Annotated in this window: 24 protein-coding genes and 1 pseudogene; 18 read left to right on the top strand and 7 right to left on the bottom strand. The window is 68.7% G+C overall.

Going from position 1 to position 42776, the window contains the following annotated elements:
• Window positions 1-650: 650 nt before the first annotated feature.
• Window positions 651-1625, bottom strand: a complete 975-nt coding sequence (locus ACWDTI_RS18140) for an ABC transporter substrate-binding protein (RefSeq protein ID WP_449739491.1) — start codon at window positions 1623-1625, stop codon at window positions 651-653.
• Window positions 1626-6719 carry an amino acid adenylation domain-containing protein gene (locus ACWDTI_RS18135; RefSeq protein ID WP_449739490.1) on the bottom strand — a complete coding sequence of 1698 codons (5094 nt, stop codon included), beginning with the start codon at window positions 6717-6719 and terminating at the stop codon, window positions 1626-1628.
• Window positions 6720-6789: 70 nt separating this feature from the next.
• Here ACWDTI_RS18135 and ACWDTI_RS18130 point away from each other — a divergent pair, with 70 nt between their 5' ends.
• The 5 genes from ACWDTI_RS18130 to ACWDTI_RS18110 are packed head-to-tail and all read left to right on the top strand — an operon-like array spanning window position 6790 to window position 12717.
• Complete coding sequence (locus tag ACWDTI_RS18130) at window positions 6790-8661, top strand: AMP-binding protein (RefSeq protein WP_449739489.1); 1872 nt, start codon at window positions 6790-6792, stop codon at window positions 8659-8661.
• Window positions 8651-9694, top strand: a complete 1044-nt coding sequence (locus ACWDTI_RS18125; protein WP_449739488.1) for a FecCD family ABC transporter permease — start codon at window positions 8651-8653, stop codon at window positions 9692-9694. Before ACWDTI_RS18130 ends, ACWDTI_RS18125 begins: the two co-directional genes overlap by 11 nt.
• Window positions 9691-10740, top strand: a complete 1050-nt coding sequence (locus ACWDTI_RS18120; RefSeq protein ID WP_449739487.1) for a FecCD family ABC transporter permease — start codon at window positions 9691-9693, stop codon at window positions 10738-10740. Before ACWDTI_RS18125 ends, ACWDTI_RS18120 begins: the two co-directional genes overlap by 4 nt.
• The gene (locus ACWDTI_RS18115; RefSeq protein ID WP_449739486.1) at window positions 10737-11561 is read left to right on the top strand and encodes an ABC transporter ATP-binding protein; all 825 of its coding nucleotides are present in this window, start codon (window positions 10737-10739) and stop codon (window positions 11559-11561) included. The genes ACWDTI_RS18120 and ACWDTI_RS18115 overlap by 4 nt, the downstream gene beginning before the upstream one ends.
• 31 nt (window positions 11562-11592) lie before the next feature.
• Window positions 11593-12717: a YncE family protein gene (locus ACWDTI_RS18110; RefSeq protein WP_449739485.1), complete on the top strand. Its 1125-nt coding sequence runs from the start codon at window positions 11593-11595 to the stop codon at window positions 12715-12717.
• Here ACWDTI_RS18110 and ACWDTI_RS18105 read toward each other — a convergent pair.
• The 4 genes and pseudogenes from ACWDTI_RS18105 to ACWDTI_RS18090 all read right to left on the bottom strand — a co-directional run bounded on the left by ACWDTI_RS18105 (window position 12704) and on the right by ACWDTI_RS18090 (window position 16348).
• Window positions 12704-13671 (bottom strand): annotated as a pseudogene (locus ACWDTI_RS18105) (amidohydrolase). The gene ACWDTI_RS18110 and the pseudogene ACWDTI_RS18105 overlap by 14 nt on opposite strands.
• Window positions 13672-13978: 307 nt before the next feature.
• Window positions 13979-14284, bottom strand: a complete 306-nt coding sequence (locus ACWDTI_RS18100) for a DUF1416 domain-containing protein (RefSeq protein ID WP_449739484.1) — start codon at window positions 14282-14284, stop codon at window positions 13979-13981.
• Between the two features lies 1 nt (window position 14285).
• Window positions 14286-15125, bottom strand: a complete 840-nt coding sequence (locus ACWDTI_RS18095) for a sulfurtransferase (RefSeq protein WP_449739483.1) — start codon at window positions 15123-15125, stop codon at window positions 14286-14288.
• Window positions 15126-15427: 302 nt separating this feature from the next.
• A complete protein-coding gene (locus ACWDTI_RS18090) occupies window positions 15428-16348 on the bottom strand; it encodes an LmeA family phospholipid-binding protein (RefSeq protein ID WP_449739482.1) in 921 nt (306 codons plus the stop codon).
• 150 nt (window positions 16349-16498) lie between these two features.
• Between ACWDTI_RS18090 and ACWDTI_RS18085 the strand changes: the two genes are divergently transcribed.
• The 8 genes from ACWDTI_RS18085 (at window position 16499) to ACWDTI_RS18050 (ending at window position 26754) form a co-directional block, all read left to right on the top strand.
• The gene (locus ACWDTI_RS18085) at window positions 16499-17281 is read left to right on the top strand and encodes a winged helix-turn-helix transcriptional regulator (protein WP_449739481.1); all 783 of its coding nucleotides are present in this window, start codon (window positions 16499-16501) and stop codon (window positions 17279-17281) included.
• Complete coding sequence (gene mshD / locus ACWDTI_RS18080; protein ID WP_449739480.1) at window positions 17259-18203, top strand: mycothiol synthase; 945 nt, start codon at window positions 17259-17261, stop codon at window positions 18201-18203. The genes ACWDTI_RS18085 and mshD overlap by 23 nt, the downstream gene beginning before the upstream one ends.
• Before the next feature lie 47 nt (window positions 18204-18250).
• Window positions 18251-19207 (top strand): endonuclease/exonuclease/phosphatase family protein, encoded by a 957-nt coding sequence (locus ACWDTI_RS18075; RefSeq protein WP_449739479.1) that lies wholly within the window; start codon window positions 18251-18253, stop codon window positions 19205-19207.
• A gap of 102 nt (window positions 19208-19309) precedes the next feature.
• Window positions 19310-20272, top strand: coding sequence for an ATP-binding cassette domain-containing protein (locus tag ACWDTI_RS18070; RefSeq protein ID WP_449739478.1), 963 nt, complete (start codon window positions 19310-19312; stop codon window positions 20270-20272).
• A complete protein-coding gene (locus ACWDTI_RS18065) occupies window positions 20269-21120 on the top strand; it encodes an ABC transporter permease (RefSeq protein WP_449739477.1) in 852 nt (283 codons plus the stop codon). The genes ACWDTI_RS18070 and ACWDTI_RS18065 overlap by 4 nt, the downstream gene beginning before the upstream one ends.
• Window positions 21117-21950, top strand: a complete 834-nt coding sequence (locus tag ACWDTI_RS18060) for an ABC transporter permease (RefSeq protein WP_449739476.1) — start codon at window positions 21117-21119, stop codon at window positions 21948-21950. The genes ACWDTI_RS18065 and ACWDTI_RS18060 overlap by 4 nt, the downstream gene beginning before the upstream one ends.
• Window positions 21947-25429 (top strand): non-ribosomal peptide synthetase, encoded by a 3483-nt coding sequence (locus ACWDTI_RS18055; protein ID WP_449739475.1) that lies wholly within the window; start codon window positions 21947-21949, stop codon window positions 25427-25429. The genes ACWDTI_RS18060 and ACWDTI_RS18055 overlap by 4 nt, the downstream gene beginning before the upstream one ends.
• Window positions 25429-26754: a SidA/IucD/PvdA family monooxygenase gene (locus ACWDTI_RS18050; protein WP_449739474.1), complete on the top strand. Its 1326-nt coding sequence runs from the start codon at window positions 25429-25431 to the stop codon at window positions 26752-26754. The genes ACWDTI_RS18055 and ACWDTI_RS18050 overlap by 1 nt, the downstream gene beginning before the upstream one ends.
• Window positions 26755-26785: 31 nt before the next feature.
• Here the strand turns inward: ACWDTI_RS18050 and ACWDTI_RS18045 are convergent, their stop codons facing one another.
• The gene (locus ACWDTI_RS18045) at window positions 26786-27427 is read right to left on the bottom strand and encodes a GNAT family N-acetyltransferase (protein WP_449739473.1); all 642 of its coding nucleotides are present in this window, start codon (window positions 27425-27427) and stop codon (window positions 26786-26788) included.
• Window positions 27428-27498: 71 nt separating this feature from the next.
• Here ACWDTI_RS18045 and ACWDTI_RS18040 point away from each other — a divergent pair, with 71 nt between their 5' ends.
• Genes ACWDTI_RS18040 through ACWDTI_RS18020 form a run of 5 tightly spaced genes read left to right on the top strand, consistent with a single transcriptional unit; the run spans window position 27499 to window position 42625 of the window.
• The gene (locus tag ACWDTI_RS18040) at window positions 27499-28281 is read left to right on the top strand and encodes a thioesterase II family protein (RefSeq protein WP_449739472.1); all 783 of its coding nucleotides are present in this window, start codon (window positions 27499-27501) and stop codon (window positions 28279-28281) included.
• Complete coding sequence (locus ACWDTI_RS18035; protein WP_449739471.1) at window positions 28278-29600, top strand: beta-ketoacyl [acyl carrier protein] synthase domain-containing protein; 1323 nt, start codon at window positions 28278-28280, stop codon at window positions 29598-29600. Before ACWDTI_RS18040 ends, ACWDTI_RS18035 begins: the two co-directional genes overlap by 4 nt.
• Window positions 29593-32766 carry a nocobactin polyketide synthase NbtC gene (gene nbtC / locus ACWDTI_RS18030; protein WP_449739470.1) on the top strand — a complete coding sequence of 1058 codons (3174 nt, stop codon included), beginning with the start codon at window positions 29593-29595 and terminating at the stop codon, window positions 32764-32766. The genes ACWDTI_RS18035 and nbtC overlap by 8 nt, the downstream gene beginning before the upstream one ends.
• Before the next feature lie 47 nt (window positions 32767-32813).
• The gene (locus tag ACWDTI_RS18025; protein WP_449739469.1) at window positions 32814-38093 is read left to right on the top strand and encodes an amino acid adenylation domain-containing protein; all 5280 of its coding nucleotides are present in this window, start codon (window positions 32814-32816) and stop codon (window positions 38091-38093) included.
• Complete coding sequence (locus ACWDTI_RS18020; protein WP_449739468.1) at window positions 38090-42625, top strand: amino acid adenylation domain-containing protein; 4536 nt, start codon at window positions 38090-38092, stop codon at window positions 42623-42625. Before ACWDTI_RS18025 ends, ACWDTI_RS18020 begins: the two co-directional genes overlap by 4 nt.
• Window positions 42626-42776: the final 151 nt, after the last annotated feature.

Below are 42776 nucleotides of genomic sequence, written 5' to 3'. Positions count from 1 at the left end.
TGATCGAGTAAGGCCCCGAGCTTGCGAGGGTCCGCATCGAGATCTCGTTCACCGTTGATCTCGATGCGCTCGCTCGCAAGCTCGCGGGCTTACTCGATCAACGAAAAGGGCTGCGACTCTTCCTGCCCACGCTGGTCGCCTGCGGCGGCCCACGCAACTTACTCGACCCGCGGATGGGTGACTCGTCTCGGCCCACGCTGGCTGGCTCGACGGGTTTCTCCCCGTTGATCGAGTGAGCGAGCGAGCTTGCGAGCCCGCGCATCGAGGTCTCGTTCACCGTTGATCTCGATGCGCTCGCTCGCAGGCTCGCGGGCTTACTCGATCAGCGAAGAGTGCTGCGACTCTTCCTGCCCACGCTGGTCTTCTGCGGCGGCACAGGCTACTTACTCGACCAGCGGATGGCCGACTCGTCTCGGCCCGCGCTGACTGGCTCGACGGGCTTCTCCCCGTTGATCGAGTAAGCGAGCGAGCTTGCGAGCCCGCGCATCGAGATCTCGTTCACCGTTGATCTCGATGCGCTCGCTCGCAGGCTCGCGGGCTTACTCGATCAGCGAAAAGTGCTGCGACTCTTCCTAGCCCGCGCTGGCCGCCTGCGGCGCGAGGCGCGGCTTTGTTGCCGTACCTGGGGGCGGGTTACCTGCGCGGGCTACTCAGCTGACGGACTTCGAGATGTCGGTGAGCATGACCTCGATCCCGAGGGGGCCGGTGGCACTGGTCCACGGAACCCCGTCCACGGGGTAGATCTGGTCGGTCTGTGCCGCCTTCAAGCTGGAGAAGCCCGGCAGTTGTTCGGCCGCAGCCAAATCCTTGGTCGCCTGTTCCTGGCCGGCAAGTGCACCGAAGAAGATGTGGTCGGCGTCGATCAGATCGATGTTCTCCAGGCTCACCTTCTGCCCCGATCGGTTCTCGGTCTTGACCGCCAGCTGAGCGGCCTGCGCGGCCGGCCGGACCATGCCGACCTGATTGAGCACCCACGTCGAGAGCGAGCTGCCGCCGACGATCGTCGGTCCGTCGGCCGACCACCGCAGCACCGTCGCCGTCGGCTGGGTACCGTCGGTTTCCGTCTTCTGGACGATCGATTTCGTCGTAGCGATCTGGGCGGAGATCTCGTCGAGCTTCTTCTGGTGCTGCTCGGGTCGGTTCAACACGTTCGCCATGTTCTGGAAGTAGACCTGCCAGGGATCGGTGAAGCGGCCCACCATCACGGTCGGCGCGATCTTGCTCAGCTCGCCGATCGAGTTCTTGGCACCCGTGGTGTCATCGACGACGATGAGGTCGGGATCGAGCTTCAGGATCTGCTGCAGGTTGGGGCTGCCCGACGACGCGACGATCGGGATACTCGCCGCACTCGACCCCAGATATGCTGCGGCGGTGGTCTGACCGCGCGCCGCGCTGGTGCCGACCGGGGTCACGTCAAGCGCCAGCGCCGCGTCGAGTGAACTCTCCGAAATCGTGATCACACGACTCGGGTTCTCCGGAATCTGCACTGTCGTACCATTCGCATCCTGGTAGGCCCTGGTCGCTCCCGACGCCTCTGCGGCGTCGTCGCCGGAGCATCCCGCGACCAGGAAGACGACCGCGAGCACAGCAGTGAGTGCGCACCAGAGGCGCAGGTGGATGGACATTCACTCTCCTCGTGAGGAATCGGGGAACGGGGTGGACAGGTCGTCGAGCAGCAGCGCCGCCCACCAGGGGTCGTCGTGACCGCCCGAATAGACGCGGAGTTCGGTCGGATGCCCGCACTCGCGAAGGGTGTCGGCAACCTCGACGACGGTGGGGGCAAGTTCTTCCTCGAACCGGCCGACGGCCAGACGGATCGGAGTCGACGCCGGATGAGATCGCCGGATCTCGTTGTGAATCCACGATTCCCGATCCGAGACGTCGGCCGGCCGGTGATCCAGACCGGGACGCCACCATACCGACGGCGAGTAGGCGAGGACCTCGTCGACGACCCCGGGATGCCAGATCGCCAGCGTGAGCGCGGCCAACCCGCCCAGACTCTGACCGGCCACGACGACGCGGTTCGGGCGACGCGACATCTGCCCGGCCACCGCCGGGATGAGGACTTCGGCAATCGTGTCGAGCATTGGTCGGTTGCCGCCCAGAAACGCCAGCCGCTCCGAACTCCCCGACGGTGAGTCGATACCGAGGATCGCATATCGCCGTGCGAGCACACCTGTTTCGTGGGCATGTCGAAGGACCGCCGGAAGATCGTACTGGCCACACCACTTCTCGGCATCGAACACCACAATCAGGTCTACATCGGTGTCGTTCGTGTCGCGCGGAATCGACCGTCGATAGCCGAATCGCATTCCGTCGGAGACGATCTGGCCGGACTCGGTGAGATCGCCGACGTCGGCGTCGGTGGGGTCCCAGGCGGCGAGGTCGGGTGCGTCGGCGCAGCGGAGCACCGACCCGAACGGTGAACCGGCGCGTGCCATGCTGTTGATGGGGTCGGGCTCGGCCCGGTTGACGACGTCGCGGGAATACGTGACGCGTCCACCGGAAATGCCCGGTGAGGTCGCGGTGAACGGATAGATCCGATAGGTCGCCATGGTGTCGCGCGGCACGCTGATCTCCGTCGCCCACACGCCGCTGACCGGATTGCGTTGCATGACACCGGCATCCACGTTCCGCTTGTCGGTGATCCGGTTCACCCAGGTGTAGACACCGGTTGGAGCGACACCGTCGGGATGCGTCCACGCGAGGAGCACCCGTTGCCGATCGGGGTCGGCCGGGTCGTCGGTGACGATCGGTGTGCCGTGACTCTCGAGGCGCTCGACCGTGTGCTCCAAGAGGACCGGTCCGGCGGTGCCGAGGACCATGGCCCGCAGTTCCTCGGCGGCCGTCGCCGCGGATTCGTGCACGTCCTCGTTGAGGTGTCGGGCGATCATCGACATCGTCGGTTGCCGAACGAGTCCGGGGTGGGTGGTGGCGACATCGATGCGCGTCAGTTTCCCGGTGAGGTGCGATGTCCACGCGTCCGGGTCCAGGAAGTCCTGGGCGCCTTCGGTCGCCCGGATCAGCAGGGCGTCACCGTCGAATTCCGACGTGGTGTGCGTCCGCATCAGGGTGGCGAAGTGCGCGACGACCGCCGAAATCGATTGCACCTGTTCGCCGGTCAGGCCTCCGAAGGCGGTGTGGGCGCGCCGCAGCGCGCCGACCATGTCGTCGTCGGAACGCGTCGCCGTGTCGTCGTCGACGCCGGCCATGATCAGGAACGCTCGGCGGATCTCGTCGACGGTGGGTGCGGGCTGGTGTTGCCAGAGTTCGCTCGGGTAGGCATCGAGCAGGCACAGCCGGCTGACGTTGCGGCCGCGCGCCTGCGCGATGACCGCCATCTCGTGGGCGATCACGCCGCCGACCGACCAGCCGAGAAGCCGGATCGGTCCCTGGGGGGCAACGCGTTCGACCTCGCGGAGGTAGCTGCGGGCGACCGCGTGCAGACTCGTCGGCAATGGTCCGCCGCGCAGGCCATCGGCTTGCAGGGCATAGACGCCGATCTCGGGGTCGAGGTCACCGAGCAGACCGGTGTAGCACCAGCCGAGCCCACCCGCGGGATGAATGCAGAAGAGCGGCACGGCGTCACCGGCGTCGCGGAGAGTCAGCAATCGGCCGAACGCATCGACGCTGGTATCGCCGGACAGGCGGCGTGCGAGCGCGGTGACGGTCGGTGCGGCGAACACATCCGACACCTGAACGTCGACGTTGCAGACCTCGGCGATTCGTCCGGCAAGTCTGGTCGCCAGCAGCGAGTTTCCGCCGAGATCGAAGAAGCTGTCGGTGACCGAGACCTGGTCGCGGCCCACGACCTCGGCGAAGACCGCCGCCAGGGTCATCTCCAGCGGCTCTGTGGGACTGTCGATCTCGATGGTCCCGAGCTGTGGTTCCGGAAGATTCCGACGGTCCAGCTTGCCGTTGGACGTGGTCGGGATGGCGTCGATGACCGCCATGGCATCGGGCAGCATGTAGCCGGGCAACCGGTGGGTGAGATGACCCCGAACCTCGTAGGTGTCGAGACGCACATCGGGGTCGGGCACCACGTAACCGACGAGAAGGGCCGAGGTGCCGGCGCCGCGCACGACGGTGACCGCTTGCGAGACACCGGGGACGGCCTGCAGCGCCGCCGTGATCTCCCCGAGCTCGATGCGACGACCCCGGACCTTGACCTGGTCGTCACGGCGGCCCACATACTCGACGGACCCGTCGGCGTGTCGTCGCGCGAGGTCGCCGGTCGCATACATCCGTTCGCCGACGGCGTACGGGCTGGCCACGAATCGCGTTGCGGTGAGACCACTTCGCCCGAGATACCCCCTGGCCAGCTGTCGGCCGGCGAGATAGAGCTCGCCGACACTGCCTGCCGGCAGTGGACGCAGCGCAGCGTCGAGGACATACACGGCGCTGTTGTAGACCGGCAGGCCGATCGGTACCGAGGTGTGGTCCCAATCGGGTTCGGGATGCCACGAGGTGATGTCGACGGCGGCCTCTGTCGGACCGTAGAGATTGTGCACCGCGTCTGGGCCGAAGACGTCCATCGCGCGTTCGAGGGTGTGCACGGGCAGCGCTTCGCCGGAACACACGACCAGTCGCAACGACCGCAGCCCACCGGAAACCGGCTCGGCGAGAAAAGCATCGAGCGCAGACGGCACGAAATGACAGACCGTGACCCCGTTCTCGGCGAGCGCGCGGGCCAGTTGTGCGCTGTCGCGCTCCGCGCCCGGCGCAGCCAGGACCAGCTGGGCGCCGGTCATCAACGGCCAGAAGAACTCCCACACCGAGACGTCGAACGCGTACGAGGTCTTCTGGAGGACGCGGTCAGAGGTCGTCAGCCGGTAGGTGTCGTCCATCCACCGCAACCGGTTGACGATCGAGCGGTGTTCGACGATCACGCCCTTGGGCCGACCCGTCGACCCGGAGGTGTAGATGACGTAGGCGGCGTCGCGGGGTCGGGGCACGGCCCGCGTGGAGGCATCCGGGGTCGGGCGGGTCGGGTGGAGTTCGAGCGCGAGCTCGTCCCATCGCCAGGCCTCCGGAGCGAGAGTCGTCGGTGCCGAAAATGATTCACCGGCCGGAGCGAGCAGGACAACCGGAACGGCGTCGTCGAGGATCGTCTCGATCCTCTCCTGCGGCAGCTCCGGGTCGATAGGCAGGTAGGCGGCGCCGGCCAGCGTCGTCGCCACGATGGCCACGACCATTTCGGGGGACCGCGGAAGTGTCAGCGCGACAATGTGATCGGGTCCGGCCCCGTACTCGGTGAGTCGCGCGGCGAGATCGGTGGCGGCGGCGAACAGCTCCGAGTAGCTCAGCGAGCCACCCTTCCATGACACCGCGATGCGATGGGAGTGCTCGGACGCCGCGTCGACGAGGAGATCCCGCAGTGTCTCATCCGCTAGCGCACGACTGGTCTCGTTGTGCTCGACGATCTGTTCGGCGACGTCGGTGCGGTCGGCCACCACCAGTGCGCCGAGCAGTGTTCCGGTCGGGCGCGAGGTCAGCTCGTGGAGCAGGGCGGCGAATCGGTTTGCATGGCGCTCGGTGTCGGTCATCGAGTACCGCTGCGGGTTCGCTTCCACCTCGATCCGCAGACCACCGTCGGGTTGCGGCGATGCGGTGAACGTGACGTCGTCGACCGGCCCCATCGCGATGTTGCCGACAAGGCCGGTGGCCGAACCGAACTGGAGTTCCGGTGTGAAGAACTTGACGTTGACGACAGGGCCGTACAGTGCCCGGTCGCCGTCGAGCACGCCGAGATCGCGACGGATCTCGTGAGCGGGGTGGCCCGAGTGGGGCCGGACCGCCCGGATCTCGCCGGTCACCGCGGACACCAGGTCGTCGATGGTCTGTGTCGGACTCGTCGACACTCTCAGGGGCAGGATATTGACGGCCGGTTCGATGGTCGGGGCAGCGCCCATCTTCCGGTTCGCCCAGGGCATGCCGAGGACGACGTCACGCTCGCCGGACAGCGTGGAGATGTACGTCGCGGCGCAGGCGACAACCGATTCGGCCCATCCGAACGACGGTTGTGATCGGGCCGGAAGCGTTCTGGTCACCCGGTGCGCGCCGTGCTCCGCGGCGCGCGGGGGACGGTCGATGAGGCTGGCCGGGATCGATCCCGGGTCACAGTAATCCGCCCAGAATGCTGCCTCGTCGGGGTCGCCGTCGGCGGAGGTGGTGTCGGCGTCGGAGAACGGGTAGTCAGGCGATGGCGTCCCGGACACGGTCGCCGAGTAGCTCCCGGCCACCCAGCGCAGCAGGGTCGCGAACGAGTAACCATCGACGCACAGATGGTCGATTCGCTGAATCCACACATGATGATCCGGGCCGATCCGCAGAATCACCTGATTGCTCAGCAGGCGGCCGGCGATCTCGTCGCCGGCCGACGCGGCAAGGCCGGTCGACATCACGTCGTCGATCGCCGCACGCTCCGCCGCTCCGGCGTCGGTCGATCCGCCCACGTCGACCCGCCGGACCTCGTGAACACGCCTGTCGGCCGACCGGCGCGGCCCGTCGGGGGTCGCGAAGTACCGGGAATTGAGGGCGGGGATCTCGCCCAGGCACCGGGACAGCACGCCGGCGAACAGGTTCGGGTCGAAGTCGCCACGGATGTCGACCCGCTCGATGCACTGGTAGACGCCCGATCCGGGCACCTGCTGCCGCCCGAACCAGAGCGCGGTCTGGACCGGCGTGAGCGCGACGATCGGCGAAGGCGGCGTGGGCATCGGAAAGAGGCACGACCTTCCTGGTAGGACCCGAACTCAAGTTAGGCTACCCACACTATAAAATCGACGCGTGACCGGATATCCGCATGATCTCGCGCAGAGGTACCGCGACCGCGGCTACTGGATCGGACAGACCCACTCCCACCTGCTCGAATCGGCCGCCGCGCGGTATTCGGACAATGAGGCTGTCACCGACGATCAGCGCAGCCTTACCTACGCCGAACTGCTCACGTCCTCGCACCGCCTGGCGCACGGATTCGTCGATGCCGGTCTGGGTCGAGGCGATCGCGTCGTGGTGCACATGCCCAACGTCACCGAGTATCTCGAGGTCCTGTTCGCGTTGTTCGACGCCGGGCTGGTCCCGGTGTTCGCCCTGTCCTCGCATGGTGTGGCCGAGATCGACGACCTGATCACCCGATCTCGCGCATCGGCGTACGTGACCGTCGACGCCTTCGGGCGGGTGGACTTCGCCGCCATCGCCGGTGCGGTCCGCGACCGTCACCCCCAACTCTTCGTCGTGGTCGCCGAGCTCGGTGCGCGCAGTGATGCGGCACCCGTCACCGACGGGCGCTGCATCGTCGGGCTGGACAGCCTGCGCACGGATCAGGACTCGACGACGGGCCGAACGTCGGGCCCCGAAGACGCCGCGTTTCTGCAGCTGTCCGGCGGAACCACCGGCGCGCCGAAGCTGATCGCGCGCACCCACGACGACTACCTCTACTCGGTGCGTGAGAGTGCGCGCATCTGCGGACTCTCGCAGCGCTCCGTGTTCGGCGTCGTGTTGCCGGTGTCGCACAACTTCACGATGAGTTCGCCGGGTGTCCTCGGGGCGATCCACGCGGGCTCGACGATCGTGATGATCGGTTCACCCGATGCCGACACCGTTTTCGCCGCGATCGAACGGCATCGGATCACCCATATCTCGGCGGTCCCACCGCTGGTGGCCGCGTGGATCGACTCGTCGGCCCGCGCCGCATTCGATCTGTCATCGCTCGAGGTCATCCAGGTCGGGGGCGCGAAGCTGTCCCGAGCGCTCGCCGAGCGTGTGTCGCCCGAACTCGGCTCCGTCCTACAGCAGGTGTTCGGGATGGCCGAGGGGCTGGTCAACTACACGCGACTCGACGACGACCTGGAGACGATCGTCGGCACCCAGGGCCGGCCCATCAGTCCCGACGACGAACTGCGCATCGTCGACGCGAGGGGCATGACCGTGCCCGACGGCACCCCGGGCAGCCTGCAGGTGCGGGGGCCGTACACGATCTGCGGCTACTGGGACGAACAGTCCCCGGAGTCGTTCACCGAGGACGGCTTCTACCGCACCGGCGACCTCGTCGTCCGCGATGCTCGCGGCTACCTGCGCGTGGTCGGTCGCGACAAGGATCAGATCAATCGCGCGGGGGAGAAGATCGCACCCGAAGAGGTGGAGAATCACCTGCTGGGGCACACCGGGATTCGTGATGCATCGGTCGTCGGTGCGCCCGACGACAGCCTGGGTGAACGCATCGTCGCCTACGTGATCCCGTCGGAGCGCTCGGGCGCCGAAGCCCTGAACGAGTTTGGCATCCGGTCCTTTCTCCGGGAGAAAGGGTTGGCCCGCTTCAAGATTCCCGATCAGATTTTGCTGGTCGACGAGTTCCCGACGACGGCCGTGGGCAAGATCAGCAAGACGGTGCAGCGAACAGAGGCGGCCGGCCCGCCGATATCGGCGCGGCAGACCATCATCGACGACCTCGCCGACAAGCTCGGTGTCGACGCCGCAACTCTCGCCGGGTCGACGCCGTTGCCGGACACGGGCATCGATTCACTCATGCTGATGGCGCTGTTGGACAAGTGGCGCTCGACGGGTGCGACCGGCCTGGACTTCGAGAGCCTGGCCACCGTCACGACGGTCGACGAGCTGGTCGCGAGAGTCCTTGCGGCCCAGACGCAGCATGCGCACTGACACGCGCCCGCGCACGGGTACGCAAGCGCACACCCGCAGCGGGGCGACGAACGCCGTGTGGTGGGTGGCCTTCGCGCTGGCGATCGTCGCGCTGGCCTGGTTGAGTCTGTTCGTCGGAGCCCGGCCGGTGGCGATCCCGGTCGTGTGGGACGCCATCATGCACAACACCGGTGGCGCCGACCAGGAGATCATCACCGGATATCGGGTACCACGGGCCCTACTGGCCATCGTGGTGGGTGCCGCGCTCGGCCTGGCCGGATCACTGATCCAGCGGTTGATGCGAAACCCGTTGGGAGATCCGCAGATTCTCGGTGTGAATGCCGGTGCGGCGTTCGCGGTGGCGATCGCGGTCGGTGTCCTGGGGCTCACCAGCGTCTGGTCGTACGTGTGGTTCGCGTTCGCCGGCGCCGTGGTGGCCATGGCGATCGTCGCCGGCCTGGGAACCGCCGGGCGCGGGCCCATGACCCCCGTGCGCGTGACGGTCGCGGGCATCGCGGTGACCGCGGTGTTGTCCGGCGCGGTGCGCGGGATCAGCCTGCTGGATCCGAAGACCTTTGACCAACTACGTGTCTGGGAGGTCGGCTCGTTGGCGGGCCGGGACGGCGAGGTGCTGCCGGCGATCCTGCCGTTCGTCGTCGTCGGGGCGATCCTCGCCCTGGCGCTGTCCCGGTCGCTCGATGCCATCGCCATGGGCGACGACCTCGCGGTGGCCACCGGGGTCCGGATCAGACGGGTCCGCATCCTGACCATCGTGGCGATCACGTTGCTGTGCGGTGCGGCCACGGCCGCGGCCGGACCCATCGGCTTCGTCGGATTGATGGTGCCGCATGCGGTTCGGCTGGTACTCCACGTGAGCGGCTGGTGGCTGACCGCGTTCTCGATGCTGGGTGGGGCGGCGCTGGTGCTGGTATCCGACGTCGTCGGCCGGATCGTGGTGCGGCCCGACGAGGTGCCGGTGGGGATCGTGACCGCCTTCGTCGGCGCGCCCATCCTCATCCTCCTGGTGCGTCAGCTGTCGGCGGGCACGCGATGAGCGAGATCGATTTCGGCCGGCCGACCGTCGTCAGGCGTCGACGGCAGTTCTCGGTGCGCCTGGACCGGCGGTCGATGGTGATCACCGCGATCCTCGCCGTCCTGACCGTCGCCGTCACGGTCATCGCCCTGGGGGCGGGTGACTATCCGGTGGCGCCACTGGACGTCCTGCGCACCGTCTTCGGCGGTGGTGACGCGGCATCGCGGTTGGCCATCCGCGAATGGCAGGCGCCCCGGGTGCTGGCGGCGGTGTTCTTCGGCGCAGCTCTCGCGGTGTCCGGCGCCATCTTTCAGCTCCTGACCCGCAATCCGCTCGGGAGCCCGGACATCATCGGGTTCGGCGTCGGGTCGTACACCGGGGCACTGGTCGTCGGACTCGTGTTCTCCGGGTCCTACCTGCTGATCGCGTCGGGTGCTCTCGCCGGTGGATTGGCCACCGCAGTCGTGGTGTACGCGTTGGCCTTTCGCCAGGGCATCGCCGGATTCCGGCTGGTGATCATCGGCGTCGCCGTCAGCGCCATGCTCACGGCGGTCAACTACTGGCTCATTCTGCGAGCCGATCTCACCCAGGCGATGAACGCCGCCAACTGGGGCGCGGGGAACCTGGCCGGTGTCACCTGGCAACTCGCCGGTCCGGCGATGATCGTCATCAGCCTGCTGCTGGCCGCCGTTGCGCTTCTCGCGCAACGCCATCCGGTCCTCGACCTCGGCCCGGATCTGGCTCGTGCGCTGGGTGCGCAGACCCGCACGTCGCAGATCCTGCTCCCGGTGCTGGGCGTCGCTCTCACCGCCGCCGCCACCGCGGTGGCCGGCCCGATCGCGTTCATCGCGCTCGCGTCACCGCACATCGCCCGACGACTCGTCGGGGGTGGGCGCACGCCGCTGCCGGCCACCGCGCTCACCGGCTCGCTACTGCTCCTGGTCAGTGATCTCATCGCGGCCCACGCGTTTGCCCCTCAGGTGCTGCCCGTCGGCGTGGTCACGGTGTGTCTGGGTGGGCTGTACCTGTGCCATCTGCTCTACCGCGAATTGAGGCAGGACCGATGACGACGATCAGCACCCGCCTCGGAGCCGAGCACGTGACCCTCGGCTATGGCGCCCAACCGATTTCGCGCGATCTGACGGTCGAGATCCCCGACGACCGGTTCACCGTGATCATCGGGCCCAACGCCTGCGGGAAGTCGACGCTGCTGCGCGCGCTGTCCCGCCTGCTCACGCCCGACGAGGGCACGGTGATCCTCGACGGCCGGGCGATCGGGGACTATTCCGCCAAAGAGGTTGCCCGCCGGCTCGGTCTGCTGCCGCAGTCGTCGATTCCGCCCGAGGACATCCGGGTTGCCGAGCTCGTCTCGCGCGGCCGGTATCCGCACCAGCGGTTCCTCCGGCAGTGGTCGCACGCCGACGAGGCGGCGGTGAGCGCGGCGATGGCCGCCACCGGTGTCGACGATCTCGCCGCCGAACGGGTCGACAGCCTGTCCGGGGGCCAGCGGCAACGGGTGTGGGTGGCGTTGATCCTCGCCCAGGAGACGCCGCTGGTCCTGCTCGATGAGCCGACCACCTTCCTCGACATCGCCTTTCAGGTCGAACTGCTCGAGTTGTGCCGATCGTTGAACCGCGATCGGGGCCGCACGGTGGTGGCGGTACTCCACGACCTCAACCAGGCATGTCGATACGCCGACCACATCATCGCGATGCGTGCGGGGCGGATCGTCGCCGCCGGCCGACCGGTCGACGTCGTCACCGAAGACCTGGTGGAGGAGGTGTTCGGTCTGCGGTGCCGAATCATCGACGACCCGGAATCGCACACCCCGCTGATCATTCCGCGACTGCGCGAACGATCCCGGGTGGCACCGGACACCTTTGGTTAGCCTCAACTTACTTAGTGATAGGGTCCACGGCATGAACCTGCGCCGTAATCGACTTGCCGGCATCGGCAGCACGCTGTTGGCGGCTGCCGCCCTCACCCTGGTGGCCACACCCACCGCATCGTCCGCCCCGAACCCGACATTCCGGGTGTCGTCGATCCCCGCGGGCGTGACCAGCGGCGGTGAACTCGCCATCGACACAGGTCGCAACAAGCTGTTCATCACCGACAACGACTTCGTGCTGGCGACCACCGGCGGCACCAACGTCCAGATCAATCCGAAGAAGGTGGACCCGAAGGTGACCATCTTCGGTCTCCGGGCACAGCGCCCGGTGGGTGCCATCAGCTACATCGGGCAACCGTGGGGTGTCATGCCGTTCGGCCCGGTGCCGGTGGTGCCGACACCACAGGTCCCCGACGGCATCGGTCTGGACACCACCCACGGCCGCGTCGTGTCCACCGCCTCGCACGCCAACGGCATCACTATCGTCGACATGAACGCCACCACCACGAGTGCGGCGAACCTGATCTCGCTGCCGCTGGCCCATCCCATGGGGGTGGCGGTCAACGGTGCCGCGAGCCGCGCCTATGTGGCGTTGAACTCGAAGAACGCGGTCACGATCATCGACACCGGGACCCGTCGTCAGGTCGGTGAGATCCCGGGAATCTACGCGCCGAGTTTCATGGCGCTCGACAACTCGCGGCATCGCCTCTACGTCGGGAACGCCGATTACATGGCCAAGAAGACGAACTATGTCGCGGTGGTCGACACCCGCACCAACGCGGTGATCAAGAAGATCCCGACACCGTCGAACTCGCGTCCGGCTGTCGATCCGGCCACCGGCCGGGTCTTTGCGGCCAGCTTCGACACCGGCAAGATCTCGGTCATCGATCCCAACTCGCTGACCGTGGTCAACACGATCGCGACCGGCACCTCGCCGAATAAGGTCGCGATCGACGGTCAGCGTCGCCTGGTGTACACGTCGAATCTGCAGAAACGGACGATCACGGTGATCGACGCGGACACCCAACGGGTCCTGACCACCGTCCCGGTCGGCGTGCCGGTGCACACCATCGTCGTGGACCCGAAGACCGGGACCGTTTACGGTACCCAGCACCAGCTCGGCAAGCTGACGGTCCTCACCGTCACCGGGCGCTGAGCCCGACTCGGGTGCGCTCGGCGATCGCCGTCCGCGCGATGCCCGCGAGATACCGTGCGCCGTACTCGATTATCTCGTCGTTGAATTCGTACGTGGGGCTGTGCACCGGGCCGGACTCGGCGGTGATCGGACCGTTGCCGATGAACGCGTAGGCGCCGGGTATCCGCTCGAGGTAGAACGAGAAGTCCTCTGCGGCGAGGATTCCGGCGCAGTGCGGGTCGACCCTGGTGTCGCCGACCACGTCGGCCGCCACCCGCGCGACACGATCGGCGCACTCCGGGTCGTTCACCGTGCACGGGTACCGGCGCTCGTGGTCGAGTTCGATCGACACCCCGTGCGCATCGGCCACCGACGTGCACGCCTGTCGGACCAGGCCTTCGATCTGCGCGCTCGTGGCCGCGTCCAGACACCGCGCGGTGCCGCGCAGCACCGCACGCGTCGGCACGACGTTGTTCGTCGAGCCGGCGGTGAACTCGGTGATCGAAAGTGTCGCGGGCACAAGCGGATCGAGCCGTCGAGCGACGATGGTCTGGAGCGCGGTGACCAGGTAGGCGCCTGCCGTGATGACATCGCCGGCCAGGTGGGGAGCCATCGGGTGACCGCCCTGGGCGGTGATCACGATCTCGAGGTGATCGAATGAGGCCAGCATCGTGCCCGGACGGACCGCGATGTTCGCCGTCGGCAGGCCCGGAATATTGTGCAGCGCATAGATTTCCTGGATGCCGAAGCGATCGAGGAGGCCGTCGGCGAGCATCGCCGACGCACCCGCGGCGCCCTCCTCGGCCGGCTGGAAGACCAGCACCACCGTGCCGGCGAAGTCCGTGTGCGCACTGAGCATTCGGCGGCCCCGAGAAGCATCGCGACGTGCCCGTCGTGGCCGCACGCATGCATGACCCCGTCCACCCGGGACCGGTGGGAGTGGGTGGTCGCCTCGACGATCGGCAGGGCGTCCATGTCGGCGCGCAGCCCGATCACCGGTCCATCGGTGGCGCCCCGGATCACGCCGACGACACCGGTGCCGCCGACCCCGGTCGTCACATCGACGCCGATCGTCCGCAGTCGTTCGGCGACAACCGCGGCGGTCCGTTCCTCGTGGAAGGCGAGTTCCGGATGTGCGTGGATGTCGCGTCGGATCGCGGCGAGGTGTGCGAGGTTCAAGCCGTGGGGTGCACTCACGGGGCGAGGTTACCGTGTGTCCCGAAACCCTCGACGACGACGCAGGCCCCCAGGAATCCTGGGGGCCTGCGTCGGGATGTCCGATTTACTTCTTGACGACGATGTCGTTGTCGTGCACGCCGGGACCCTGGGGCGCGACGGTCACCTCACCGTTGCCGACCGACGAGAGCGCACGCAGCGTCCACGTGCCGGGGGCGGCGAAGAAACGGAAGTCGCCGGTCGGGCTGGCGACGACCTCGGCGGTGAACTCGCCGGTCGAGTCCAGCAGCCGGACGAACGCGCCAGCCACCGGTGTGCCCGTCTCGTCGTTGACGGTGCCGGTCAGCACCGTCTCCTTCTCGACGTCGACGCCGGCGGGCAGCTTCTGGCCCTGCTTCGGAGCTCCGCACATGCTACTTACCTTCTCCCAGCTCGACGGGCACGCCGACCAGCGAACCGTACTCGGTCCAGCTGCCGTCGTAGTTCTTCACGTTCTGGTGGCCCAGCAGCTCCTTGAGCACGAACCAGGTGTGGCTGGAACGCTCGCCGATGCGGCAGTAGGCGATGGTCTCCTTCTGCCCGTCGAGGCCGGCCTCGGCGTACAGCTCGGCGAGGTCCGCGTCGGACTTGAAGGTGCCGTCCTCGTTGGCCGCCTTGCTCCACGGCACGTTGATGGCGCCGGGGATGTGGCCCGGGCGCTGGCTCTGCTCCTGCGGGAGGTGCGCCGGCGCGAGGATCTTGCCGCTGAACTCGTCGGGGCTGCGCACGTCGACCAGGTTCTTCACGTCGATGGCCTCGATGACCTCGTCGCGGAACGCGCGGATGGTGAGGTCCGGCTCGGCGGCCTTGTAGCTGGTGGCTGCACGGCTCACGGCGTCGGCCGACAGCGGACGACCGTCGAGCTCCCACTTCTTGCGTCCGCCGTCGAGCAGCTTGACGTCGTTGTGTCCGTAGAGCTTGAAGTACCAGTAGGCGTAGGCCGCGAACCAGTTGTTGTTGCCGCCGTAGAGGACGACGGTGTCGTCGTTGGCGATGCCGCGCTCGGACAGCAGCTTGGAGAACTGCTCGGCGTTCACGAAGTCGCGACGCACCGGATCCTGCAGATCGGTCTTCCAGTCCAGCTTGACGGCGCCCTCGATGTGGCCGCCGTCGTAAGCGGTGGTGTCCTCGTCGACCTCGACGAAGACGATGCCTTCGGTGTTCAGGTTCTGCTCAGCCCAATCGGCGCTGACCAGGACGTCAGAACGTGCCATGGTGATTCCTTCCGGATGTTTCTCTGGGGGTGACTACAGGGATTTGCCTGGTGAAGACGTGCGCGAAGAATGTCGACTGGGATCCCGACCGGATCGGATCAGCAGAGGATCGTCTGCCCAACGGGAGGTGTCACAGGTGCGCGTCGTCGCGCGAGCCGCCTTCAGATCAGCGACAGCAACAGTTGGCGATCCGACAGAAGTCGATCGCACGGCGGCGGGTGAGCAACAACTCACGGCGCAGTTGCATGGAGACGAGGGTACACACGGGCACGGCGTCGTCCCAAACCCGGGGTTGCACCGGTTCAGAATTGGTCCGGACGCAGGTCGGCGGCACCTTGGCGGCCCTCGAGAACGACGTCGCTGCCCTCGCTGTAGGCGGTTCGCGGAGCGATGTTCCACGGCGACGGAAGCGCGGGCAGTGTCGCGGTGAACTGCGCGAGGACATGAGTACGGAGATCTGCGGGGACATCGGCGTCGACATGCTCTTCGGGGCCCCGGTAGAAGTCGGTGGCGTCGATGCGAAGCCGGCCGTCGGCCACCGACAGGTCGGCGACCACGCTCACCTTCACCTTCGGACCGGGGTAGGCCGAGGCGGACGGCGGAAATCGGGTCGACGTGTCCACCGGAGGCAACGGAACGGTTCCGGTGAGCAGCACACCACGGGTGCGGCGCAGCAGTCCGTCGCCGGGACCACCGGCGCCGGCCTTGCCTTCGGGTGCGGGGGTGTTCACGGTCAGATCGACGATCCCCAGGAACCTGCCCAGATTCACCGAGTCGAGCCGTGTATAGGCGCTCGCCGACGCAGTGTGTAAGAGATCACTCGACTCGAATTTGAAACCGTTCGACACCGACAACGACGTCAACGTGGCGTCCAACTCGGCGTGACAGGCGCCCGGTCCGGGGCAGGCGACGGGCACTCCGCGGGCGGTGATCACCGCGCCCGGGAACTCGCCGGCCGCGGCATGGGTGAGGAACGGAAACCCGCCGAGAGTCACTTCGGGGTCATAGATTACGCGCGGCGAGGCCCGCAGCGCCTGCGAGAACGACGCCTCGCTCCGCATCGCGACGATGGTGTCGGTGAGAACGGCGATCGCGGCGACGACGAGGATGGTGACGATCCCGATTCCGGCGATCCGACGCGTCCGGCGATGTGGCTGAGAAGTCGACGATGAGCCGCGCCGACGGTCGACTCCGGCCGCCTTGTTAACAGCGAAGCGCGACATTGGCGCTATTCTGTCACCTATCGCGCACATGACGGTAAGGCGGTGTAAACAATCGACCACGCCGGTGCGAGGCTTTTCGCGCATCCGCAACGACGCGGGCGATGAGCACAAGAGTTGGTTGTTCGGGGGACGACGAGATCGGAGTAGTTCGTGGATCTCTTGCTGTTGACCGCCGATCCCAACCCGGAAGCGGTGCTGCCGTCTCTGTCCTTGCTCGCCCACACCGTCCGTGTCGCCCCGACCGAGGTCTCCTCTCTCATGGAGGCGGGTAACGCCGACGTCGCCATCGTCGACGCGCGCACCGACCTCGCCGCGGCCCGTGGCCTGTGCCGACTGCTCGGCAGCACCGGTTCGTCGGTGCCGGTCGCCGCGGTTCTGACCGAGGGTGGCCTGGTCGCGGTCAACGCCGATTGGGGACTCGACGAGTTCCTGCTGCCGGCGACGGGCCCCGCGGAACTCGATGCCCGACTGCGGCTGCTGGTCGTCCGCACCCGGGGCATGACCGCCGAAGAGGCGTCCGGCAAGGTGACGCTCGGTGATCTGGTCATCGACGAGGGCACCTACACCGCGCGACTGCGTGGCCGCCCGCTCGACCTGACCTACAAGGAGTTCGAACTCCTCAAGTACCTGGCCCAGAATGCCGGCCGCGTGTTCACCAGAGCTCAACTGCTGCAGGAAGTTTGGGGCTACGACTTCTTCGGTGGCACGCGTACCGTCGACGTCCACGTCCGACGGCTGCGGGCGAAACTGGGCAGCGAACACGAATCACTCATCGGTACCGTCCGGAACGTCGGATACAAGGCCGTCCGGCCCAGTCGGGGACGTGGCGGCAACGATGCGGCGCTCGACGTGGTGGTCGACGACGAGGAGTTCGGCGACGACCTCGAGGGGCCCTTCGACGAGGAGTTCAGTGCCAGCGCCAACGGAAACTGACTCGTCGGGGCCGATCGTGGTCGATCGGCTGACCACTGACACAGCGGCTTTCGCGCATCGCCTCGTCGAGGCTGCCCGAGTTGCCGACGGGGTGTCGCCGTTGTCCGAGCAGGCTCGTGCCGCCATCGACGCGGTCGCCGATCCTGCTGTGCGACACGTGTATTCGGATACCGGCTACGCGAATGTGCTGGCCGGCCGGGACGGTGAGCCGGCCATGGTCGAGCTGGTGGTGGATCCGGGGCAGCGCCGCCGGGGGCACGGCAGGGCACTGCTCGCCGCGGCCTTCGACGAGGCGCGCAACGTCACCGCCGAACCGGCGCCCCGCGTGTGGGCGCACGGGGATCTCCCGGGAGCCGTCGCGCTCGCCGCGTCGCTCGGCCTGACGCGACGGCGTGAACTGCTGCAACTGCGACGTCCGCTCGGACCGAATCCGCCCGAACTCCCGCCCGTCGACGCGCGCGACGACATCGTCCTCCGCACCTATGCGGGAACGGCCGACGACGCGGAGATCCTGCGGGTCAACAATGCCGCTTTCGACTGGCATCCCGAACAGGGCGGCTGGACCCTCGACCAGATCACCGAGCGGGTGGACAGCGGGTGGTTCGACCCGGCCGGGCTGTTCCTCGCCTTCGACGTCACCGATCCGGCGCGGCTCCTCGGCTTCCACTGGACCAAGGTGCACTTCGTCGACGAGCAGAACCCGGGGGACGAGACGCTGGGCGAGGTCTACATCGTCGGGGTCGACCCGGCGGCACAGGGACGTGGCCTGGGCCGGCTGCTGACGCTGGCCGGACTGCACTACCTCGCCGACCGCGGACTGCCGGAGGTCGAACTGTACGTCGAAGGCGACAACTCCGCGGCACTGCACACATACGAGCGACTGGGATTCACCCGATACGCGATCGACGTCGCGTACGGGTGACGGGAGTCCATCGGTTGGTCGGCGCGCAGCGGGGGAGTCGCTCGACGGTGTCCGTCGTCGGCCGCATGATCGGAACCGCGTGCGTCGCCGCAGGCGTTCTCGGCATCGTCGGCCACTTCTCGGGCCTGGTCAGCGACCTGCTGGCCCGCGTGGCGTCGTTCACCCCGGTTCTGATCCTGATGCCGATCGCCGGGGTGATCGTGTTCGCCGTGGTGCGGTCGTGGTGGCTGCTCTCCGTCGGGGTGGTCGTCCTCTTGGCGGGGGTGAGCACCCAGTTGCCGCTTTACCGCGGCGTCGACGAGGTGGCCCGGCCCTCGGACACCACGGTGATGCAGGCCAACATCTATCTCGGGCGGGCCGACGCCGCGAAGCTCGTCGATCAGGTGCGCAGCCGGAACGCGGACATCCTCACCGTCGTCGAACTCACCCCGGAGGCGGTCGGCCACCTCGACGCGGCCGGTCTGCGGGCGGTGCTCCCCTTCGGCTTCGAGTCCGCGAGGTCCGGTGGCGGCGGCACCGGGATCTACTCGCGGTATCCACTGACCGACGAGGAGCTCATGCCCGGCTTCACGCACTCGAACCTGCGTGCGGTGGCCGACGTTCCGGGCCTGGGCCGCACCGCGGTATTCGCCGTGCACCCGGTTCCGCCCTATCCGGGTCCGGCATGGCAATGGGACGCCGAAATGCGGCGTCTCGGCGCCGTGCTCGCCGCCGAACGGCTGCCGGTGATCGTCAGCGGCGACTTCAACTCTACGTTCGATCACCGTCAGTTCCGCGATTTACTGGCCGGGTCGAACACCGCTGACTCTCCGGAATTGACCAGTGTGGCAAAGTATCTCGGCGCAGGAGTGGTCCCGACCTATCCGGCCGACCGGCGGTTCGGGGCCGTCCTCGCGATCGATCACATCCTCACCAGGGGTGGCTGGGTGCCGACCTCGTTTCATCGGTTCGACATCGCGGGATCGGATCACCACGGCGTGGTGGCCACCATCGCGCCGAGGTGATGCGGTGACCGTGCGGTGACGGACCGCATGATGACGGGGATTCGACAGTAGTTTAGGCTTGCCTAATAATATTCGAGTCACGGTCATCGGGAGGGTCTCCGCATGTCGTCCACCGTCGGTTCCCCCGCCATCGAGGTGGCCGGCCTGACCAAATCCTTCGGCGACGTCCAGGCACTACGGGGCATCGACATGTGTGCGCACCGCGGTGAGGTACTGGGGCTGCTCGGACCGAATGGATGCGGCAAGACGACGACGGTGAATCTGCTGGCGACCCTGCAGCGGCCCACCTCGGGCACCGCGCGGATCTGTGGTCACGACGTCGTGTCCGAACCAGCCCGAGTTCGGGAGCTCATCTCGTTGACCGGCCAATATGCGTCGCTCGACGACGGTCTCACGGCTGCGGAGAACCTCGCGGTGTTCGGGCGGTTGACCGGGCTGCGGGGTCGGGCGGTATCGCGGCGGACCGATCAGCTCGTGGACCGATTCGATCTGGGCGAGGTGCGCGATCGCCGGGTGGGCACGTTGTCCGGCGGCATGCGGCGTCGTGTGGACATCGCGAGTGCGCTGGTCACCCGCCCGGAGGTGCTGTTCCTCGACGAACCGACCACCGGGCTCGACCCGCGCAGTCGCGCCGCGGTGTGGGAGACCGTCGCCCAGCTCAAGGCCGATGGCATCACGGTGTTGCTGACCACGCAGTACCTCGACGAGGCCGATCGCCTGGCCGATCACATCGTGCTGCTGGATCGTGGACTCGTCGTCGGCTCCGGCACACCCGGCCGGCTCAAACGCGATGCCGGCGCGGCGATCTGCCAGATCACCCTTGCCGACGCGGCCCAACTCGACCGGGTGCGCGCCGCCCTCGCCGACCTGGGCATCGTCGACGAAGACGTCGAGGCGGGAGTCGCGGCCGGCGGCCCGCGGATGGTGGTGCGGGCCCCGGATGGCATGGGCACCGTGGCCACCGTCATCTCGCGGCTGCAGACGGCCGGGGTCGATGTACTCGACATCGGGCTGCGTCAGCCGTCGCTCGACGAGGTGTTCTTCGCCCTGACGGGCAGCCGATGAGTGGCCCCTCCGAGGCAGCCGGCGTCATCGGGACCGACGACGCCGCGCACGCACTCGACGCCTTCGCCGCCGATGTCACACCGCACCGGACGTCGGTGCCGCTGACCGTGTCGGTCGCTACGCTGGGACGCGAAAAACTGCGCGGCGCACTACGTTCCGGTGACCTGACGATGGCGGCGCTGAGTTCGATGGTCTTCTTCGTGTGCTTCTACACACCGCTGCACCGGCGATTCGAACTGACCGGCGGCGACTATGCACAGTTTCTGACGCCCATCATCGCGCTGCAGGCCGGATTGTTCACCGCGATCGCCGCGACCGAGGCGGCCGGCGCCGATGCCCGTGCCGGCGTCCGGGAACGGTTGGCGTCGTTGCCCATGTCGCGGATCTCCCCGCAACTGGCCCGCATGGTGTGGGTGCTCGCCCGCCTGACCGTGGCGATGTCCGCATGTGTGGCGATGGGTGCCGCCCTGGGCTTCCGATTCCATGGAACATGGTGGCAGACGATCGCGTTCCTGGTCCTGGTGATGCTCGTCGGCCTCGGGCTGAGCATGCTGACCGACGCCGCGGGCACGGTCGCACGCAACGCCACCGGCGTGGCGTACCTGTTGATGATCCCGCAGCTGATCCTGGTGATGGCCTCGACCGGGCTCGTTCCGGCCGATGCATTTCCCGGCTGGGCGCAGCCCTTCGTCCGCAACCAGCCGATGTCGGTGTTCGCCGACGCGCTGCGGGCGCTGGCGGCCGGTGCCGACGTCCCGACCGCCGCGCCGGTGCTGTGGCTGGTCGGCCTGCTCGGGGCGGGATGGTTGGCGATGCTGTGCGCGGCACGCAGGTCGGTGGGCCGATGAACGGCGTCGTCTCGACACGCGGTGCGACGGACTCCGCGTGGCCCGCCCGGACCTCGGTCCGCCTCGCTCGGCAATCGATCTCCCACGCCGGCGCCCTGCTGCGTGCGTGGTGTCGCGAACCCGGAATCGTCGTGCAGGCGTTGCTGTTCCCCGCCTTCATGCTCGCCATGTTCCAGCTCGTCCTCGGCGAGACCGTCACCGCGATGGGCGGCGGGGACAGTGTGTACGGCAATGCCGGACTGGTGGCACTGGTCGGCGGCATGTACGGCACCCTGTCCACGGCGGTTCGGCTCATCTCCGAGCGTGACAGCGGACTGCTCTCGCGGTTGTGGACGCTTCCGGTGCCGCGGTCGGGCTTCATCGCCGGCCGACTCACCGCCGAGATGGTGCGGACCGGGATCGCCACCGTGGTCCTCTACATCGTGGCGATTCCGATGGGCTTTCGCTTCGATCAGGGGTGGGCGGCCGGTATCGGGGCAGTCGTCGTGCCGATGATCTTCACCGCGGGACTCGCGGTGCCGGTGATGGCGCTGGCGCTGGTCTCCACCGGCCAGGCCGCGGTGCAGCAGCTGGGCGGCCTGTTCCTGTTCCTGTTGTTCTTCAACACCGGTTTCGCGCCGGTGAGCGAGTATCCCGGCTGGCTGCAGCCGATTGTCCGTTATCAGCCGATGAGTCCGGCGATCGACACGATCCGTGGTCTCACCGAGGGAGGGGCGATCGCCGGGCCGTTCTGCCTGACCATCGCCTGGACAGTCGGCCTGATCGCCGTTTTCGGTGCGGTGGCCGTCCGCGGCTATCGCCATGCCGCAGAAGGGAATCACCACACATGAACTCTCCCGACGAGGTGCGCGCACGTGTCGCCGAGATCCTCGGTATGACCCCCGACGAGATCGACGACGGCATCAACCTGATCGAGATGGGTCTCGACTCGATCCGGATGATGACGATCGCCGGCGAATGGCAGCAACGAGGCCACCAACTCAATTTCGCCGACCTGGCAGCCGAACCCACGATCGCCGCGTGGGTCGCGTTGCTGGACAACACCGCAGCGCAGTCCCGAGCCGCCGCCCCGGTTGCGTCGTCGCGTTCCGAGGACGGCGACGACGAGCCCTTCGGGCTGGCGCCGATGCAACATGCCTACTGGGTCGGTCGCACGGACGTGGCGGATCTCGGCGGGGTGGCCGCGCATCTCTACGTCGAGTTCGATGGTTCGTCCGGGCTGGATCCGGAGAGACTCGCCCGGGCGGTTCACTCCCTGACACACGTCCACCCGATGCTGCGCGCACAATTCCTGCCCGACGGCACCCAGCGGGTGATGCCGGAACTCACCCATGATCCGTTCCAGCTCAACGACCTTCGTGGTCTCGACGCCGACGCGGCCGACGGCGAACTCGATCACATCCGGGAGGCCAAGAGTCATCAGATGCTCGACGTGGCCAACGGCCAGGTCTTCGACCTGACACTCTCGCTGCTGCCCGACGGCCGGCATCGCCTGCACTTCGACATCGATATGCTCGCCTCCGACGCGATGAGCTATCGGATGCTGCTGGCAGATCTGGTGCGTCTCTACGACGGCGAGACCGTGGCGACCCCCGACTACACCTACCGCGATTACCTGCGGCGCCGGGACGAGGACCCGGACCCGGCCCGCGCCCGCGACCGAGACTGGTGGTCCGGGCGCCTCGCCGAATTGCCCTCGGCGCCGGCGCTTCCGACGCGCGCCGACGGATCGGTGGTCGACCATCGCGTGGTGCGCCACCATCATTGGATCGATGGCGAGGCGAAGGCCGAACTGTTCGCCGCCGCCCACGAGCGCGGTGTCACCCCGGCCATCGCACTCGCCGGCGCGTTCGCGGCCACCATCGGTACCTGGTCGAGCCAGGATCGGTTCCTGCTCAACGTCCCCCTCTTCCACCGGGAACCCGCCCACCCCGAGATCGACCGGGTCTCCGGCGATTTCAGTTCGTCGATCCTGATCGACGTCGACTTCCGTCACGCCCAATCCCTGCTGGACCTGATCCGGTCCATGCAGACGACCATGCACGCCAACGGCTCTCACGCCGCCTACGGGGCGCTGGACGTGCTGCGCGATCTGGGGCGTGACCGCGGCGAACCGGTGTTCGCGCCCGTCGTCTACACCAGCGCACTCGGACTCGGAGAGCTGTTCGCCGACGACGTCCTCGCGCGCTTCGGCGATCCCGTCTGGACCATCTCGCAGGGCCCGCAGGTGGTGCTCGACGCCCAGGTCACCGAGGTCGGCGGCGGACTGCTGCTCAACTGGGATGTGCGATCCTCGGCCTTCCCGCCCGGCGTCATCGATGCGATGTTCGCCCGGTACGTGTCGGCCGTCGACAGCCTCGGCACGGGCGACGCCGGCTGGTTGGCCTGTGCGGCACCACCGTTGCCCGCGGCGCAGCGAGCGGTGCGCCGGCGGGTCAACGACACCGCGGGCCCAACCTCCGGCCGCGTGCTGCACGAGGAGTTCTTCGCCCGCGCCACCCACGATCCCGAACGGACCGCCCTCATCTGGCGCTCCGGGGACATGTCCTACGGCGAGCTCGCCGCCGACGCTCTCGCGGTGGCCGGGGCACTCCGGGCGGCCGGTGTGCTGCCGGGAGACGCAGTCGCCGTGCAGGTTCCCAAGGGTCCCGATCAGGTGATCGCGACCCTGGGCGTGTTCGCCGCCGGTGCCGTCTGGGTGCCGGTCGGCCATGACCAGCCGCGCGTGCGGCGTGACGCGATCCTGCGCACCGGCGCGGTTCGGGTGCTGCTCGGCGCCGATCTCGCGGACGAACTGCCCGACGGGGTGCGTCTGCTCGATCTCGCCGAGGCGCGCGACCACCGTACGCCATTCGCCGAGCCAGTTCTTCCGGACCCGGAAACCGTTGCCTACGTGCTGTTCACGTCGGGCTCCACCGGAACCCCGAAGGGTGTCGAGGTACCCCACCGGGCCGCCATGAACACCATCGACGACGTCAACGATCGATTCGGTGTCGGTCCCGACGACCGCTCGCTCACCGTCGCGGCCCTCGAGTTCGACATCTCCGTCTACGACATCTTCGGCATCTACGGTGCCGGCGGTGCGGTGATCGCCGTGGACTTTGCGTCGGCCAAGGATCCGAGCGATTGGCTCGACCTGCTGCGCACCCACCGCGCCTCGATCCTGACCTGTGTGCCAAGCGCCTTCGACATGCTGCTCACCGTCGCCGAATCGGATCCGCGAGGGCTCGGAGACTCGCTGCGCGCAGCACTTCTCGGCGGAGACTGGGTGGGCGTCGACCTGCCCCGCCGGATGCATGCGCTTGCGCCGGACGCACGCTTCGCGGGATTGGGCGGCGCCACCGAGATCGCCATCCACGGCACGGTGTGCGAGGTGCTGGACCCGCCCGCGCACTGGACCTCCGTGCCGTTCGGTACGCCGTTGCGCAATGTCGAGTGCCGCGTGGTGGATTCGTCGGACCGTGACTGCCCGGACTGGGTCACCGGCGAACTCTGGGTCGGCGGGGCCGGCGTGGCGCGCGGATACCGCAACGATCCCGAGCGCACCGCGCAACGTTTCCGCGAGCACGACGGCACACGCTGGTATCGCACCGGTGACCTCGCCCGCTATTCGCCCGACGGAACGATCGAGTTCGTCGGCCGCGCCGACCACCAGGTGAAGATCCGTGGATTCCGGGTGGAGCTCGGCGAGGTCGAGGGCGCTCTGCGGTCGGTGTCCGGGGTGCATGCCGCGGTCGCGACGATCACCGGAACGGCCACGGGGGCACGGCGGTTGGTGGCCGCGGTGACCGTCGAACACGGCGCGGCGCTCGACGCCGCCACGGTGATCGGCGCCCTCGACGATCATCTGCCCACCTACATGATCCCGAGTCACGTCGAGATCGTGGATCGGCTGCCGCTCACCGAGAACGGCAAACTCGACCGCGCGGCCGTCGACACGCTGCTCACCGATCACTCCGGCGCCGAAAAGGTTCCTCCCGCAAACGATCTGGAGAGAGCCCTGCTCGGGATCGTGGCCGACGTGCTCTCCGTCGACCCCGGATCGATCGGGGTGACCGACGACTTCTTCGCCGCCGGAGGCGATTCGGTGCTGGCAACCCGCGTCATCGCGCGCATCCGGGAGTGGCTCGATGCACCACATGTCGGCATCGTGGACATGTTCGCCGCGCGCACCGTGCGTGACCTCGCGGTGCGTATCGACGCCGGAGACGAGACACCCGGTCGACTCGGCGCCGTCGCGGCCATCTATCTCGACATCGCGGCGATGGACGACGCGGCGCTCGCGGAGGCATCCGAGGTGCACGGCTGATGGGCGGCGCGATGACCGATGACGGTCGCGACACCATGCTCGTCCTCGGCGCCGGACCGAAGGCTCTCGCAGTGGCCGCCAAGGCGGCCGTGATGGCCGATCTCGGTTTGCCCGTGCCCCGGATCCGGGTGGTCGAGGCACACGCCGTCGGGGCCAACTGGCAGTGCATCGGCGGCTGGACCGACGGCCGGCACCGACTCGGCACCAGCCCGGAGAAGGACATCGGGTTCCCGTATCGATCCGACGTCGCGGCGCGGGGCAGCGGTGCCCTCAACGTCGAGATCAGCCGTCGCATGCTGGAATACAGCTGGGTTTCCTTCCTGGTCGAACACCAGACATACGCCGAATGGATCGACCGGGGCCGCCCCAACCCGCACCACCACGTGTGGGCCCGGTACCTGCAATGGGTGGCGGCGCGGATCGATCTGGACGTCACGATCGCCACCGTGGAGACCATCGCCGCCGACGATGCGCAATGGACGCTCGGTGTCGTGGCGCCCGACGGCCGTCGCGACGAGATCGTCGGCGACTCGCTGATGATCACCGGCCCCGGCTCCAGCGACGCCCCGATGCTCGACGACGACCGGGTGCTGTCGGTTGCCACGTTCTGGGATCTGGTGTCGCGCCGTGCATTACCGCCGGCGTCCCGGGCCGCCGTGGTCGGCGGCGGGGAGACGGCCGGGTCCGTGCTCGACGAGCTGGCGCGGCACGAGGTGATGACGGTGTCGGTGATCTCGCCCGGTGCCACGATCTACACCCGCGGCGAGAGCTACTTCGAGAACGCCATGTTCAGCGACCCCACCGGATGGCCCAATCTGTCACCCGACGAACGTCGCGACGTCATCCGGCGCACCGACCGTGGCGTGTTCTCCGTCCGGGTGCAGGAGAACCTATTGGGCGACAACCGAATTCACCATCTGCAGGGCCGGGTCGTCTCGGCGCGACGGTCGGGCGAGCTGATCGCGATGGCGCTGCACAATCCCGGTCGGCCGACGCAGACGCACACCTTCGACCTGGTGGTCGACGCCACGGGCGGCGATCCGTTGTGGTTCCTCGACCTGTTCACCGACGACGCCGCCGACCTGCTCGAGTTGTCCGTCGGCTGGCCGCCGGTCCTCGAGCGGATCGAGGCATCGATCGGGCATGATCTCACGGTGACCGGGCTGACGCCGAAGCTGTTCCTGCCCAACCTTGCCGGCTTCGCGCAAGGCCCGGGCTTCCCGAACCTGAGTTCGCTGGGGGAACTGTCGAACCGCGTGCTGAAGACAGGTGCTCCACGCAGTCGTGGTGTGCGGCCGGCGCAGGCCGGCGGCGAGGTGACCTGACGTGGTGACCTTGGTGAGCTATTGTGCCCGTTCAGAGTTCGGGTACATCCGACGGGGTCCGACCCAGGATGTGCAGCGCGATACGTCGATCGGGCCGGACATCGAACTCGCCGAGATCGCTCCAGCCGCGCTTCGTGAGCGCCCGGCGGATGCGCGAATTGCGGGCATCCGGCTCGAGAACGACTCGGCGACAACGTTCGTCGGCGTCGAAGATCCGCTGCGCCAGTTCGGCCATCCAGTCCGACATCATCCCGCGGCCCGTCAGCTCGACATCGGCGGTGGCGATGTGCAGACCCATGTCGTACGGGTCGGCCGGGTAGATCCGCGCGATCTCGTCGCGCGCCGGGCGGTAGAGCTCGATGTACCCCATCTCGACGCCGTCGAGCGCCACGATCAGCGGACGCGAGTAATTCCCGGCCAGACGGTGGGCGATGTCGTCACGCCAGCGCTGCACCGACCATTCCTGTTCCCACGTCGCCACCAGGTGCGGCCGGGAGAACCAACCCACCAGCATGGCGGGGTCGGTGCCGTCCGGATCGGCCGGACGAAGGCGGAACCGTCCGGTCAGCTCGGGCACCACCGGCGGGCCCGCGGCCGCGACTTCGGCCGGCACGTCGGTGATTTCGCGACCGATCGAATACGACTCGCACTCGGATGCGGAAGCGGAATCCATCGGCGGCGGCTCCATTCGTCTCGATCGAACAACGTGTGACTCAGGTCAGCCTAACCCAGAGAAGTGTAGAGATGACGACACATACCACCACCCCGTCCCGCCCGGCTCTCGGAGCGCTACGGCAGTTCCACCAACCCGCCCGTCCGGATCTGCCGCCGCTCTTGGTTTTTCCGCACGCGGGCAGCGGTGCGTCGTCCTATCGCGCTCTCTCCGAACAGTTCAGCCGGGCGTTCACCGTGCTGATCATGCAGTACCCGGGGCGTCAGGACCGTCGGCGTGAGCCTGCCGCAACGGCATTGGCTGATCTGGCGGCCGAGGCGCACGCGGAGTACTCGGCCCGCCCCGATGCCGGGGCCACCCCGCTGACCGTGTTCGGCCACAGCATGGGTGCGATCGTGGGCTTCGAGTTCGCCCGGCTCGCCGAGTCATCCGGTGCAATCACGTTGTCGTGCCTGGTGGTCTCGGCGGCCACCGCGCCGAGCCGGGTGGCCGGCCTGCCGCGCCACCCGACCGACGACGAGGGTCTGATGGCCCACCTCGGTGTCCTCGAGGGAACCGGCGGAACGGTGATGGCCAGCGATGCCGTCATGCGGATGGCATTACCGGTGTTGCGGGCCGACTACGCGGCATTCGACGCGTACGACGCGACCAGCGAGATGACGATCGCGACGCCGATCCGGGTGATCGGTGGCGCCGACGACCCGGTGATCCAACCCCACCTGCTGCACGGCTGGACCGACCACGGTGACGATGTGACCGTCGAACTTTTCGACGGCGGACACTTCTACCTGCACGACAGCGGCCCGGACATCCTCGAGGTGCTGACCGAGACTGGCCCGGCGGTGCGACGATGAGCCGGCGACCCGAATCCATCGTCATCTGCGGGATGGCGGTCGAGGCGCCCGGCGGGGTGGAGACCCCGGGCGACTTCTTCGCGGCGATCGCCGACGGCGTCGAGTTGATCGAACCGTTCCCGCGTGACCGCGACTGGCCGGTCGACCAGGTGCTGTCGCTGGGCGCCCTCGAGGGCTGGGGTGAGGTGCCCGACGCCGGTGGATTTCTGCGTGGGGCAGACGAATTCGACCCGCTCTTCTTCGGTGTGAGCCCACGGGAAGCGGTGGCGATGGACCCGCAGCAGCGCGTCGCGATGCGCGTCGCGTGGCGGGCGTGTGAGAACGCCGGCATCAACCCGGCCGGGCTCGACGGTGCCGAGGTGGGCGTCTACATGGGTGCCTCGATCACCGAGTACGGCCCCCGCGCGGCCGCCGTCAACGACCACAGCGGACACCGGATCGCCGGTACCGCCCTGGGGGCCGTGTCCGGCCGCATCTCCCACGCGCTGGGTGTCGTCGGCCCCTCGATGACCGTCGACACCGCCTGCGCATCGTCGTTGACGGCACTTCATCTGGCCGCCAACGCGATTCGCGGCGGGGAATGTGACTGGGCGATCGCCGGCGGCGTGTGTGTGATGGGCTCGCCCGGCGCGTTCTTCGAGTTCGCCAAGAACAACGGCCTGGCCGCCGACGGACACCTGCGCTCCTACAGCGCGGGCGCGACCGGCACCCTGTGGGGCGAGGGCGCAGGCGTCGTCGTCGTCGAAACCGAAAGCCGCGCACGCCGCCTGGGTCACCGGATACTCGGTACCGTGCTGGCGACCCGGGTCAACCACAACGGATCCGGCGGCCCCATCGTGGTGCCCAGCGCGCTGGCCCAGCAGCGACTCATCGAGCGCACGGTGGCCGCCGCCGGCATCTGCCCGGCCGACATCGACCTCATCGAGGGGCACGGAACGGGTACCCCGCTCGGGGATCCGATGGAACTCGAGGCCCTGCAGAACACGTACGGCGCCGCCCGCGCGCCGGACGATCCGGTCCTGCTGGGGTCGGTGAAATCGAATGCGGGACACGCCCAGGCGGCCGCGGGCATCCTCGGACTGATCAAGGTTCTGCTCTGCGGACGACACGGCGTCATGGCGCCGAGCCTGTTCGCCGACGACCCCACCGACAAGGTGGACTGGGATCGCGCCGGGCTGCGGCTGAGCACACAGTGTCGCGAGTGGACCGCACGGGGTCCGCAACGCCATGCCGCCGTCTCGAGTTTCGGCGTGTCCGGTACCAACGCCCATGCCATCGTCGCCATGCCGGTGGCCGAAAGCGAGTTCGCCCATGTCTGACCATGTTTCGTCGCCATCAGGTGGGGGATACCGGTTTCCCGACGGGCGTGTGCCGATCCTCGTGTCCTCGGATGCCGCCGAACTCGTCGCCGCCGAAGCACGCGCGCTCGGCGACTACCTCCGTGGCCACCCCGACGTCTCCGCGGCGGCGATCGGCGAGCAACTGCTGCGCACCCGGCCGCCGCGACGGTATCGGGCACTGGTGCTGGCGTCGGATGCCGCCCAGCTCACCGAGGCACTCGATGCCGTCGCCGAGGGCCGCACCCATCCCGCGGTGATCCGCGGAGCGGGTCCGGCACGCCCGCGGCGGGTGGCGTATGCGTTTCCCGGGCAGGGCGGTCAGCGCCCGGGAATGGGCAGTCGATTCTACGAGCTGTCCACGGCGTTCCGGCGTACGGTCGATGCCTGCCACGAGCAGTCGCTCCGCTTGTTCGGTGCCTCGGCACGCGATTATGTATTGGGCGACATCGACTCCGACGATCCGGCGGCATCCGACGTGCGGGTCGTCCAGCCGGCCCTGTTCATCCAGATGGCCGGGCTCGCCGCGATGTGGGACGCCGCCGGTGCCGTGCCGGCGGTGACGGTGGGCCACAGCCAGGGCGAGATCGCCGCCGCCTACCGCAGCGGTGCGATGACGCTGTCGGACGCGCTGACCATCGTCACCGTGCGCGCCCGCCTCGTGCATGAACTGTCGCCCCGTGGCCACACGATGGCCGTGGTCGGCATCGACGTCGACGAGTGCGAGGCGATGCTCGCCCGGCACTCGGGCTGGGCGCAACTGTCCGTGGTCAACTCGGCGCACATCCTGTGCATCTCCGGCCGCCGCGACGCCGTGCTCGACATGGTCGACACCCTCACGGCGCAGGGGCGATTCGCCCGGGAGATCCGCGTCGAGTACCCCGCGCACACGAGCGTGGTCAGTGACTACCAGCCCGCGTTTCTCGACGCGCTCGGCACCTACCTCGAACACGACCACATGATGCCGGGCGACATCCCGTGCGTCGGCGCGACGCTGGGGGAGGCCGTGGACGAGTCGATGTCGTTGGGGGACTACTGGTTCTGGAATCTGCGTAACCGTGTCCGATTCGACAAGGCGATCGAGAACGCGGCGCTCGTCCATCGGGCGGACTTCTTCATCGAGATGTCCGAGCACCCGACCCTGTTGCTCGCGATGGGTGAGACCCTGTCCGGGATCGACAGCGCCGACGCCGCCGGCCGGCCCATTATCGGCACCTCGCGGCGCGATGCCGACGGCCTCGACGAGTTCACCCGCAACGTGGCGGCACTGGCCGTCGCCGACACCGGCTTCCGGTGGGATGCCCTGACACAGCACGACGACCTCCGGTCCGGTCCGGCCTGGTCACCGCTGGAGGGGTTCCCGAACACGATCATGCGTCGGGTGCATCTCTGGGCCGACCGGGACGCGGGCCTCGACGACGAGGTGAACTCGCCCGCGTGGGCCGCTGCCCGATCCGGGCCGGCGCCGCAACGTCTGGTGGCGCGCTGGCAGCCCCTCAAACGGCGAAAACTGCTGGCGCCGAGGACCATCGCGATCCTCGACCCGACCGGCCAGGGCGCCGACGACGCGGCCCGGATCTGTGCGGCGGCGGACGCGCAGGGCGCCACGGCCTTTCTCGTGGACGAGCACAGCGCACAGCGCGACGACATCGACACCGCGATCCTGTTGCTCGGTCCCCCCGGGACCAAACCGGCCGATGTCGCCGATGCGGTGGCGTCCGTCCTCGCGAACCGGCGCTGGTCCGCCGGGCTGCGCTCGGTACCGGCACAGTTCTGGTGGGTCACCGTCGGCGGTGAATCCGTCGTCGACACCGACCCCGTGCCGGATCTGGTCCACGGTTCGATCACCGCGGCACTGCGTTGTGCCGCAGCCGAATACCCTGGCGTGCGGTTCCGGCATCTCGATCTGGGCGCGAGGCCGGACGCTGATGCGGCGCGGTTGCTGGGGGAGCAGGTGATCTCGGCGGTGCACGTCGCCGACGAGCCGGAGCTGGCGATGCGTGACGGGCTCTTCGTCAAGCGCCTCGCGCCCGCCGAACCGGACACCGCAGTCGCACAGGCGAATCCGCGCCACGTGCTGATCACCGGTGGTACCGGGCAGGTCGGGATGGAGTTCTGCGAGCACTACGCGAGAGCCGGGGCGCACCGGATCACCCTGGTCAGTCGCTCGGGAGCGGGACCGCAGACCACCCGGCGGATCGACGCGCTGCGTCGTCGGGTGGACACCGTCATCGACGTCGTCGCCGGGGACATCGCCGACGAACTCGACGCCGATCGGCTCGCCGACATGCTCACCGAGCCGGTGACGCTACTCGTCCACACCGCGATGAACTACGTCGCCGCCGGCGTCGACGAGATCACCGCCGAACAGATCGTCGACGCCGAGCGCGCCAAGGTGACCGGTCTGCGACGGCTGCTCGCGGTGTTGCCGATGGCCGACGACGTCCACCTGCTGCTGTGCTCGTCGATCGCCGCCACCCTCGGCGGACGCGAGCAGGCCCTCTACGCCCTGACCAACCGGACCCTCGGCATCATGGCGGCGGAACTCCGCGACGAGGGCCGGTCGGTGACCACCGTCGAATGGGGTCTGTGGCGCGTGCAGGGTCCACTGGACGACGCCGGGGTCGCACGGGTCGAAGGTGCCGGCGTGGTGCCCATGTCGCCGGCGTCGGCCCTCGCCACCGGTCTGGGTGGGCTGGGCGCCGACAGCATCGTCGCGGCGGCGGACTGGGCGCAAGTGCACGACCTCCTCACCCTTTTCGGCTATCAGCGGGTGCTCGGAGACCTACCGGACGCACCTGCGGTCCCTGCCCGGGCATCGACCCCGGCACCGGCACCGGGCCCGGTCCCCACGGCCGCGGCCGAACCACCGCCGACACCGCCGGCACCGCCGACACCGCCGGAGGATGCGGCAGCCGCGGCGCCGCCCCAGCCCGGGGACATGCTGCGCGCCGAACTGGCGGTGGCGATGGGTCTCCCGCACGTCGACGATCTGGACCCCGAACTCCCGCTGGTGGCGCTCGGTCTGGACTCGCTGCAGGCGCTGGATTTCCGGAGACGGGTGAAGACCGTGCACGGACATGACCTGCCCGTCGAAGCGATCCTCGGTGGCGCCTCCCTCCGGGAGGTCATCGAGCTGATGCGGTGACCCGGGCCAATTCGATTTGGTTAGGCTTGCCTATGTAAGCTCGGCTCATGGTGGACGACCAGATGCTGCTGAAGAAGGAACTGTTGCGCCGGCGTCTGGCGGCCGGTGGGCTGACCCGCACCACAACCGATACGCCGGCCCCGGCGCGACCGGACGGAGCCACGACTCCGCTGTCGCCCGCACAGCGGCGACTGTGGTTTGTCCAGTACCGGGACTCTGCCGACACCTCGCTGAATGTGGGCGTCGCCTATCGACTCGAGGGTCCGGTGGACACCGCGCGCCTGCACCGCGCCTTCGACGACGTGGTGGCACGGCACGAGATCCTGCGCACCACCTATGAACTGGGGGCCGACGGAGAACCCCTCGCACGTCACCATGCCGCCGGGCGGGTGTCGTGGAGCGAGGTCGATCTCGGTGATCTCACCGGCCGGACCCTCGACCGGCGCGTGCGGGTCCTGGCCCGCCGCGAGTTCGCGACGCCGTTCGATCTGAGCACGGATTGCCCGCTGCGGGTCACCGTCCTGTCCTCGGCGCAGGATGCCCACATCCTGGTGCTCACCGTGCATCACATCTGCTGGGACGACGAATCATGGCCGGTCCTGTTCGGGGAAGTCGCCGCGACCTACGACGCCACCGGTCCGGAGACCGGCGCCGGCGCGGCCGGATTGCCGCCGCTGACCCGGCAGTATGCCGACCTGCCCGCCGCCGGGGCGGCCGATGACCTGGATTTCTGGCGCGAGCACCTGACCCCGCTGCCGGAGCGACTCTCGTTGCCCGAGGGAGCGCGCCACGGCGACCCGGGCAGCGCACTGCTGAACCGGTCCATCGACGTCGAAACGTCCGGTCTTGTCGAGGCTTTCGCCCGCGCCCATGCGGTCAGCCCGTTCACGGTGTACGCGGCGGCCGCGGATGTGCTGATCCACCGGATCACCGGCGCCGTCGACTTCACCGTCGCCGTACCGGTCACGCATCGTCCGGAGGGCAGTGCCGACCTGATCGGCTATTTCGGGAACACCCTGTTGCTGCGCACCCGGATCGCGCCCACCGACTCCTTTGCCGCGGTCACCGCCGCCGCGGGTGCGCGGCTCCTGGCCGGGTTCGCCCACCAGGGTGTGCCGGTCGACCGAGTCGTCGGCGCGCTGAATCCGGGCCGGGCCGGGGGTGACGGTCTCGCGGACCTGGTGGCGGTGAGCCTGAGCGCACGCGGTGACACCGCCGGCCCGTCGTTGTCCGGCGTGTCCGCCACCCACCTCCACGAACTCGGAACGCCGAATGGTCAACTGCCGCTGGAACTGACCGTGGTGATGGGCGACGAGGCGCGGCTGGAGGTCGAATACTCGACCGGTGTTCTCGACGCGGACATCGCGGCGGACATCGCCGACGCCTATCTGCATCTCCTCGACCGCGCGGTGCGCACTCCGGACTTCCCGGTCCGCGACCTCGAACTGCTCGGCCCGGCCGCGCGGGCGCGGGTGCTCGCCGCGTCGACCGGGGCACAGGTGGATCGTCCCGCGGTCACCGTCGTCGACCTGATCGCCGCGGTCGCCGCATCGCGGCCCGACCACGAGGCGGTCGTCTCCGACGACGTCACGCTGACCTACCGGCAGCTCATCGAACGATCACAGCGCTTGGCGCACTGGCTGATCCGCTCCGGGGTCGGGCCCGAGGACCTCGTGGGACTGCGGATGGGCGGATCGGTCGAGTTCGTCGTCGCCGCACTCGCGGTGCTCGAGTCCGGTGCCGCCTATCTCCCGATCGACCCCGACTACCCCGACGACCGCGCGGCCTTCCTGATCTCCGATGCCTCGCCCCGGATGGTGCTCGATCGTGGCGAGCTCGCCCGGGCCGAGGCGGACGCGGCCGCACTGTTCGCCGACGCGCCGCCGGGCCCGATCCGAGAGGCCCGTCGCACACCGCTGCTGCCCGGCCATCTCGCCTACGTGATCTACACCTCCGGCTCCACCGGTACACCCAAGGGTGTCCCGGTGGCGCACAGCGCGATCGCCGATCATCTGATCGGCTTCGGCGCCGGCGAGGTACTAGCCCCCGACGACCGTCTGGTGCAGACGTCGTCGGTCAGTTTCGACGCCTCGATGTTCGAGATCTTCTGCACCCTGTCCGTCGGCGCGACCCTGGTGGTCCCGAAACCCCATGCAGTGCAGGATATTTCCTACATGGCCGATCTCCTGGTGCGGCAACGGGTCACCGTCATGCACATGGTGCCGACGTTGCTGTCGACACTGCTGATGGTGCCGGAGGTCAAACAGTGGACCATGCTGCGGACCGTCCCGGTGGGTGGTGAGGCGATGTCCGGTGAGGTCGCCGACGCATTCACCAGCACCTTCCATGCCGCGTTGTCCAACAACTACGGACCCACGGAAGCCGTTGTCGCGGCGACACATTTCCCGGTCGACGGACCGCAGGGCAACGCCATCGTGCCCATCGGCACACCCAACACCAACGTGACCGGCTACGTTCTCGACGCCGGACTGCACCTGGTGCCCGACGGTGTGGTCGGCGAGATCTATCTCGGCGGACCGCAACTGGCCCGCGGCTATCTCGGCCGTCCGGCGCTCACGGCCGCGCGATTCGTCGCCGATCCCTTCGATCCCGGTGGAAGGCTCTACCGCACCGGCGATCTCGCGCGCCGCAACTCGGCCGGTGATCTCGAGTTCGTCGGACGCGCCGACGAGCAGGTCAAGATCCGCGGCTACCGGATCGAACTCGGCGAGGTCGAGGCGGCGCTCGGGTCCCACCCCGACGTCGCGCACGCCGTCGCGCTTGTCGACTCCGACGACACCGGCGCCCGGCTGATCGCCCATGTGGTGCCCGACGTCCACACCGACGGGCGGATCGACGTCGACGATGTCCTGCGGCACGTGCGGGCGGCGGTGCCCGAGCACCTGGTGCCGTCCGCCCTGGGCACGATCGACGAGATACCGCTCACCGTGCACGGCAAACTGGACCGTGATGCGCTGCCGATCATCTCGCCGACACCGCGATCCGATCGGGGGCCACGCACCCCGACCGAGAAGCGGATCGCGGCGGTCTACGCGGAGATCTTCGGGCACGACGAGATCGGTGCGCAGTCGTCGTTCTTCGATCTCGGAGGCCACTCGCTGCTCGCGGCGCGCCTGGTCACCACCTTGGCCGCCGAGTTCGGGGTGGACGTCGATGTGCGTCTGCCGCTTGACCATCCGACCGTCGAGGGCCTGGCCGCCGCAGTGGTGGCGGCGGTGCAGGCCGAGTACGGCATCGACCTCGACGACCTGGGTGACGCCGCGGAATCCGGTGACCTCGGTGAGGGGTTCCCGGCGGCGAGTCCGGCCCGGCCGCCGGTGCGCGCCGTCGACCGTCCGGATCCGATCCCGCTGTCGTTCTCCCAGTTGGCGATGTGGTTCCAGCAGCGATTCGAGGGGGCGGGTGCGGCCGGGAACATCCCGCTCGCACTGTGCCTCGACGGCCCGATCGACGTCGACGCCCTCGGTGCCGCACTCGGCGACGTCGTGGCGCGCCACGAATCGCTGCGCACCGCCTTCGTCGAACGTAACGGCCTGCCCACCGCACAGATCCAGCCGGAGGTGACGATCGGCCTGCCCGTTATCGACGTGGAGTCCGCAGCAGCCCGCGACGCCGAACTCGCCGCCGGCCGCAACCACGAGTTCGATCTGACCACCGCGCCGCTGATGGCGCCGAAGTTGGTGCGGGAGAGCGATACCCGGCATACCCTGGCGATCGTCGTGCACCACATGGCGATCGATCACTGGTCGACCGACGTCCTGATCAACGATCTGATCGCCGCATACCGGGCCCGGTGTGCGGGGCGGGCACCGGAGTTCACCGAGGCCACACTGACTTATACCGACTACACGGTGTGGCAGCATCGGCTGTTCGGTGTCGGCGCGCCGGCGGGCGACGACCTCGCCGAGTACGGCCGCGCCGAGATCGAACACTGGCGGGCGACCCTCGACGGTGCGCCCGACGAGATCTCCGTCGCCACCGACCGCCCGCGGCCGCCGGCGCTCGGCACGACGGGCGTCCTCGCCGACTTCACCGTCCGACCCGAGATCCGCCGCGCTTATCGGAACGTTGGCGACGACTGCGGCGCAACCGAATTCATGGTCCTGACGGCTGCGCTGACCGCGCTGATGAGCCGACTCGGCGGCGGCGACGACATCGCGATCGGCACTCCGGTGGCCGGACGACTCGATCCCGCAACGGCCGAACTCGTGGGGCTCTACGCCAACATGGTCGCAATGCGCACCCGGACCGACGGCAAACCGACGATGCGCGACCTGATCGGCCGCACCCGCGATACCGTGCTCGACGCGTTCGCGCACCAGGACGTGCCGATCGAGCGGCTGGTGGAAGCGCTCAACCCACGTCGCACCAGATCCCGGAACCCACTGTTCCAGAGCATGATCCACTTCCGCGACGTGGATAACAACTCGTCGGGTCGGGCGCTCGACGACGACGGCGCGACCACCGTGCGGCTGCTGCCCGTGGCGCAGGACACCTCGTTCCTCGACCTGAACCTGAATCTGGTCGTCACCGACGACGGCGGCATCGACGGGCGCCTGGTCGCCAGCGCCGACCTCTACCAGCAGGACACCGTCGACGGGATCGCCGCCGCGTTCGTCGCGATGCTCGACGGTGTCGGGCGCCGGTCGGAGGATGCGGTGTCCGCCATCGACCTGCCGCCACTGCCGGGGGTGATCACCGTCGACCAGCACGCCGACGACCCGGCGGCTCTCGCCGCGCTGATCACCGCCACGCATCCGCGCCGGGTGCATGCCGGGCCGCGCACCCTCGCGGCCCTCCAGCACACCGGCTCGACCGATCTGGGCTCGGTTCGCGAATGGGTGATGACCGAGCCGGGACCCGCTGCGGCACTGGGCGAATCGCTGACGGCGCTCGCGCCGGGATCGCGCGTGACCGACCCGTTCGCCGACGCCGCGCCGGTGGTGGTGCCGATGGCCGCGGTGGCGGGCGGCGGTGCCGAGACCCCGACCGAGGAACGCCTCATCGCGATCCTGTCGGACCTGCTCGGAGTCGACGGGCTCGGCCGCGACGACAACTTCTTCGCTGTCGGCGGCGACAGCGTGATCTCCATCCAGTGGTCTGCCCGCGCGGCCGCCGAGGGTCTGCCCCTGGCACCGCAGCAGATCTTCGATCACTACACCATCGCCGAACTCGCCGAGGCCGTCGACGCCGAGGGGGACGCCGTCCTCGTGGCGGACCACGAGGACGCGGCGCCGATGACGGCCTCGGGGCTCAGCGACGACCTGCTCGCCTCGCTCGGCGCCGCCTGGAAGTCACAGCAGTGAGCGCACCCGAGATCGAGGACGTCCTCGCGCTCAGTCCGCTGCAGGAGGGACTGTTCGCGCTCTCGGAGATGTCCGAGGGATTCGACGTCTACTCCATGCAGTTCGTCGTCGAGATCACCGGGCCGCTGGACACCGCCCGCCTGCGGGCCAGTGTCGGCGAGCTCCTTCGACGACACCCGAATCTCCGGGTCTCGTTGTGGGACAGAGGGGTTCCGAAACCGGTGCAGATCGTGCCGACCACGGTCGCCACGCCGTGGGAGGAGCGTTGCGCCACCGCGGCGAGCTTCGACGACCTGGCGACGGCCGAGCGTGCGCGGCGCTTCGACCTGCGGAACGGGCCGTCGCTACGCATCATGCTGGTCACCTTGCCCGAGCAGCGGTGGCGCCTGCTGGTCACCGCCCACCACATCCTGATGGACGGCTGGGCCGTCGCCCTGTTCTTCGGTGAACTGCTGGCCATCTACAGCGCCGACGGCTCCGGACACGCACTGCCACCCGTGCGGCCCTACCGCAACTACATCGCCTGGCTCGCCGCGCAGGACGGCGAGGCCGCGTCGACCGCCTGGCGGCAGCACCTCGACGGTGTCGAGCCGCTGATGCTCGGCACACCGGAGGTGGCCGAGGCCGTACCGGTGCGGACCCGTCACCGTCTCCATGCGGAGTCGACCGCCCGGCTGGTGACGTGGGCGCGGTCGTCGGGACTGACGATCAACACCGCTGTCGCCTACGCCTGGGCCACGGTGCTCGGACGCCTGACCGACCGCGACGATGTCGTGTTCGGCACCACCATCTCCGGTCGCCCGCAATCGCTTCCGGGCGCAGACGAGATGATCGGACTGTTCATCAACACCGTTCCGTTGCGGGTGCGGCCGGCCACCGGCCGGCCCGGCGAGCCGACGACCGTGGCCGGCGCATGCGATGTGCTGCAACGGGAGTCGACCGCGATGCGGGATCAGGGGTATCTCGGGCTGTCCGAGATACAACGTGTCGCCGGCGGCTCGGCGCTGTTCGACACGCTGTTCGTCTTCGAGAACGCACCCATCGGCACGGCCACCGAGCCGGTCAGCGCCGCCGACGGGACCCGATTCCTCCCGTTGGCGATGGAGAGCCTGGCGCACTATCCGCTCACCGTGGTCGCCTACCTCCTCGACGGCGAACTCATCGTGATCACCGAAGCCGTCGAGGGTGCACTCGGCGCGGTGGTGCCCGCAGAGGTCGCCGAACGCATGATCGGTGTGCTGGAGCAGCTGCCGGACCGCGCCGCCGACCATCCGGACCGCATCGACGTACTCCTGCCTGCCGAACGCGAACTGCTCGGTGCGGCACACCCCGACGCTCCCGCCGACGGCGCTGTCAACGAGCCCATGACCGTGGTCGACGCGGTCCGCGCGCAATGCGCACGCACCCCGGATGCGCCGGCACTGACCACCGCGACCTCGACGATGACCTACCGGGAACTCTGGGCCGCCGCCGCGCGCCTCGCCGGAGAACTGACCGCGGCGGGCATCGGCCCGGAATCCGTCGTCGGCATCGCGGTGCCGCGATCGGCGGACAGCGTCGTCGCCATCCTCGCCACGTTCCTCGCGGGCGGTGCGTACGTGCCCATCGACGTGGCCCTGCCCGCGCCGCGGGTGGCCGCCGTGATCGAACAGGCGGGCGCCGCCGTGGTGGTCACCGACACCGCTCACGCCGACCTGCCGATCGGACCGGCACGCCCCCTCGTCCTCGACGACGAGCAGACCGTACGCCGGATCGCGCGGCGGCCCGACAACGTCGAGTCACCCGCCATCCACCCGCACAGCGCGGCGTACATCATCTTCACCTCCGGCTCCACCGGAGAACCCAAGGGCGTCATCGGAACCCATGCCGCCCTGGTCAGCTACTGCCGCGATCACCGCGATCACCTGCTGGCCCCGGCGCGTGCCCGACTGGGCCGTCCGCTGCGGGTGGCCCACGCCTGGACGTTCAGTTTCGACGCCTCGTGGCAACCCCTCGCGGCCCTCCTCGACGGACACGCCCTGCACCTGTTCGGCGACGACGACATGCGCGATGCCGGCCGCCTCGTGGCCGGACTGGCCGAACACCGCATCGACATGATCGACACCACGCCGTCGATGTTCGGTCAGCTGTCGGCGGCCGGGATCGTCGGGAATGTCGATGGGGGACAGGGTCATCTCACCGTTCTGGCGCTCGGCGGTGAGGCCATCGGACCGCAGCTCTGGGCGCAGCTGAGTGCATTGCCCGGCACCACCGTGCACAACTGCTACGGCCCCACCGAGACCACCGTCGAGGCCGTGGTGGCGCGCGTGGCCGACTCCGACGTGCCGACCATCGGCACGGCCACCGACCGGATGCGGGCGCATGTGCTGGACTCCCGGCTGCGGCCGGTGCCCACCGGCGTGGCGGGTGAACTCTATCTCTCCGGCGCGCAGGTGACCCGCGGCTACGTGAATCGTGCCGCGATGACCGCAACCCGATTCGTCGCCGATCCCCGGGTCCCCGGTGCTCGGATGTACCGGACCGGAGATCTGGTGCGGCGCAACAGTCGTGGCGATCTCCTGTTTGTCGGACGGCGTGACGATCAGGTCAAGATCCGCGGCTACCGGATCGAGATCGCCGAGATCGAGACGGCATTGCGGACGCTGCCCGGCGTCACCGCCGCCGCTGTGGTGAAAGTCGACCGGGCCGCCGGGCCGGCACTGGTCGGCTTCGCCGCGGGTGCGGATCTCGACCCGCGCGATCTGCGCAGTAAACTGGCGGATCGCATACCGGTACATATGATTCCGGCGCGGATCGTCGCCGTTGCGGCGCTGCCGATGAACGCCAACGGCAAACTCGACAGTCGGGTCCTCGCGGAGTCCGCGCACGCCGCGCTCGAGGTCCAGGTCGGTGATGTCGACGATGAACTGACGGAGACCGGCCGCACGGTTGCGACCGTGACCGGCGCCGTGCTCGGCGCGATACCGGGAGCCGACGACGACTTCTTCGATCTGGGCCTCGACAGCATCGTCGCAATGGCCATGGTGAACCTGCTGCGTGAGCAGGATCTCGCCGTGACGCCGCGAATGGTGGTGGCGCATCCGACGATCCGGGACCTCTCCGATGCCATCGACCGCGCCGGGCACGACGCCGTGCCCGCCCGCCGGGCGGGACCCGGATCGGTGCCCGCGGTGCCGATCGTGGAGTGGATGCGCGAGTACGGCAAGGATCGACGCTTCACACAGACGGTGCTGTTCGCCCTCCCGCAAGGATTGTCCGACGACGCGCTGGTGTCGGTACTGCAGTCACTCGTCGACGGCCACGACATGCTGCGGGCCATCCGGACAGCGGGCGAGGTGAGCACCCGAGCGGTCGGCGCCGTCGATGCCGCGGCTGTGCTCACCGGCATGGACCTGTGCACCCTGAGCGCCGACGTGACGGCTGCGGCGCGGTCGGCCAACGACCGGATCGACCCCGACGACGGACGCATGATGGCCGCGATCCGACTGCGCCGCAACGACAGCGGTGATGTCCTGCTGCTGGCGATCCACCATCTCGCCGTCGACGCGGTGAGCTGGCAGATCATCTTCGGTGACCTCGCCGAGGCCGGGGCGGCGGTGGCATCCGGTGGGTTGCCGGCGCCGGCGGCCGAACACAGCGACTACCGGGCCTGGTGTGAATACCTGGTGTCGCGGCGCGACGACTCCGACGCACTCGCGACGCGCGATCACTGGATCCGCGAAGCGACCGGCCCGGACCCGGCATTGGGCACCCGTCGTCCCGACCCGCGGTCCGACACCTGGAGTTCACTCCGGTCGATGGTGTCGCTCACCGACCCCGCGATCACCGCCGGCATGCTGTCCCATCTCGACCGAAGCGTGGGTGTGCGTGAATTCCTGCTCACCGCACTGACTCTCACGATCGCCACCTGGCGCCGCCGGCGCGGCGACGACCCGGCGGCCGGCGCCTACATCGCCCTCGAAGGCCACGGGCGCGAGGATGCGCAGGCCGGCCCCGACGTGGACACCACCCGCACCCTCGGCTGGTTCACCACCGTGTATCCGGTCCGCCTCGGCGTCGGCCGGGACATCGACGTGGATCGGGTGGCCGCCGATCCGCATGCCGGCCGGGAACTACTGGCATCGGTGGCCGATCATGTCGCCGCGGCACCCCAGGGCGGACTCGACTTCGGCGTGCTGAAATACCTTGCGCGGGTACCCGAACTGCTTGCCGCCGACGAACCGCAGGTGGAGTTCAACTACCTCGGCCGCTACGATCTGCACACCGAGCAGGACGTCACCGACGGCTGGGCGCCGTGGTCCCCGATCACCGATCTGGAACTCAACGATCAGCTACCCACCGACCCGGAACCCGATCTGCCCCTGCGGTATGCGCTCGACGTGGTCGCGGTGGTGCGGGGGACCGCGGACGGTCCGCAACTCGTGACGAACTGGCGCTACAGCGACGCCCTGCTCAGCGCGGCCGACGCCGCGGAACTCGCGGAGATCTGGCAGGAGGCGGTGGCGGCGCTCGCCGCAGCGAACACCGGCTGATCCGACGGGTCGTCTCCCACCGCTGATCGAGTAAGGCTCCGAGCTTGCGCCCTTCGATGCGCTCGCAAGCTCGCTTACTCAGGAACCGGCGCCGCATCGAGATCTCGTGCTGTCAAAGGGAAGTGGCCTCGATGCGCGGCCTCGCAAGCTC

Source organism: Gordonia sp. NPDC003424 (assembly GCF_053588655.1).
Note: the sequence above shows the minus strand (reverse complement) of the source record. Positions and strands in the feature narration are given on the sequence as shown.

Excerpts from the sequence above, each read along its gene's own strand:
- ACWDTI_RS18140 (WP_449739491.1), bottom strand. The coding sequence starts at position 1,625 with ATGTCCATCCACCTGCGCCTCTGGTGCGCACTCACTGCTGTGCTCGCG.
- ACWDTI_RS18135 (WP_449739490.1), bottom strand. The coding sequence starts at position 6,719 with ATGCCCACGCCGCCTTCGCCGATCGTCGCGCTCACGCCGGTCCAGACC.
- ACWDTI_RS18125 (WP_449739488.1), top strand. The coding sequence starts at position 8,651 with ATGCGCACTGACACGCGCCCGCGCACGGGTACGCAAGCGCACACCCGC.
- ACWDTI_RS18120 (WP_449739487.1), top strand. The coding sequence starts at position 9,691 with ATGAGCGAGATCGATTTCGGCCGGCCGACCGTCGTCAGGCGTCGACGG.
- ACWDTI_RS18115 (WP_449739486.1), top strand. The coding sequence starts at position 10,737 with ATGACGACGATCAGCACCCGCCTCGGAGCCGAGCACGTGACCCTCGGC.
- ACWDTI_RS18110 (WP_449739485.1), top strand. The coding sequence starts at position 11,593 with ATGAACCTGCGCCGTAATCGACTTGCCGGCATCGGCAGCACGCTGTTG.
- ACWDTI_RS18100 (WP_449739484.1), bottom strand. The coding sequence starts at position 14,284 with ATGTGCGGAGCTCCGAAGCAGGGCCAGAAGCTGCCCGCCGGCGTCGAC.
- ACWDTI_RS18095 (WP_449739483.1), bottom strand. The coding sequence starts at position 15,125 with ATGGCACGTTCTGACGTCCTGGTCAGCGCCGATTGGGCTGAGCAGAAC.
- ACWDTI_RS18090 (WP_449739482.1), bottom strand. The coding sequence starts at position 16,348 with ATGTCGCGCTTCGCTGTTAACAAGGCGGCCGGAGTCGACCGTCGGCGC.
- ACWDTI_RS18070 (WP_449739478.1), top strand. The coding sequence starts at position 19,310 with ATGTCGTCCACCGTCGGTTCCCCCGCCATCGAGGTGGCCGGCCTGACC.
- ACWDTI_RS18065 (WP_449739477.1), top strand. The coding sequence starts at position 20,269 with ATGAGTGGCCCCTCCGAGGCAGCCGGCGTCATCGGGACCGACGACGCC.
- ACWDTI_RS18060 (WP_449739476.1), top strand. The coding sequence starts at position 21,117 with ATGAACGGCGTCGTCTCGACACGCGGTGCGACGGACTCCGCGTGGCCC.
- ACWDTI_RS18055 (WP_449739475.1), top strand. The coding sequence starts at position 21,947 with ATGAACTCTCCCGACGAGGTGCGCGCACGTGTCGCCGAGATCCTCGGT.
- ACWDTI_RS18050 (WP_449739474.1), top strand. The coding sequence starts at position 25,429 with ATGGGCGGCGCGATGACCGATGACGGTCGCGACACCATGCTCGTCCTC.
- ACWDTI_RS18045 (WP_449739473.1), bottom strand. The coding sequence starts at position 27,427 with ATGGATTCCGCTTCCGCATCCGAGTGCGAGTCGTATTCGATCGGTCGC.
- ACWDTI_RS18040 (WP_449739472.1), top strand. The coding sequence starts at position 27,499 with ATGACGACACATACCACCACCCCGTCCCGCCCGGCTCTCGGAGCGCTA.
- ACWDTI_RS18035 (WP_449739471.1), top strand. The coding sequence starts at position 28,278 with ATGAGCCGGCGACCCGAATCCATCGTCATCTGCGGGATGGCGGTCGAG.
- nbtC (WP_449739470.1), top strand. The coding sequence starts at position 29,593 with ATGTCTGACCATGTTTCGTCGCCATCAGGTGGGGGATACCGGTTTCCC.
- ACWDTI_RS18025 (WP_449739469.1), top strand. The coding sequence starts at position 32,814 with ATGGTGGACGACCAGATGCTGCTGAAGAAGGAACTGTTGCGCCGGCGT.